We start from the raw sequence: 57,671 nt of genomic DNA, 5'->3' as shown, positions 1-57,671 counted from the left end.
GATCGGGGCCACGGTGTTTTTCGAGCAGGGCCATATCGGCACCTCGCTGACCCGCTATGGCAGCGTCTACGAGATCCCGGGCGGCGAGGAGGCCGAGCTTCAGACCCGGATCGACATGGAGCAGATCAAGTGGCGGGCGCTCGGCGAATACCGGCCGGACAGCGGCTTCCTGAAAGCCGTGCGTGGCCAGGTCGGCCTGTCGCGCTATGACCATGACGAGATCGCCCTGCCGCATGAGCACGAGCATGGCGACGACCACGATCATGACCATGATCACGACCACGATGATGATCACGATCACGACCATGACCACGATCACGATCACGACGAGGCCGAAGGGCTGGGCGTCCATGGCAGCTATGCCAGCCGCGACCACGAGGCCCGGATCGAGGCCGAGCATGTGCAGATCGATACCGGCCTCGGCGCCTTGAACGGTGCCTTCGGCCTGCAGCTCAACCATCAGAAACTGTCCGCCACCGGCGAGGCGGGGGAGCTGCTGCTGCCGGCCGAGACCACGGCGGTGGCGGGCTTCGTGTTCGAAGAACTGCAGCTGGACGGCGGGCTGAGGCTTCAGGCCGCCGGCCGCCTGGAACAGGTGCGGGTCAAGGGCACCGGCGCCGATTTCCCGGCCGATCTGCTGCCCGGCGCCGACGAGCCGGCCCTGCGCGACCATGACCTCGACTTCCTGGCCGGCAGTGCCAGCCTGGGCGCGCTGCAGGAGCTGGGCGGCGGCATCGTCGCGCGGGCGACGGCGCAATATGTCGAGCGGGCGCCCACCGCGACCGAGCTGTTCTCCAAGGGCTCGCATCATGCCTCGGGCACTTTCGAGATCGGCGATCCTGATCTCGACAAGGAACGGGCAACCACCTTCGAGATCGGCATCGGCCGGGCGACCGGCGGGGTCCGCTTCGATGCCTCGGCCTTCTATACCCGCTTCGACGGCTTCATCTACAAGCGGTTGACGGGGGTGACCTGCGACGAGGATTTCGCCTCCTGCGGGGGCAGTGACGGCGAGTTCGACCAGGTGGCCTATGACCAGCGCGACGCCGTGTTCTATGGCGCCGAGCTGAAGGGGCAGCTGGATGTGGCGCCGCTGGCCGGCGGCATGCTGGGCCTGGATGGGCGTTTCGACAGTGTGCGCGCCGAATTCAGCGGCGGCGACAACGTGCCGCGCCTGCCGCCCGAGCGCCTGGGCGCCGGTATCTGGTGGGCCGATGATGCCTGGTGGGCGCGGGTGGGCGTGCTGCACGCCTTCGATCAGACCCGCACCGGGCTCAACGAGACCGAAACCGACGGCTATGATCTGGTCGATGCCGAGATCACCTGGACCACCGCCTTCACCAGCGGCGGCGTGCCGACCTTCGTTACCTTCGGGGTGAAGGGCACCAACCTGCTGGACGAGGACATCCGCAACGCGGTGTCGTTCAAGAAGGACGAGGTCCTGGCCCCGGGCCGCGCCGTGCGGGCCTTTGCGGTGCTGCGCTTCTGAACCCGGTTCGACATCGAGGCGAAAAGACAACGGCGGCGGAGGGCAACCTCCGCCGCCGTTGTCTTGTGAGGCTGTCTGGTGGTCAGAGCAGGAAGGCGTCTGCGGTGAAATCGGCCACGGGCAGGGCGACTTCGATGATGAAGTTGCTGACACCGTCACCGTCGCTGTCGATGGCGACCGCGGTGTAACCGGCATTGGCCGAGGCCGCGATGCGCACCTCGCCGGCCGTCCCGCTATAGGCGCCGGTGCCGATATAGGTCAGCCCTTCGCGCACCGTGGTCGACGGATCGATGTCGAGGGTGGAGAGATCGATCCGGTCGCCGGCCGCGATATCGAGATCCATGATCCGGTCACGAGTGGTGGTGCCGATGCTGCTGTCCGACAGTGCCTGGAACACGAAACGGTCGGCACCATCGCCGCCGGTCATGACATCGATCCCGGCATTGCCGATCAGCACGTCGTCACCGGCCCCGCCCAGCAGGGTATCGTTGCCGCTGCCACCGTCGATCACGTCATTGCCGTCCCGCCCTTCGATCTGATTGGAGGTGCCATCGCCAAAGAGTTCGTCGCTGAATGCAGAGCCAATCAGGTTCTCGATGGACTTCAGCTGGTCGCCATCAGCGGATAGGACAACAACAACGTCAGGCGAAAAGGGCACCGGCCCGAGGCTGACGATGACGCCGGCCGTATGGTCGGCATAGCTGACGGTGTCGATGCCGTCGCCGCCATCGAGGATGTCGGCGCCGCCGCCACCGCTGAGCACGTCGTCGCCCAGCCCGCCCTGCAACTCGTCATCCCCGGCGCCGCCGGTGATGTCGTCGCCGCCGGCGCCGCCGATCAGCAGGTTGTTTCCGGCATCGCCGATGATCGTGTCGTTGCCGCTGCCGCCGATGACGCCTTCGATTGAGATCAGCACGTCATTGCCGCTGCTGGTGCCCTGGGCCAGATCGAAGGTGGCGTTGGTGGTGGTGATGCTCCAGTCGCCGATGTCGAAGCCGTCGCCGCCATCCATGTGGTCGGCGCCGGCCCCGCCGGCCAGAACGTCGTCGCCCGCGCCGCCGCTGAGCGTGTCGGCGCCGTCGCCGCCTTCCAGGCGGTTGTTCTGGTCGTCGCCGGTGAGGGTGTCGTTGCCCTGGCCGCCGATGAGATTTTCGATGCCGCTCAACACGTCGTTCTGACTGTTCTCGCCGGTGGCGAGATTGGCGGTGATGTCGCTGCCCCAGGTGCCGGCATAGCTGGCGGTATCGATCCCGGCGCCGCCGGTCAGGATGTCGGCGCCGTTGCCGCCGCGGAGCAGATCGTCGCCGTCACCGCCGATCAGCGTGTCGTTGCCGTCGCCGCCGGCCAGCACGTCATCCCCGGCGCCGCCGGTGAGGGTGTTGGTGAACTGGTCGCCGCTCAGGGTGTCGTCGAAGGCGGAGCCGGTGAGGTTCTCGATCGAGATCAGCGTGTCGCCCTCGGAATTCTCCCCGCCGATATCGATGGTGACGCCGATCGCGCTGTCGGCATAGCTGGCGGTATCACTGCCGGCCCCGCCATCCAGCGTATCGGCGCCGCCGCGGCCGTTGAGGATGTCGTTGCCGGCATTGCCGCGGAGGATGTTGACGCCGGCATCGCCCGACAGGACGTCGGCGCCGTCATATCCTTCCAGGTTCTCGATCGAGATCAGCGTGTCGTTGCGGTCGTTTTCGCCGGTGGCGAGGTCGACGGTCACGTCCATCTCGACATAACGCAGCGTGTCGTTGCCGTCGCCGCCGTCGATCAGGTCGGTGCCACCTGCATCGCCCAGCAGATCGTCGCCGTCGCCACCGAGCATGATGTCGTCACCGCTGAGGCCGGCGAGGGTGTCGTCGCCGCCGCGGCCTTCCAGATGATCATTGCCGGTATTCATGGACTGGTAGAGAAAATGATCCATAAAAAAGTCGTCGTCATCGCCACCGATCATCCGGTCATCGGCAATGCTGCCGACGAAGTATTCAACCGAGTTATAGCTGTCTCCAACCGCGAGGGTGCCGAGATAGATACCAGTCGACAAGTCGATGTCGACGCCTTCCGTAATGCTGGTGTCACTCATGGAGCCGAACACGACAGTATCGGAACCGGCACCGCCATCGACCACATCGGCACCTGCCGAGGCATAGAAGATATCGTTGCCCGCTCCAGCGTTGAAAACAGTGCCACCCGCGCCGTGGACGACGTCGTTATAGGCACTGCCGATGACCTTCTCGATGCCGGAGATGGTGTCGATTGTAGCGCCTGGACTGATGCCGACGGTATTGTTGCCGTATCCCGCTTGCCCGGCGATGAGGTCCACGAACATACCTGCCGCTGCATTCTGGAGCGACAGCGTATCGAATCCGTCGCCACCATCGATGACGTTTGCGCCATCAGACCCGGTGAGGACATCGTCGAAGGCAGAACCGGTGACGTTCTCGATCGAGATCAGCGTATCCGTACCCTGACCGGTCGCCGTGCCGGCGCCGAGGTTCACGGTCACAGCCGCTGCGGCGGCGGCATAGCTGACGGTGTCGGTGCCGTCGCCGCCGTCGAGGGTGTTGTTGCCGGCGGTGCCGCCAATCGTGTCATCGAAGGCCGAGCCGACCACATTTTCGATCGAGATCAGGGTATCGCCGTCGGACGCCGTTCCCTGGGCCAGATCGACGGTGACGCCCTGGGTGTGCTCGGCATAGCTGGCGGTGTCGATACCGTCGCCACCATCCAGCGTATCAGCGCCGCCGCGGCCGTTGAGGATGTCGTTGCCGCCCTGGCCGGTCAGGATATTGACGCCCCCATCACCGAGGAGTGTGTCGTTCAGGCCGGCGCCATTCAGATTTTCGATCGAGATCAGCGTGTCACCATCGCCGGTCGTGCCCGCTGCCAGGTCCGCGACCATGGCGAAGTCCGGGTCTCCGGACCAGAGCGTGTCATTGCCATCGCCGCCGTCCACAATATCCACACCGCGATAACCGCTCAGGATGTCGTCGCCATCCCGGCCGTAGATGACATCATCGCCGTCCCAGCCGACCAGCATGTCGTCCCCGGATGTGCCGGCCAGTTCGTCGTCTGCAAGGCTGCCGAACGCGATTTCGACCGAGACGTATTGGTCGCCTTCTGCCAGACCACCCAGGCCGGTTCCAGCTGCAAGATCGACCTTTACCGCTTCGGTGCTGTCTCGGAACAGAACGGCGTCTCTGCCGTCGCCGCCGTCGAAGATATCGATACCAGCCCCTGCCACCAGGCCATCGTCGCCGCCGCCGCCGATGAAGACGGCGCCATCGGATGAACTCATCATTGTGTCGTTGAACTGACCGCCGATGACACGCTCGATGCCCTCAACCTGATCGATGTCAGTGGTGGCATAATCGTTCGTGTACCCTACACGGTAGCCCGCCAGTCCATTCACCATGTCGAAGATGACGCCGGACGTCGCGTCTGCGTAATTCAGCGTATCCAACCCGTCCCCGCCATCAATGACGTCGGCACCGTCGCTGCGGAAGATGGTGTCGTCACCCGCGCCACCCTCGATGACATTGACGCCATCGCCACCGGTGAGCGTGTCGTCAAACGCCGAACCGGTGACGTTCTCGATCGAGATCAGCGTATCCGTACCCTGACCGGTCGCCGTGCCGGCGCCGAGGTCGACGGTCACGGCTGCTGCGGCGGCGGCATAGCTGACGGTATCGGTGCCGTCGCCGCCGTTGAGGGTGTTGTCGCCGGCGGTGCCGCCGAGCGTGTCGTCGAAGGCCGAGCCGACGACATTTTCGATCGAGATCAGGGTATCGCCGTCGGACGCCGTTCCCTGGGCCAGATCGACGGTGACGCCCTGGGTGTGATCGGCATAGCTGGCGGTGTCGATACCGTCGCCACCGTCCAGCGTATCGGCGCCGCCGCGGCCGTTGAGGATGTCGTTGCCGCCTTCGCCGCGGAGGATGTTGACGCCGGCATCGCCCGAGAAGATATCGGCGCCGCTATATCCCCTGAGATTCTCGATCGAGATCAGCGTGTCGTTCTGGTTGTTGTCGCCTGTCGCCAGATCGACGACGGCATTCATCGTGTTGTAGTAGGCCGTGTCGTTGCCGTCGCCGCCGTCGAGCAGATCGGCGCCGGTGGTGTCCCAAAGCAGGTCGTCGCCGTCGCCACCGAGCATGACATCGTCACCGCTGAGACCGCGGAGATCGTCGTCGCCGCCACGCCCTTCCAGATGATCGTTGCCGGTGTTCATCACACCCGAGAGGAAGTGATCCTGGAGAATATCATTGCCATCGCCACCGATCATCCGGTCGTCGGCGATGGTGCCGGCAAAGCGCTCGATCGAGGTATAGCTGTCGCCAGCTGCCAGAGCACCGAGGAAGGTGCCGGTCGAGAGATCGATATCGACGCCTTCCGTAATGCTCAGATCGGTCATGGAGCCGAAAACGACGGTATCGCCATCCGCACCACCATCGACCGTATCAATGCCTGTGGAGGCAAAATAGAGGTCGTAACCGTCGCCGCCTTCGAACGTCGTATCGCCGGAGGCGACGACCGTATCCCAATTTGTGCTGCCCACCACCTTTTCGATGCCGGAGATCGTGTCGATCGTCGCGCCTGTGGTGAAACCGCGATAGTCACCATAGCCAGCCTGCCCGGCAACAAGATCGACCAGGACGCCTGCCGCGGCATTCTGAAGAGACAGCGTATCGAAGCCGTCGCCACCATCGATGGCGTTTGCGCCATCAGACCCGGTGAGGACGTCGTCGAAGGCCGAACCGGCGACGTTCTCGATCGAGATCAGCGTATCCGTACCCTGACCGGTCGCCGTGCCGGCGCCGAGATTGACGGTCACAGCCGCTGCGGCGGTGGCATAGCTGACGGTATCGGTGCCGTCGCTGCCGTCGAGGGTGTTGTCGCCGGCATCGCCGGCCAGCGTGTCGTCGAAATCGGTGCCGATCAGGTTCTCGATCGAGGTCAGCGTATCCTGTTCGGTGCCGATGGTTGCGGTGCCGGTGGTGAGGTCGGCGACCACGGCGGCTGCGGCGCCGGCATAGCTGGCGGTGTCGATGCCGTCGCCGCCGTCGAGCAGGTCGTTGCCGGCGCCGCCGGCCAGGCTGTCGTCGCCCAGGCCGCCAGCGAGGCCGTTGTCGCCGGCATCGCCGGTCAGGATGTCGTTGCCGCTGCCGCCGATCAGGTTCTCGATCGAGGTCAGGGTATCGCCGACGCTGTTGGTGCCGCCCAGCGTGACGGTGAGGTCGGCGGTGAAGGCCTGGTAGCTGACGGTGTCGGTGCCGGTGTGGCCGTCGATGAGACTGGCGCCGGCGCCGCTGACGATGAGGTCGTCACCCTGGCCGCCGATCGCGTTTTCGATATCGATCAGCTGGTCGCCCTCGCTGCTGCTGCCCGCGGCCAGGTCGATGGTGAGACCGGTGGTCTGTTCGATATAGCTGGCGGTGTCGCTGCCGGCACCGCCTTCCAGGCGGTCGGCGCCGTTGCCGCCGCGCAGCAGGTCGTCTCCGGCGCCGCCGCGCAGGATGTCGTCGCCATCGGCGCCGGCCAGACGGTCGTCGCCGTCGCCGCCCTCGAAGATGTTGGCGATGCTGGTGCCGTTCAGGACGTCGTCGCCACTGCCGCCGATCAGACCTTCGATCGAGGAGAAGAGGTCTTCATTGCCTTGGGTCTCGCCCAGATTGACCGTAACGCCGGTGGTGCGGTCTTCATAGCTGGCGGTGTCGAAACCGTCGCCGCCGATCAGGGCATCCTGGCCCAGCCCGCCGATCAACCGGTCGTCGCCTGTGCTGCCGCTCAAACGGTTCTCGCCGTCGGTGCCGATGATCACATCGTCGAAGGCCGTGCCGGTGGCGTTCTCGATCGAGATCAGCTGGTCCTGGTCCGAGGTGGTGCCGCCGGCCAGATCGATGGTCATGAAGCCCTGTGCATCGGTCGCCACGAAGGTGTCGATACCGTCGCCGCCGTCGATCCGGTCGGCGCCCGCACCGCCATAAAGGACGTCGTCGCCGAGTCCGCCCCGAAGGTCGTCGTCGCCGTCGTAGCCGGCAAGAACGTTGGCTGCCTCATCGCCGGTGATGACATCGTCGAAGCCGCTGCCGTAGACGTTTTCGATCGAGCTGTAGCTGTCGCCGGTCGCCGTGCCCGCCGTGCCGCTGCCTGTGGCGAGCTCGACCGCGATGCCGGTGGTGGCGGCGCGGTAGGAAACCCCGTCGATGCCCGCGCCGCCGATGAAGGTCTCGCTGCCGGCGGCATCGATCAGCAGGTCGTTACCATCGCCGCCGTCGAGCCGGGCACCGTCGATGGCCAGGATGACGTCGTTCTGCGCGCTGCCGATCACCGCCTCGACATTGGAGAGCTGATCGATCGGCGCGCCGGCGGTGAAGCCGGCGAAATTGCCGGCACCGGCCTGGCCGGTGGTGAGGTCGATGCGCATATCGGCCGAGGCGGCGGCATAGCTGACCGTGTCGAAGCCCGCACCGCCGTCGATGACATTGACGCCGGCCGTGCCGCTGAGCGTATCGTCGAAGGCCGAGCCGGTGACGTTTTCGATCGAGATCAGCGTATCGGCGCCGTCGCCGGAGGCTTCGCCCGCCTCCAGATCCACGGTCACGGCGCCTGTGGCATCGGCATAGCTGACGGTGTCGGTGCCGGCGCCGCCGTCGAGGATGTTGTCGCCGGCGTTGCCGCCGAGCGTATCGTCGAAGGCCGAGCCGGTGACGTTTTCGATGGCGATCAGCGTGTCGGTGCCGTCGCCGGTTGCCGTGCCTGCGGCCAGGCTGACCGAGACAGCCGCGGCCGCCGCGGCATAGCTGACGGTGTCGATGCCGTCGCCACCATCCAGGGTGTTGGCGCCGGCATCGCCGGCAAGCGTGTCGTCGAAGGCGGAACCGATGAGGTTCTCGATCCCGGTCAGGCTGTCGGTGCCGTCGGCACCGGTGACGGTACCCGTGCCGAGATCCGCCGTGACGGCGCCGGTTGCGCCAGCGTAGCTGACGGTGTCGATGCCGTCGCCGCCGTCGAGGACGTTGTTCCCGGCATCGCCGCTGAGCATGTCGTCGAAGGCCGAGCCGATGACGTTTTCGATCGCGATCAGCGTGTCGGTGCCGTCGCCGGTTGCGGCCCCCGCGGCCAGATCGACCGTCACCGCGGTGGCGGCTGTGGCATAGCTGACCGTGTCGAGGCCCTGACCGCCGTTGAGGATGTTGTTGCCGGCCGTTCCGCCGAGCGTGTCGTCGAAGGCCGAGCCGGTGACGTTTTCGATCGAGGTCAGCATGTCGGCGCCGTCGCCGGTTGCGATCCCGGCGGCCAGATCGACCGTCACCGCGGTGGCGGCCGCGGCATAGCTGACCGTGTCGGTGCCGTCGCCGCCCTCCAGCCGGTTCGCACCGCCATCGCCGGCCAGCAGGTCGTCGAAATCGGAGCCGATGACGTTTTCGATCGCGGTCAGGCTGTCGGTTCCGCCGCTGCCGTCATCCGCGCTGCCGGCGGCGAGGTCGACCGAGACCGCCGCTGCGGCGGTGGCATAGCTGACGGTGTCGATACCGTCGCCGCCGTCGATGCTGTCGTCTCCCAGGCCGCCGGTGAAGGCGTTGTCGTCGGCATCGCCGGTCAGGCTGTCGTCGAAATCGGAGCCGACCAGGTTTTCGATCGCGATCAGCGTATCCTGGTCGGTGCCGATGGTGGCGGTGCCGGTCGAGAGGTTCGCGGTCACGGCCGCGGCGGCTGCGGCATAGCTGGCGGTGTCGATGCCGTCGCCGCCGTCGAGCGTGTCATCGCCCGCACCGCCGGCCAGCAGGTCGTTGCCGCCCAGACCGCGGATGACATTGGCCCCGGCCGAGCCGGTGAGGATGTCGTCATAGGCGGTGCCGGTCAGGTTCTCGATCGAGATCAGCGTGTCGCCGTCGGAATTGGCGCCGGTCGTGAGATCGACCTCGACGCCGCTGTCGCGGCCGTCATAGCTGACCGTGTCGATGCCGTCGCCACCATCGATGACGTTTGCGCCATCCGACCCGGTGAGGATGTCGTCGAAGGCCGAGCCGGTGACGTTCTCGATCGAGATCAGCGTATCCGCGCCCTCACCGGTCGCCGTGCCGGCGCCGAGGTTCACGGTCACACCCGCTGCGGCGGTGGCATAGCTGACGGTGTCGGTGCCGTCGCCGCCGTCGATGCTATCGTCTCCCAGGCCGCCGGTGAAGGCGTTGTCGCCGGCATCGCCGGTCAGGCTGTCGTCGAAATCGGAGCCGACCAGGTTTTCGATCGCGATCAGCGTGTCCTGGTCGGTGCCGCTGGTGGCGGTGCCGGTTGAAAGGTTCGCGGTCACGGCTGCGGCGGCTGCGGCATAGCTGGCGGTGTCGATACCGTCGCCGCCGTCGAGCGTGTCGTCGCCCGCGCCGCCGGCCAGCAGGTCGTTGCCGCCCAGACCGCGGATGACATTGGCCCCGGCCGAGCCGGTGAGGATGTCGTCATAGGCGGTGCCGGTCAGGTTCTCGATCGAGATCAGCGTGTCGCCGTCGGAATTGGCGCCGGTCGTGAGATCGACCTCGACGCCGCTGTCGCGGCCGTCATAGCTGACCGTGTCGAGCCCATCGCCGCCATCGAGGGTATCGGCGCCCGCACCGCCGTTCAGCGTGTCGTCGCCGGCGCCGCCGGCCAGGCTGTTGTCCCGGTCATCGCCGGTCAGGCTGTCATTGCCGCTGCCGGCGATGACGGCCTCGATGTCGATCAGCGTATCACCATCCGGCCCGGTGCCATCGGCGAGGTCGATGGTGAGATCGCCGGTCTCGCCGCTGTAATCGACCGTATCGATGCCCGCGCCGCCGTCGAGGGTGTCGGCGCCGGCGCCGCCCGCCAGGATGTCGTCGCCATCGCCGCCTTCAAGCCGGTTGTCCCCGGCATCGCCGGTGAGGGTGTCGTTGCCGCCGCCGCCGCGCACGCCCTCGATCGAGATGAATGTGTCGCTGTCCGGATTGGCTCCGGTGGCGAGGTTCACCACGACCGGGCCGGTGCGATCGGCATAGTCGGCCAGGTCGATGCCGTCGCCGCCGTCCAGGGTGTCGCGGCCGAGCCCGCCCTGAAGCAGGTCGTCGCCGGCACCGCCGGTCAGGCGGTTGTTGCCGGTATTGCCGATCAGCAGATCGTCATGGGCGCTGCCGGTGAGGTTTTCGATGCCGACAAGCACGTCGCCGACCGCTTCGTCATCAGCGGCCGTGCCGATGCCACCCGACACCAGGCTGACGGAAACGCCCGCGGCCGCATCGGCATAGCTGGCGGTGTCGGATCCGGAACCTCCTTCCAGCCGGTCGGCGCCGCGGCCGCCCATGAGGGTGTCGGAGCCGGCGCCGCCGCGGAGAACGTCGTCGCCATCACGGCCCTCAACGGTGTCATTGCCGCTACCGCCGTCGATGGTGTCGGACTGATTGCTGCCGGCGATGATGTCTGCGTGATAGGAGCCGATGATCGCTTCGATGCCCGAGTACTGGTCACCCGCCGCGTCTCCGCCCGATCCACCGGAGATCAGGTCGACATGTACGCCGCTGGTCGCCCCGCCGTAGTCTGCCGTGTCAAAACCACCGCCACCTTCGAGACTGTCGGCGCCAGCGCCACCTGCGAGAAGGTCATCGCCGTCGCCACCGGCCAGCTCGTCATCGCCATCGCCCCCGTCGAGGGTGTCGTCGCCATCCCGGCCTTCGAGCCTGTTGTCGCCCGCATCGCCGATGAGCGTATCGGCGCCCGACCCGCCGATGACGCCCTCGATCCCGGTCAGCAGATCGCCATCCGGGTTCTCGCCATCCAGTTCGACGGTCAGATCATCGCTGCGGTCGGCATAGCTGACCATGTCGAAACCGTCGCCGCCCGCCAGCTCGTCCGCGCCAAAGCCGCCGTCGAGGATGTCGTCGCCGGCGCCGCCGATCAGGATGTCGTCAGTGTCGCTGCCGGTCAGGCGGTCATTGCCGGCACTGCCTTCCAGGCCCTCGATCGAGATCAGGGTGTCGCCGTCGGGAACGGTACCGCCGAGCGTGGCTTCGATCCCCCCGGTGCGGTCGGCATAGCTGGCGATGTCGAGACCCGCCCCGCCATCGAGCGTGTCGGCACCGAGGCCGCCGCGGAGCACATCGTTGCCGTCGCCGCCCGCAAGCGTGTTGACGCCGTCATCGCCGATCAGCGTGTCGTTGCCGCTGCCGCCGGTGAGGTTCTCGATACCGGTCAGGCTGTCGCCACCCGTGGCGGTGCCCTGGGTGAGGTCGGCGGTGATGTCGGTGGTGCTGTCGGCATAGCTGGCGGTGTCGGTGCCGTCCCCGCCGATGAGGGTATCGGCGCCCAGGCCGCCGCGCAGAAGGTCGTCCCCCGCGCCGCCCGTGAGGACGTTGTCGCCGTCATCGCCGCCGAGCTGGTCGTCGCCGCTGCCGCCGGTCAGGTTTTCGATGCTGCTGAAGCTGTCACCGTCGGAGGCCGTGCCGGTTGCGAGATCGGCAATGACGGTAGTGGTCCGCTCGGCGTAATCGGCGGTATCGGTACCGTCGCCGCCCGCGAGCATGTCGGCACCCAGGCCGCCGCGCAGCAGGTCGTCGCCGTCGCCGCCTGAGAGCGTGTTGGCGCCGTCATCGCCGGTCAGGCTGTCGTCGCCGCTGCCGCCGGTCAGGTTTTCGATGCTGCTGAAGCTGTCGCCGTCGGGGGCCGTACCGGTCGCGAGGTTGGCGACAACGGTGGTGGTGCGCTCGCCGTAATCGGCGGTATCGGTACCGTCGCCGCCCGCGAGCGTATCGGCACCCAGACCGCCGCGCAGCACGTCGTCGCCGTCGCCGCCCGAAAGCGTGTTGACGCCGTCATCGCCGGTCAGGACATCGTTGCCGCCGCCACCGGTCAGGTTTTCGATGCCGATGAAGACGTCATCGTCGGTGTTGAGACCGGTCGCGAGATCCGCCGTGACCGAGGTGGTGCGACCGGCATAGCTGGCGGTATCGAGACCGTCGCCGCCGTCGAGCGTATCGGCGCCGAGGCCGCCGCGCAGCAGGTCGTCGCCGGCGCCGCCTGAGAGCGTGTTGACGCCGTCATCGCCGCCGAGCACGTCGTCATGGGCGGAGCCTTCCAGGTTTTCGATGCCGACCAGCACATCGCCTTCGGCATCGCCCCCCGCACCGATGACGGCATCGGCGACGATGACCGTCGCGCCGCCGGCAAAGCCGGCCCAGCTTCCCTCGATCGCCTGGCGGTTGGCCAGATCGACCGTCACCCCCGCTGCCGAGCCGGCGTAAGAGGCCGTGTCGGCATCCTCGGCAGGGTCGTAGAGATCGGTGGTGTCGGCGGGCAGGGCCAGCTCGCCGCCGACGATCAGATCCGCGCCGGCGCCGCCGGTGAGGGTATCGTTGCCCAGACCGCCTTCAAGGAAATCCGCCCCGGCGCCGGCATCGATGATGTCGTCGCCTTCGCCGCCGAGGATGCTGTCGTCACCCTGGTCGCCGTAGACGGTGTCGTTGCCGTCTCCGGCCTCGATCATGTCGGCGCCGTCGCCGCCATGGATCATGTCCTGGCCGGCGCCTCCTTCGATCTCGTCGTCCCCGCCGTCGCCGTAGACGGTGTCGTTGCCGTCTCCGGCGCTGATGGCATCGGCGCCTTCGCCGCCGTAAATCGTATCGTCCCCGGCTTCCCCATCGATGTCGTCGGCGCCGTCGCCGCCGTAAATCGTATCGTCCCCGGCTTCCCCGAGGAGGCGATCATCGCCTGTACCACCATCTATGATGTCGTTACCCGCACGGCCCCTGAGCGTGTCGTCGCCACCCAGGCCCAGAAGGGTGTCGTCGCCGGACGTGCCGTTGATGATGTTGTTCGCATCGGTACCGGTGTAGGTCGCCATGCCGCCGTTCCCTCGCCTGCGGGGCACATGATGCGGGCATGTTGATGTGTGTCTGGATGGTCAGTCAACTAAAAGGAAAGATGGAAATTTTACGTTAATACCAATGGTGTTAAAAATGCGCTGACAGATCAAACAGGTGATCATGTCATGGTTAACGAGAGTTTAATGAACTTTTTGCGCGGAATGGGATGCGGCAGCGTGCACGCCCGGTTCTGATGGTGCGCAGACAGGAAGACGGCCCGCGGCTGATGACAACCGCGGGCCGCCGGGTCTGCGCTGCCTGCCGAAGGTCAGAGCAGGAAGGCGTCGGCCGAGAAGTCCGCCACGGGCAGGGCGACCTCGAAGAGGAAGTTGCTTGTCCCATCACCGTCGGTGTCAATGCCGACGCTGGTATAGCCGGCATTGACGGAGGCAGTGATGCGCACCTCGCCGGCCGTGCCCGTATACGCGCTGCTGCCGATATAGGTCATCGTCTCGTGAGCGCTGGTTGACGGATCGATATCGAAGGTGGAGAGGTCGATCCGGTCGCCGGCGGCGATATCGAGATCCATGATCCGGTCACGCGAACTGGTGCCGGCGTTGCTGTCGGTGAGTGACTGGAACACGAAGCGGTCGGCACCGTCGCCGCCGGTCATGATGTCGCGGCCGGAACCGCCGATCAGGACATCGTCGCCGTCACCGCCCGACAGCGTGTCATTGCCGGTGTTGCCGAGCAGAATGTCGTCGCCATTGCCGCCCGCCAGTAGATCATCTCCGGAATAGCCGTCAAGCTGGTTGTTGCCGCCATCGCCGGTGACGGTGTCGTTCTCGGTGCCGGCGATCACGTTTTCGATCGAGATCAGCGTGTCGTCATGCGGCGCAGTGCCGGTTGAGAGGTCGATGGTCAGATCGACATGCTGTTCGACATAGCTGATGGTGTCAGTGCCCGCGCCGCCATCCAGTGTGTCGGCGCCGTTGCCGCCGCGCAGCAGATCGTCGCCATTGCCGCCGGTCAGAACGTCGTCACCATCCGCACCGGCCAGCCGATCATTTCCGTCACCACCGATAAAGATGTTGTCGATGCTGGTGCCGTTGAAGATGTCGTCGCCGCTGCCGCCGATCAGCCCTTCGATCGAGGCGAAGCGATCCTCGTTCCCTTCAGTGGCGCCCAGGAAGACGGTGACGCCCGTCATGCGGTCCTGATAACTGGCGAAGTCGAAGCCGTCGCCGCCGATCAGGGCATCTTCACCCAGACCACCGATCAGGATGTCGTCGCCGCCGCTGCCGCTCAGGCGATTGTCGCCGGCATCGCCAATGATGGTGTCGTTGAAGGTGGTGCCGGTGACGTTCTCGATGGAGGTGAGGGTGTCCTGGTCCGAGGTGGTGCCGCTGGCAAGGTCGATGGTCATGCCGGCAGTGGCATCGGTTGCCACGAAGGTATCGGTGCCGTCGCCGCCGTCAATCTGATCGACGCCTGCGCCACCATAGATGATGTCGTCGCCAAGCCCGCCGCTGATCGTATCGTCACCGGCATAACCGACCAGCGTGTTCGCGCCGTCATTGCCCGTGATCACGTCGTCGAACTGGCTGCCGTAGAGGTTTTCGATGCCGGTATAGATGTCGCCATTCGCCTCACCGGCCGTGCCCATGCCCGTGGCAAGACTGGCCGTCACGCCACTTGCAGCCTGGAGGTAGGCGACCCCGTCCAGGCCCTCATTGCCGATGAGCGTGTCGCTGCCGGCCGAACTGATCAGGATGTCGTTGCCGCGGCCACCGTCGATCCGGGCACCGTCGATCGAGAAGATGACGTCGTTATGGTCGCTGCCGAGGATGGCTTCGACATTCTGAAGCTGATCGATCGGCGTGCCGGTGGAGAATCCCGCATAATTCCCTTCACCCGCCTGCCCGGTGGTGAGGTCGATGCGCATGCCGGCGCCGGCGCCGAAGAAGCTGACGGTATCGAAACCGGCGCCGCCATCGATGGTGTCCGCACCATCACGACCGTTCAGGAAGTCGTCGCCGAGACCGCCGTTCAGCGTGTCGTCGCCGGCGCCGCCGTCCAGCACATTGGCGCCGGCATCTCCGGTGAGGGCGTCGTCGCCCCAACCCCCGGTCAGGCTCTCGATCGAGATGAACGTGTCTCCGTCCGTATTGGCACCCGTCGCGAGGTTGGCCGTGACGGTGGTGGTGCGGTCGGAGTAGCTGACGGTGTCGACGCCGTCGCCGCCGTCGAGGGTGTCTGCACCCAGGCCGCCGTCGAGGATGTTGTTGAGGTCATTGCCGGTCAATTGGTCGGCGCCCGCACCACCGATCAGATTCTCGATGGAGACGAAGATGTCGCCGTCGCTATTGGCGCCGGTTGCGAGATTGGCGGTGACGGGTTCCAGATCGGTGCGGTAGGCATAGCTCACATAGTCGTTGCCGTCGCCGCCATCCAGTTTGTCTTGGCCCTTACCACCGTCGAGGACATTGTCATAGGCGTTGCCGGTCAACTCATCGTTGGCGTCACCGCCGATCACACCTTCGATCGAGGTCAGTTGGTCACCATCGCTGGTGGTGCCGATGGATATACCGGTCACGGGGTCTACGGTCAGGGTGACGGTGACCTTGGTTTGCCGGGTCGTGGAGGGATTGCCGTAAAGATCTGTGAAGGTGAGGGTGTCGAAGCCGTCGCCACCATTGATTATGTCGGCCCCAAATCCGCCATCAATGATATTTGCCCCACCATCGCCGATAATGGTGTCGTCGCCGCTGCCGCCGATGGCGCCTTCGACATTGGTGAACTGGTCGCCGTCGGAGGCCGTGCCGGCGGCGAGGTCGATGGTCAGGCTGGTCGTATAATCGGCGTAGCTGACCCGGTCGTAGCCGGTGCCGCCGTCGATCACATCGGCACCGGCGCCGCCCACGAGGATGTCGTCTCCGTCGCCGCCATCGAGGATGTCGGTGCCGCTGCCGGCGGTAATCCTGTCATTGCCGGCGCCGCCGTCGAAGGTGTCGTTGCCGCCACCGCCGGTGATCACGTCCTGACCCTCGAGGCCATAGAAGGTTTCGTTCGCGGTGGTGCCGGTCAGCGTGTCATTGCCTGCCGTGCCGATGATATCGGTCAAGGTCGATCTCCCCATCACATCTTCGAAGTGCGGCCCCGGGCTTCGGCGACCGCGGTTCCGCGTCCAGTCTGTTTGCAGATCCTGGTATGTGATCGGGGTGTCGGTCAATCATACGATGATCAAGATCGAATGACGCGATCGTATGTTGTAGAATTCTGACAAAGTATCAGCCGGATGCGATTTTTATGGTGAAGATATGATGAATGCCCGCAGCCGGTTTACTTGATCCCCGCCCGCATGAACGACTGCACGAAGGCCCGCTGGAAGATCAGGAAGGCGATCAGCAGGGGGGCGGCCGACAGCAGGGTGGCGGCGGTGATGATCGACCAGTCGATGCCCTGATCGGTGGAGGCGAAGACGGCGAGCCCCACCGTCAGCGGCCGGGTTTCGACCGAGCGCGCCACGACCAGCGGCCAGAGGAAATTGTTCCAGTGGTGGCTGATCGACACCAGGCCATAGGCGACATAGACCGGCTTCGCCAGCGGGATATACACCCGGCGGAGCAGGCCGGGCAGGCTGCAGCCTTCAAGCCGCGCGGCGTCGTCCAGCTCTTTCGGGATGGTCATGAAGGTCTGGCGGAGCAGGAAGATGCCGAAGGCCGAGGAGACATAGGGAATGGCGATGCCGGTGATGGTGTCGACCAGACCCAGCTTTTCGAGCGTCGCGTAATTCTGCACGATCAGCACGTCGGGCATGATGGTCAGCTGGACCAGGACGCCCAGGAACAGCAGGTTACGGCCCGGAAACCGCAGCCGTGCGAAGGCGAAGGCGGCCAGCGTGCCGATCACCAGCTGGGCGGCCAGCGTGCCGGTGACCAGCATCACGGTGTTCAGCATGTAGCGCGGGAAGGGGGCCGCTTCCCAGGCTGCACGGAAATTGTCGAGGGTGAGCGGCGCCGTCAGGTCGAAGCGGGTGGCATAGGCGCCGGGGTGGAAGGCGGTCCAGACCGCATAGAGCAGGGGCGCCGCCCAGATGAAGGCGAGCAGCCAGGCGCCGAGGTCGACCAGCCGGGGCAGGCGGGCGACCAGCCGGGGCAGGCGGGTGGCAGGTCCGGCCGGGACGCGGGACGCGGGCGGGGGCGTGGTCGCGGTCATCGATAATGCACCTTCCGGTCGAGCAGCACGAACTGGCCGATGCCCACCAGCGCCAGAATGATCAGCAGCACCACCGAGATCGCCGCCGCATAGCCCGTGTCCCAGAAGCGGAAGCCGGTTTCATAGACATAGAGCAGCAGCAGCATGGTGGCGTTGTCGGGGCCGCCGCGGGTCATGATCATCACATGGTCCACCATGCGGCAGGCATTGATGATGGCGTTGACCAGCACGAACAGCGTGGTGGGCGCGACCAGCGGCCAGATCACCCGCCGGAACCGCGACCAGGGACCGGCGCCTTCCAGCGTCGCCGCCTCGATCAGCTGGGGCGGGATCTGGGTGAGGGCGGCCAGGTAGAAGATCATGAAAAAGCCGGCCTCCTTCCAGATCGCCACCACGATCACCGCACCCAGCGCCGTTTCCTGCTGGCCCAGCCAGTTGGTGGCGCCGAAGCCCGCAAGCCCGGTCAACTGATCGAGCAGACCGTAGGAGGGGGTGTAGAAGAACAGCCAGATATTCGCGACCGCGATCATCGGCAGTACGGTGGGCGTGAAGAAGGCGAGCCGGGCGAGGCCGCGGCCGCGGATCTTCGACGACACCAGCATCGCCATGCCGAGCGAGATCAGGATGGTGGCGGGCACGGTGCAGAGGGCGAAGATCAGATTGTTCCAGAGCGCCTTCAGGAAGGCCGGATCGTCGAGCAGCCAGAGATAATGGTCGAGGCCGATGAATTTCGACGGCCGTGCCCCCTTGGGTGTGGAATAGAGCGCCGTGACGAAGGTCTGCACCGCCGGCACATGGGTGAAGGCGGCGAGCAGGACGACCGCCGGCAGCAGCATCAGGCTGGCGGGCAGTAGATGGGTGCGGCGGAAGGTCATCGGCGGCGATCCGGTGGCGGTCGAAAAACGGAGCCGGCCCGGCCCCTGCGCGCAGGCAGGGACCGGGCCCGCGGGACGGCAGCTCAGCGATAGGGGCGGAGGATGCGGGTGGCTTCGGCCTGGGCCGCCTCCAGCGCCGGCTTCGGCTCGGCGGCACCGGTCAACACCGCCTGCAGTGCGTTGTTGAGGGCAGTGGTCACGCGCTGGTTTTCATGCGTCGACAGCTCGGCGACCGCATAGTCCAGCTGGTCGCGGGCGACCGCAGCGGCCGGGAAGCCCTTCACATAATCCTGCATCGCCGGGGTCTGCCAGGCATCGGGGCGCACGGCGACATAGCCCGTGTCGATGCCCCATTGTGCAGCGCGCTCGGGCGTGCTCATCCAGGTGACGAAAGTGGCTGCGGCCGCCTTCTGGGCGTCGGTGGCGCTGGAGAAGACGTAGAAATTGCCGCCGCCGGTGGGCGAGCCGCGGCGTGCCTTGGCCGGCAGCATGCCGACACCGAAGTCGAAGGGCGCGTTCTTGCGGATATTGGTCAGGTTGCCGGTTGTGGTCCAGATCATCGCCGCCTTGCCTTCGAAGAAGTCGCGCGGCGTGGTGCCCCATTCCACGATGCCGGGGGCGTGGATCTTCTCCTTGGCCGACAGGTCGCGCCAGAAGGTCAGCGCCTCGACCACCTTCGGGTCGTCGTAATGGGTGACGGTGCCGTCATCGCTGGCCAGCTCGACGTCGTTCTGGGTGGTCAGCGCCTGGAACAGCCAGTAGGGGAAGCCCGAGGACGGGATCTGCACGCCCCAGCGGGTGACATTGCCCGAGGCGTCGGTGCGGGTCAGCTTGTGGCCCATGGCCACGTATTCGTCCCAGCTGTCGGGGCCCTTTTCGGGGTCGAGACCGGCCTCGCGGAAGGCCTCCTTGTTCCAGAAGGCGACGATGGTGGAGCGCTGGAAGGGGATGCCCCAGGTCTTGCCGCCGGCCTGGCTGTTGGCCATGAAGGCCGGATAGAATTTGGACGGCAGGGCCTTCTGGGCGTCGGTGGTGGCGATGTCGTCGAAGGCGACGATCGCGCCCTCGTCGATCAGCGTGTACATGTCGGTCGACAGCATCACCGCGACCTCGGGCGCGTCGCCGCCCTTGAAGGCGGTCAGCGCCTTGGTGACCGTGTCCTGATAGCTGCCCGAATAGATCGGGTTGACGTCGATCTCGGGATGTTCGGCTTCGAAGGCCGCGACATAGCCGTCGATGATCTTGGTGATCGGCCCGCCGACGGCGACCGGGTAGTAGAAGTCGAGCGTGGTCTTGTCTGCGGCAAAGGCGCTGCCGGCGACCATGGTCGAGGCCAGCAGGGCGGCAGCCAGCGTGCCGGTGACGGTGCGGAACATGGGTGCGGTTCTCCGGTGAGCAGGCAGGATCAGGGTCTGAGCAGGTCGGCCGCGGTGCCGGCCGGCGGGTCGACGCGCCGGCCGGTGGCAGCGTCGAAGACGTGCAGCCGGCCGGGGGCGATGGTCAGCGCCACGGCGGTGCCGGGCGCGATGGCATGGTGGCCCGGAACCCGGGCGGTGAGACGGCCGGCGCCCGGCGCGTAGCCGTCGAGATCGATGCCGAGGATCGCATCCGCCCCCAGATATTCACGCTCGGCGACCCGGCCGGCCAGGGTATCGGCGGCGGCGATCGGTGTGCCGGGCGGGGTGGGGCGGATGTCTTCGGCCCGTGCCCCGGCCAGCAGACCGGGCGCCCGGGCCGGCGCGATCAGCCCGATCGGCGGCTGGCCGATGAAGCGGGCGGCGAAGACGGTTTCGGGGCGGTCGTAGAGCCGGTCGGGCCGGGCGGCCTGTTCGATGCGGCCGCCATTCATCAGCACCACCTGATCGGCCATGCTCATCGCTTCGGCCTGATCATGGGTGACATAGACCATGGTCAGGCCCAGGCGCTGCTGCAGGGCGCGGATCTCTCGCCGCATCTCGGCCCGGAGCCGGGCATCGAGATTGGACAGCGGCTCGTCCATCAGGCAGAGCGGCGCCCGGGCGACCAGCGCACGGGCCAGCGCCACACGCTGCTGCTGCCCGCCCGACAGCTGAGAGGGCCTGCGGTCGAGCAGCTGGCCGAGACCCAGAAGATCGGCCGCTTCGGCCAGACGCCTGCGACGTTCCGCGGCCGGAACCCCGCGCACCTCCAGCCCGAACAGGATGTTGCGGGCGACATCCAGATGCGGGAACAGGGCGTAAGACTGGAACACCATGGCCAGGCCACGGGCCGCCGGCCCGTCGCGGGTGACGTCGCGGCCGCCGATCAGCACCCGGCCCTCGTCGGGCTGGTCCAGGCCGGCGATGATCCGCAGCGTGGTCGACTTGCCGCAGCCCGAGGGGCCGAGCAGCACCAGCATCTCGCCAGGCTCTGCCCGGACCGACACGCCGTCGAGTGCGGTCACCCCCGCCCAGCGGCGGGTGATGCCGTCGAGATCAAGGCCGATACCGGTGGGGGAGGGCTGAGGCGCTGTCATGCGGCGGTCTCCGCGGTGGTGACGATCACGCGGGTGCCGGCAGTGTCGAGCAGCCGGGCGAGCGCCGGCGGCAGGGCCGCATCGGTGACCAGAAGATGGGCGTCCTCGATCCGTCCGCCGCTGGCGCTGGCGGGGCGGCCGAATTTGGTGGCATCGGCGATCAGCACCCGCTGACGGCAATGGGCCATGATAGCCTGACGCGCGATCACCTCGTCAGGGGTGAAGTCGAGCAGGGTGCCGTCGGGATCGATGCCGCCCGCACCGGCGATACCGAAATCGACCCGATAGGCGGCGAAGACCCGCGCGGCCGCCTCTCCGGTGACGCCGCGATCGCTGAGCCGGCCGCCTGCAATGGTCACGTCCATCCGGGGCGTTTCTGAGAGCAGGGCGGCAATGGCGACATTGTTGGTGATGACGGTGAAGGCGGCCTCCCGCTCCGCCAGCGCGCGGGCGACCTGTTCGGGCGTGGTGCCGATGCCGAGCGAGACCGAGGCGCCGTCGGGGATGAGTGCCGCCACGGCGCGCCCGATCCGGCGCTTGGCATCCAGGTTCAGAACCTGACGGGTGCCATAGGCGATGTTGCGGTCGGGCCAGGCCGCCCCGCCATGCATGCGCTTCAGCCGGCCGTCATCGGACAGCGCGTTGACGTCGCGGCGGATGGTCTGGGGCGTCACCCGGAAACGGGCGGCCAGCGCGTCGATGCCGGCATAGCCGGTCTCGCGGACGAGCGACAGGATTTCGGTACGGCGGCGGGTCGTGTTCATGGGCCTGATCCTGTCCGCGCCACGTCATCGGTTCAAAGGAAGGTTCGGTTTTCATTTGATGACGGTTCGGCGACGGAAGACCGTTCGTTCGCGCAAAAGGTGCTTTTCGAATGAACGGTCGTTGGCTCAGGCAAATCGACACTGGCCGTCGAACGGGGTTGGGGATAGAAGCTTCATTTGATCCACGGGCGGGCAATCTGCGACACTGGGACAGCCGGCTTCCCCGCGCGCCGCGACGCCCGATGGATCGGGGAGAACATCCCCGACGGGACACGGGTAAAGAACGAGACAGGGACGAAGGCGATCTTATCCATGGACAGACGAGCCGGTTCATCCGACACGAGCGGGGCAGCGCGTCCGCCCCAGCGCGAGCTGCCGGTGGCCATCCGCGAAGGCCGGCCGACCGATGCCGCCGCGGTGACCCGTGTGGGGGTCGCCGCCTGGGAAAAGGGGCCCGGCAGCGTGCTGCCGTCGTCGGCCCGTGCACCGATGGCCGACGGCAAGATGTTCGACGCCCTGCTGCGCCAGACGCCGGGGCGGATTCTGGTCGCCGATGTCGGCGGCCATGTCCTGGGCCTGGCGGTGGGCGATGCCGAGGGGGAGCAGCTGACCGATCTCTGGGTCGATCCGCGCGCCTGGGGGCGGGGGCTGGGCAGCCGCCTGCTGGCCGCCTTCGAACAGGCTGCCGGAGAGCGCGGCCGCAAGCGGATCGTGATCGACGTTCTGGAAGGCGACGAACGGGGGCTGGGCTTCTGCCGCCGTCGCGGCTATCAGGCGGTCGGCCGGTCGACCGTCCGCGACCGGGACCTTCATATGATGATCGGCAAGATCCGCCTGGAGAAGCGCCTGGCCTGAGCCGGCGCCCCCGCCGACTGTGGCGAGAATGTGTCACCCGGGACTGCACGTGTATCGGGTAAACCGCGGTTGATCGCCGTTTACACGCCGTTTACATGGATCGGCTATGACGAGAGCGTGACACCCCCCGAAATGCGGGGGCCGGGTGGCGGCGCCGCCCGTGCCTCGCGAGTGTGAGTACGCTCTGACCATGATCAATGTCGGATCGATCCGCGGCCGCCGGAGCCGCCGCCCTGCTTCCCGTCTGCCTGCTTCCCGTCTGACCGCGGCCCTGGTGGCCGGCACCGCCCTGGCGGGCGGGCTGGCCGCCCTGGTGCCCGCAGGGCCCGCCCGCGCCGACCAGCCGGGCGGCATCATGAATTCGGTGGACATGATCGGCGCCCGCGCGCTTTGGGAGCGCGGCATCACCGGTCAGGGTACCGTGGTGGTGGTGATCGACAGCGGCGTCGAGACCAGCCATCCCTTCCTTGAGGGCAAGGTGGTCGACGAGGCCTGCGTCGGCATTTCAGCCGGTGGCCAGACCGGTGATTGCGGCGGCGGTGCCGATTTTGCGACCGGCGAGGGGACGGCGACCCCCGATTATGACGATCCGGACGCCAATCACGGCACCCATGTCGCCGGCACGATCGCCGGCAATAATGGCGAGGCCTATGGCGTGGCCCCCGATGCGAAGATCGCGGCGATCCTGATCAAGAGCCCGGATGGCGGGGACGAGGAAGACGGCTGCGGCGAGGGCGACCCTGATTGCGCCAGCGCCCTGAATGACGGTCTGACCCGCGCCTATTCGCATGTCATGGAGCTGGCCCGGCAGTACCGGGTCGTTGCGGTGAATATGAGCCTGGGGGCCGGTGAGTATTCCGGCGTCTGCGACGAACAGACCCCCGGCGGTGCGGCGCTTTCCGAAGCCTTCCAGACGGCCCAGGCTTCGGGCATCGCCAATGTCGTGGCCTCGGGCAACGAGTACCACACCACCACCGTTTCGACGCCCGCCTGCCTGACCGGGGCCATTCCGGTGGGCGCGGTGGACAGCGACGAGATCATCGCCGTGTTCTCGAACCAGTCGGAACTGGTGGAGCTGATGGCGCCGGGCGTGGGCATCGTCTCGTCGGTGTTCAACGGCGAATATGACGAAATGGACGGCACCTCGATGGCGACGCCGCATGTGGCGGGCGCCATCGCGCTTCTGGCCTCGGCCTCTCCCGGTGCCTCGGTCAACGAGATCTATCAGGCCCTGGCGCTGACCGGCAAAGAGGTCACCTATGACGACGCGACCCTGACCGAGCGGGTGGACGAGCAGGGCCAGCCTCTGCCCGAGAAGCTGGTTTTCCGCCTGATCCAGGTCGACAAGGCCGCCTTCCTGCTGATCGCGAGCCGGGCCGATGCCATGACGCTGGCGGCGACATCTGACCGCGGCCGGGTGATGGGCACGACCTTCCGGAACCTGGTGGGCGAGGATTTCGCCACCGATCCGCTGACGGTCTATCGCGCGCTCGACGTGGTCGGCCGCTCGGGCATGGACGGCGCGCTGTCGCAGCTCAGCCCCGACCGCAACACCGCCACCGCCGAGGCGACGCTGGCCCTGCTGGGCGAGATCGGCCGGACGGTGTCGGCACGCCTGGGCGCCGTGCGCCAGGGCGGTGCGGGCGTGACCGCGGCCATGGATGCGCCGCGCCAGTTCGCGGCCGCCGCCACCGTGATGGCCGATGTCACCTCGGGCAGTTCCAGCCTGGCCTCGCTTGCCCGCCTGCCGGGCATGGAGGGTGGTGAGACCGGCGGCTGGGTGCGCGGTTTCGGCCAGTGGCTGGATCGGGACGCGACGGCAGAGCGCTATGGCTATCGGGCGAGCGGCGGCGGTGTGATCGCCGGTATCGACACCATCGTCGGCGAGGGCTGGCGGGTCGGCGGCTTCACCGCCTATGGCCGCAGCAGCACGAAGACCGATGGCGGCCTGGGCGAGGGCACGGCGGATCTGGCCACCCTCGGCGTCTATGGCGGCTATACCAAGGATCGCTACCACCTGGATGGGTCGCTCTCGGTCGGCTATGGCTGGAGCGAGACCGACCGCGTGATCGCCCTGCCGGGCCTGCTGCGCACCGCGAAGGGTGAGACCGAGGGTCTGACCGTGCAGAGCCGGATCGCGCTGGGCGCCACCTATGACGTCTCCGGCTGGTCGGTCGGCCCCGAGGCCTGGGTCGGTTATACCGGCCTGCAGCAGAAGGGCTATACCGAAACCGGCGCCGGCAGCCTGAATGCGCGGGTCGACGAGCTGTGGCTGGGCGAGGTCGGCACCGGCCTCGGCGTCACGGTCGGCCGCGGCTTCGACCTGGGCGGCCCGGTGCTGATGCCGGCGGTGACGCTGGGCATGGGCTATCGCAGCCCCACCGGCGACGACAGCATGACCGGCGTGCTGGGCGGCACGGCGGCGGGCGCCTACAACCTGGATCTGGCGCGCGAGAACGAGCTGACCTTCGATCCCGTCGTCGAGGCGGTGCTGGCGGTCGACGGGTCGACCAGCGCCTATGCCTCGTGGCGTGGCCGCTTCGGCGACGGTGTCGCCGACCAGGCCGGTACGGTGGGCGTGCGCATCACCTGGTGATCGCAGACGTTCAGCGACGACGACAAGACGAAGGGCCGGACGAGCGATCGTCCGGCCCTTCGTTCTGGGTGATCCGGTGGCAGGCCGTCAGGCGGTCTGGCGGGCGCGCATGTCGAGCACGGTCAGCCGGCCGTTTTCGGTAACCGCGGCCAGCCAGTCGCCATCGTCGCTGATCGCGATATCGACGACCGGGCTGCCCGAGGGTTCGGTGATCGGGGCGCCGGTGCCGGCCCCCGGCACCGCCACCACCAGCCCGTGATCATAGCCGATCATCAGGGTCGGCGATTTCGGATGCCAGAGCACCGCCGTCACCCCCGTGCCATAGGGCTGGGGGATTTCGGTCGGGGCCTTGCCTTCGGGGCCGGTGCGGCCGGCAAAGGACCAGACGATCACGTTCGACGAGCCGCTGGTCGCCAGCATCCGGCCATTGGGCGTGAAGGCGAGGCTGCGCACCTTGGTGTCATAGCCGGCCATACGCAGCTTGTGGCCATCGGCCAGGCGCCAGGCATTCAGGGTGGAATCGCCGGTGGCGGCGACCAGCCAGTCGCCATCGGGCGAGATCCGCCCGCCGATCAGCTGACCCTCGACCGGCAGCCGTTTGGGCGACTTGCCGAACGAGGCCGTCCACCAGAGCGTCACCCCGTCGCCATGGACGACGGCCAGCCGCTTGCCCTTGGGATGGAAATCGAGCCCCGTGACGGTGCGCGGATGATCGTCGCCATCGCCGGTGATCCGGCCCTGGCGATCGATCAGCACCACGCGCTTGCCCGCCGCCGCCGCGCGAAGGCCGCCCTGAGGCGACGTCGCCACGGCTTCCACCCAGCGCCGCCCCAGCTCTGCCAGCACGGTGACGCTGCCCTCGGCCGAGACCGAGGTGACCTTGCCGTCATCACCGCCGGTCAGGAAGGCGCCGGCGCCGATGTCGCGGGCGAAGGACAGCACCTGGCCCTTGTGGGCCTGAACCGCCGAGCCCAGGGTGAAGCCGTCATTGCGCCGGAAGATCCGCACGCTGCCGTCGCCCAGCGCCACGGCCAGGGCCTCACCTTTGCGATCGAAGGCGAGACCCACGGCCGGGGCGTCGAGATCCTCGCTGCGCCGGCGCGAGGCCAGGCGGCTGAAATAGCTGTCGGGTGCCGGGGTATCAAGCAACGTTGCCATCGAACCCCCGCTTCAGCTCGGCGGCATCCAGGTCGCGGCCGATCATCACCAGACGGCTGCGCCGGGTCTCGCCCTCCGCCCAGGGGCGGTCGAGCGTGCCTTCCGAGATCATGTGCACGCCCTGCAGCACGAAGCGCCGGTTCTGGCCGGCGAAGTTCAGGATGCCCTTGAAGCGCAGGATGTCCTGGCCCCTGGTCATCAGCAGCATGCTGAGCCAGCTTTCGAACAGCGTCTTGTCGAGCGGCTGGTCGGTGGTCAGCGACAGGCTGGAGATCGACAGGTCGTGGTCGTGGGCCAGCACGCCGGGCGTGGCCGGGGCGTGATCATGGTCGTGATCGTGGTCATGATCATGGTGGTCATGCCCGTGGTCGTGGCCATGATCATGATCGTGGTGATGATGGTGGCCGTCGCCCTCGGTCAGGAAGTCCGGCTCCAGCGCCAGCGCGCGCTTCAGGTCGAAGGCACCGCGGCCGAGGATGGCATCCAGGGCGACATTGCTGCGCTCGGTGCGGTGGATCTGCGCCAGCGGGTTCAGCCGGCGGATGGTGGCTTCCACCCGCGCCAGCGTGTCGGCATCGACCAGATCGGTCTTGTTCAGCACGATGATGTCGGCGAAGGCGACCTGCTGGGCCGCTTCCGGCGCGTCGACCAGGCGCTTTTCAAGGTTCAGCGCGTCGACCACCGTCACCACGCCGTCCAGCTGGGTGCGGCTGGCGATGTCGCGGTCCAGGAAGAAGGTCTGGGCGACCGGTGCGGGTTCGGCAAGGCCGGTGGTCTCGATCAGGATGCCGTCGAGATTGCCCGAGCGCTTGAGCAGGGCACCGACGATCCGGATCAGATCGCCGCGCACCGTGCAGCACAGGCAGCCATTGTTCATGGTGAAGACTTCCTCGTCCGCGTCCACGACGAGGTCGCCGTCGATGCCGATCTCGCCGAACTCGTTGACGATGACGGCATATTTGCGGCCGTGCTGTTCGGTCAGGATGCGGTTGAGCAGCGTGGTCTTGCCGGCACCCAGGTAACCGGTGAGCACGGTGACGGGAATCTTTTCCATGAGGTCCTCGGACGGGAGGGAATGGTTCAGGCGTCGGATATGGCAGGTCCGGAGCGGCGCGCCAAGAGCCGGGTGCGCGTCGGGGGCAAAAGCATAGCACCCGTGCGGGGGCCGTATACAACCGGCTTCTGATCCGTGCCGGCCGGGACGCTTGCGGCTGCGACGAAACCCGACATCGACGAAACCCCGCCGTGCAGCGTATGTTTCCCGAAGATCGTCACCTTCGGGAGCATCAGGATGACCGACACCCGCAGCACGCGCCGGATTGCCCCTCGCGCAGCCCTGGTTCTTGGCGCCGCCCTGGTTGTGGGCGTCACCCTGTCCGGTGCGCCGGTCCCGGCGGCGGCAGCGGCAACCACGGCGGCGGCGCCGGCGGCCGCGGTGCTGCAGACCCCCGATTTCGTGGCCCAGCTGGGCTATGTGGAAGGCCATCTGCGGGTCGGCGGCGCGCTTTACGCCGATGGCCGGCGCGAGGAGGCCCTGGTTCATTTCCGCCACCCGGCGGCGCATATCTATCCGCTGATCGCACCGTCGATCGCAGCCCGCGGCATCGCCGGCTTCGATGCCGAACTGGATGCGGTGCGCGCGGCGGCCGAAGCCCAAAAGCCTGCGGCCGAGGTTTCGGCGGCGATCGACGCGGTGATGGCGAAGCTGAAGGCGGCCGCCGGTTCGGTGCCGGTCGAAGAGCGTCGCGACATCCATACCGGGCTTAAGGTCGCGAGCCTGATGCTCGACACCATCGCCGCCGAATACGGCCAGGCGATCAGCGGCGGGCGGATCACCAATGCTGCCGGCTATCAGGACAGTCTGGGCTTCATGCAGGTGGTGATCGGCATCCTGCGCCAGGCCCAGCCGCGTTTTCAGCAGGCCGATCCCGACCGCTGGAAGGCGGTGGCGGGCGATCTGCGCCAGCTGGCCCGGGCCTGGCCGTCGCTGGTGCCGCCGGCCGAGCCGGCGCTGTCGGCCGGCGAGGTCGAGGCGCTGACCTCGCGCCTGCGCCTGGCACTCGACGGGTTCTGAGGGCCCGGATGAAGACCGCCCATCGCGACGACAGCCGGCCCAGGGCCCGCCGGCGGCCGAAACGGCGCCCCTGGCTGGCGCTTGCCGCCATTCTGGTGCCGCTGGCGGCCGCGGCGGTGCTGGCGCTGGTCCGCGGCCTGCCCTGAGCCGATCAGCCTGAGCCGATCAGCCTGGGCCGGGCAGCCTGAGCCGGTCAGCCGGCGGCTTCGGCCGCCAGCCAGATCCCGCCGGCCATGAGCGCCAGCCCCGCCCCGATATCGATGCGGGCCAGGCTGCGGGCCCCGAGCCTGCGGCCGAAGCGGCTGCCGGCCGCCGACAGCATCACCCACCAGCCGAGCGAGCCGAGGAAGACCCCCGTCGCCAGGGCGGCCGGCACCAGGGGCCCGGCGCCCGCGGGCGTGGCACCCAGGCCGAGCCCGGCGAAGAGGCCCGCGAAACTCGCGATGGTCATCGGGTTGGAGAGGGTGAGCAGGAAGGCGCCGAGCACGTCGCGGCCGGCCCGGCCGGTGCTGGCCGCAGGGCCGGCATCGCCGCTGGCGAGCACCACCCGGCCGCGGCGGACCGCCCCCAGGCCGATCCAGAGGATCAGCGCGGCCCCGGCCAGCCGCGGCCAGAGCGGATCGATCGCCGCCACCCCCAGCGCCGCGCCGAGGCCGAAGGCCGCAATCACCGCATAGACGAGATCGGCGGCGGCGACCCCGAAGCCCGAGGCGAGCCCGGCGGTGAAGCCGCCGGTCACCGCGCGTCTGAGGCAGAGCAGGCCGACCGGCCCCACCGGGGCTGCGACCGCAAGGCCGAGGGCCATGCCGCGGAGAAGGGCATCGAGCGGCGTCATGACGTCACCTCCGAAGGCGGCAGGCCGGCAATGGGGCCGCTGTCGGGAAGGGGCGCGGCGTCGGGAAGGGGCGCAGTGTCGGGAAAGGGCGAGGGGGCGCCGTCGTCCTTCGGCGACGAGAGGGCGATCATGCTGTGGCTGCGGACGAGCGCGCCGGTCGCCTTCAGCCGGCCGAGCAGGGCTTCGAGCCCGGCGATGTCCGCGACCCTCACTTTCAGCAGATAGGACCAGTCGCCGGTGACGTGGTGGCATTCCAGCACCGCCGGATCGGCACGGAGCGTCTCGACGAAGCCGGCTTCGACCGCAGGGCCACCCAGCGCCACGAACACGAAGCCCAGCACCCCCCGGCCGATGGCCGCAGGGTCGACGCGCAGCGTCATGCCGCGGATCACCCCGCGTTCGGTCAATCGGCGCACGCGATCGTGGGCGGCAGAGGCGGAGAGGCCCGCGGCCTGCCCCAGCTCGGCCATCGGCGTGCGGGCATCGGCCTGAAGCCGGGCGATGATTTTCCGGTCGGCGTCGTCGATCATCGGATGGTGTCCTGAGAAATCCATGTTAGTCAGGATAATATACGTCTTCAGGAGATATGGGAAGATGGTGTCCTGAAAATTACCACACATGGTGAATGCCATCCGGAGTCAGGCGATCGGCTCTCTGGCAATGAGAATGAGTTGCAATTGCGTAAGACTCCGTTTAGGTTTCGGCGTGTGAGGCGGTTGCGACATGACGTCGCGATCGCTCCCCCTTAGAGCCAGCCACCCAGCATGGGGGCCGTTCCGCCGTTTGGTCGCGCTGCGGCCGGGGTGGCCCCCATGCCAGGCAGCCAGTGCCCGCTCCCGGGCGTGGCGCCGCGCCCCACCCGGGAGCGGCACTGCGCCCGTCCGGTCATAAGAACCGCCGTGAGAAGGCTTGGCCCCGTGTCGTTCCATGTTGCACCCAACCAGGGCATTGCCCGCCGCCGTCTGTCGGCGCTCGGCCTTGTGCTTGCCGCCGGCACCGCGCTTGCCGCCGGTACCGTGCCCCATCATGCCCGTGCCGCCGATGCTGCCGCCCCGGCAGACGAGATCCAGCTTGCCGCCGGCCGGGCGCCGATCGAACTCGATCCGGTAACCGTGCTCGGCACCCGCACCGAGAAGACCGCGAGCGAGGTGCCTGCCTCGATCGGTGTCGTCGGACAGGAAGAGATCAAGATCCGCCAGGCCGATGATCTGGGCGATCTGGTCGACGACATGCCCGGCGTGGAGATGTCGGGCGGCCCGCGCCGCACCGCCATGCAGCCGGTGATCCGCGGCCTGACCGGAGAGCGGGTGGTGCTGCGCGTCGATGGTGCGCGGCAGAATTTCGAAAGCGGCCATCGCGGCCGGATCTTCATCGACCCCTCGCTGCTGGAACGGGTGGAAATGCGGCGCGGCCCCGCCTCCTCGCTCTATGGCAGCGGCGCCATCGGCGGCGTGATGGAGGTCGACACCCTCAGCCCCGGCCGGTTCCTGGAAGACGGTGAGCCCTGGGGCGGCGAGGTCGGTGTCAGCTGGGAAAGCAATGGCGACGGTTTCGGCGCCCATGCGATCGGCGCGACCCGGCTTGGCGCCAACGCCGAGGCCCTGGTCGGCATCACCGGCTTCGATGCCGATGATCTTGAGAACGGGTCGGGCGAGACCATCCCCTATACCGCCGACGAGGTTCGCAGCGGCCTGGCCAAGCTGGTCTTCCGGCCGGCCGAAGGCCACGAGCTGACCGCGTCCTATCTGCAGTTCCGCGACGACCACATCATCCCGTCGGCGGCCAATACCAACACCAACAGCATCATCGTCGACCGCAAGACCGACCAGAAGACCATGACGCTCGGCTGGCGCTTCGACGGCAACGGCAACCCCTGGTTCGATCTGGATGCGAAGGTCTACCGCACCGAGACCAGCCTCGACGAACGCCGCACCGATACCGGCCGCTTCGACGAGACCGATCTTGCGACCACCGGCATCGACATCGCCAATACCAGCCGCTTGCAGCCAGGAGGCTTCGGCAGCCATGCGGTGACCTATGGCGTGGAGGCCTATCGCGACGAGCAGGACGGCAAGCGTGACGGCGGTGCCCGGCCGCAATATCCGGATGCGCAGCAGGACATTTTCGGCCTGTTCATCCAGGACGAGATCGTGTTCTTCGAACGCCTGACCTTTACGCCGGGCGTGCGCTACGATCGCTTCGACCGTGAGGCCGATGGCCTGGCGAGCAAGTCCGATGATGCCGTCAGCCCGTCGATCTCGGTCGCCTATGCGGTCACGCCCTGGCTGAAGGCCTATGCCAGCTATGCCGAAGCTTTCCGCGCGCCCTCGCTGACCGAGCTTTACGCAACAGGCCAGCACTTCCCCGGCAATAATTTCGAAGCCAACCCCGATCTGCGGCCGGAGACGGCAAAGAACAAGGAAATCGGCCTGACCCTGTCGGAGACCGATGTCCTGACCTCGGGCGACCGGCTGACCGGCCGGGTTGCCGCCTTCCGCAACGATGTGGAAGACTTCATCGAGATGAAGGTGGATATGTCTAACTGGCCGGCTCCGGGAACCACCACCCGCGACAACGTCCAGAACGCCCGGCTGGAAGGTGTGGAATTCGAACTCGCCTATGATGCCCCGCTGTGGTTCGCGACCTTCGGCGCCGCCCGCATCCGCGGGGACGACCGGACCGAGGGCGATCCGCTGGGCGGGCTGCCGGGCGACAAGGTGTCGGTGGGCGGCGGCCTGAAGTTCATGGGCGGCGACGTGGTGACCGGCTGGCGCATGGTCGCCCATGACCGCCAGGACCGGATCGCCAATGGCGAGACCGTGACCCCGGGCTATGCCGTCCATGACGCCTGGATCAGCTTCCAGCCGTCGGATGGCGGGTTGCGCGGGGCGCGCTTCGACCTGGCCGTCGACAATGTCTTCGACAAGACCTATCGCCAGGCGCTGTCGGAACTGGACGATCCGGGACGGACCGTCAAGCTGACCGCCGCCTATCGCTTCTGATCCGACCCGCCGTTCTTAGCGGAACGACCCGACAAGGACCGCCGATCATGCACACCGAACCCGCGGACGTCCGTATCGAGGCCGAGAGCGGCCAGCGCTCGCAACCGCGTACCGGCCCGGGCGGGCCGGCCAGCCTGGACAGCCATGCGCTGCTCGGCGCCGCGGGGGAGGTGCTGATCGCGCATTGCGGCGAGACCTACCGTCTGCGCCGTACAAGACAGAACAAGCTGATTTTGACCAAGTGAGGCGAATGAGATGACCATGCCCTCCATCGATCAGAGCGCCGACCTTGCCGCCCGCCGCGCGGCCCTTGCCGCGGCCGAGCCGGGGCTGCGCGTCCGCGACCAGGCGGCCCGTCTGGGCGTGTCGGAAGGCGAACTCGTGGCCTCCGGCATCGGCGGCAACGTCATCCTGCTGGATGCGGAGCCGGGTGATCTGATCCGCGCCGTGGAAAGCCTGGGTCCGGTGATGGCGCTGACCCGCAACGAGCATGCGGTGCACGAGATCGTCGGCACCTATGGCAATGTCTCGCTCGGCGCCCATGCCGGCCTGGTGATCAACAAGCCGATCGACCTGCGCCTGTTCCTGAACCGCTGGTTCGCAAGCCTGGTGGTCGAGGAAGCCCGTGGCGACACGAAGCTGTCCAGCCTGCAGTTCTTCGACCGCCATGGCGTCGCCATGCACAAGATCTATCTGCGCCCGGAAAGCGACCGTGCGGCCTGGGCGGCGCTGATCGAGGCGAAGCGTGCCGCGGTGCAGGTGCCGCCGGCCTTTGAACCGGCGCCCGAGGCCGACGGGATCCCGGCCGAGGCGCCGGCCGGCTTCGACGCCGGTTCCTTCCTGTCGGATTGGGAACATCTGGCCGATACCCACGACTTCCTGCCGATGCTGAAGCGCCATGGCGTGTCGCGCCCGGCGGCGCTGAAGCTGGCCGAAGGCCGCTTTGCCCGCCGGCTGAGCCAGGGGGCGTTCCGTGCGGCGCTGGAGGCTGCGGCGCGCGATCAGGTGAAGATCATGATCTTCGTGCCCAACCCGGGCTGCATCCAGATCTCGGGCGGGACCATCCAGCGCGTGGAGCCGCGCGGTCCCTGGATCAACATCCTGGATCCGGGCTTCAACCTGCATGTCCGCGAGGACCATATCGCCGCCGCCTGGCAGGTCGACAAGCCGACCGTCGACGGCACCGTGACCGCGGTCGAGCTGTATGACGAGGCGGGGGAGCTGTTCCTGATCATGGTCGGCGTGCGCGAGACCGGCGTGCCGGAGCTGCCCGAATGGCGCGCCCTGGTTCATGCCCTGCCGGGGGTGACCGGCTGATGCGCCCGGCCGACCTGAACCGGCGGTGGTTCCTGGCGGGCCTGGCCGCGCTGGGGGCCGGCGGCGCCGTCTCCGGCCTGGTCGGCCGGGCCGCCTTTGCAGCAGATGCCGCCGCATCGGACCGGTTTGTGACCATCGGTGCCGCCGTCACCGAAACGGTCTGGGCGCTGGGGGCGGGGGATCGTATCGTCGCGGTCGATACCACCAGCCAGAGCCCGGCCGAGGTGATGAAACTGCCCAAGGTCGGCTATATGCGCACGCTGGCCGCAGAAGGGCTGATCGCCACCGGTGCGACCCGGGTGATCGCCGATGACGGCGCCGGCCCCGCCTCGACGCTCGATCAGGTGCGTGCGGCCGGTATCGATGTGCGGATGATCCATTCCGCGACCCGGATCGACGAGGTCGAGGCGGCGATCATGGCCGTGGGGAAGGCTGTCGGGATGGAAGGCCCCGCGGCCGAACTCGGCCGGACGGTTACCGCCGAACTCGCCAGCCTGGCCGCGGCGGCCGAGACCCGCGCGCATCACCCGTCGGTGATGTGCGTGATCGGCGTCGGCAATTCCGGGCTGATGGCTGCCGGCCGCGACACCGCGGCCGCGGCCGTGATCCGGCTGGCCGGCGGCCGGAATGCCTTTGACGAAGTGGCTGACTACGCCCCGGTTTCGGCCGAGGCGGCAGCGGCGGCGGCGCCCGAGGTGCTGGTGATGCCGGAACATGCCATCGCCCGCATGGGCGGCCGCGAGGCCATTCTGAACCTGCCGCAGCTCAGGCTGACGCCTGCCGCCCTGGCGGGGCGGCTGCTGGCGATCGACGGCCGGGCACTCGCCGGGCTCGGCCCCTCTACCGCCCGGATCGCGGCCGGCTTTGCCGCCGGGCTCGACAGGGCAGGGGTCTGACGTCGTGGCGGTCGTGACCGACCAGGCGGCCGTGCCGCCGGCGATCGCCGGCATCGCCGATGCCCGGGCGCGCGCCCGGCGGCGCATGGGCGCGGCGCTGGTGATCGCGCTTCTGGCGGTGGCGGTCGCGGCACTCGCGACCGGGCCGCTCGCCATCGCGCCGGCCGATTATCCGGCGGTGGCGCAGGCGCTGATGGCCCGCTTCGGCTGGATCGATCCGGCCGCGGTCGACATCGCCCGGGCCGATCAGGTCAAGGCGGCGGTGCTGATGGATATCCGCCTGCCCCGGCTGATCCTGGGGCTGATGGTGGGCGGCGTGCTGGGCCTGTCGGGTGCCGTGCTTCAGGGGCTGTTCCGCAACCCGCTGGCCGATCCGGGGCTGATCGGCGTGTCGTCGGGGGCCGCACTCTTCGCGGTGGCGGCGATCGTGCTTGGCCATGCGCTGGTGCCGGCGCTGCCCGACTGGGCGGCCGCGGCGATCGTGCCGGTGGCCGCCTTCTGCGGTGCTATCGCCGCCACCATGCTGGTCTGGCGGCTGGCGGGCGGGGCTGCGGTGGATGGGGCAGCGGGAGGGCAGGACATGTCGCTGCTGTTGCTGGCCGGTGTGGCGATCAGCGCGATCGCGGCGGCCGGCGTCGGCCTGTTTTCGTATATCGGCGACGACCAGCAGCTGCGGGAACTGACCTTCTGGGCCATGGGTGGCCTGGGCGGGGCGCGCTGGGCCTTGATCTGGGCGCCGGCCATCGCCATCGCCATTGCGGCCTGGCTGCTGCTGCCGCTGGCCCGGCCGCTGGATGCCCATGCGCTGGGTGACCAGGACGCCTATCATCTGGGGATCGACGGCACAAGGCTGCGGCGCCGGGCGGTGATCGGCGCGGCGCTGGGTGTCGGTGCCGCGGTCGCGGTCTCCGGCACGATCAGCTTCGTGGGGCTGGTGGTGCCGCATCTGGTGCGGCTGGCCGTGGGCCCCGCCCATCGCGGCGTGCTGCCGCTGTCGGTGCTGGCCGGTGCCGTGCTGCTGGTCGGCGCCGACCTGCCGGCGCGGCTGGTGGCTGCCCCCGCCGAACTGCCGATCGGCATCGTCACCGCCCTGATCGGCGGGCCGTATTTCATTCATCTGCTGCGCGCCCGCATCCGCGGTGGCGGCATCTGATCCACCGGAGGGCCCCGATGCTGAGCCTGACCCGCGTCACCTGCCGCCGTGGCGGCCGGACCCTGGTCGATGAAGCCGATCTGGACATTCAGCCGGGGCGCCTGGTCGCGATCCTGGGCTGTAATGGCGCGGGCAAATCCACCCTGCTCGGCCTCGCCACCGGCGCAATTCGCCCCGATGGCGGGCGGGTGGCGCTGGACGGGGTGTCGCTGGAGCGGATCCCGGCCGGGAAGCTTGCCCAGAGGCGGGCGGTGATGGGGCAGGCCGACATGCTGGGCTTCGCCTTCACCGCGGCCGAGGTGGTGGCGCTGGGCCGCGCGCCCTTCCGCGGCGTGGCGACGCCGGACGAGGATGCGGTGGCGATCCGCCAGGCGATGGCGGATACCGGCATCGGGCCGCTGGCCGATCGCATCGTCACCCGGCTGTCGGGCGGCGAACGCCGCCGGGTGCAGCTGGCGCGGACGTTGGCCCAGGCGGCGGGTTGCCGGGCCGAGCCGGGCACCCGCGCCCTGCTGCTGGACGAGCCCAATGCCGCGCTCGACATTGCCCGCCAGCGCGATCTGGCGCGGGTGATGCGCCAGGCGGCCGATGGCGGGCTGGCGGTGGCGGCGGTTCTGCACGATCCGGATCTGGCGGCGGCGGTCGCCGACGAGGTGGTGCTGATGCGGGCCGGGCGGATCCTGGACCGCGGCGCGCCTGCCCGGGTGCTGACGGCGGCAGCGCTGGATGCCGTCTATGACGTGACCGCCCATGTGGTGCTGGACGGCACCACCGGCAGGCCGCGGATCGGCTTCAGCTGGCTTTGAGCCGGGCCGCCCGTCAGGCGACGGCGGCACCGGGCAGGCTGGCGGTGGCCGGGCGCCGGCGCGGGTCCAGCACCAGGGTCAGGCGCTGCGGCCGGCGGAAACCTTCGCCGGTGATGGTGGGGTCGCAGTCCTCGGCGGGGCGGATGTCCTGAAACCCGCCGGCCAGGCGGCGCAGGGCTTCGGCGATGATCGCCGAGGCGAGCGGCCGGCCCGGACAGGCATGGCGCCCGGCCCCGAAGGACAGCACCGGCACCGGCGGCCGCCCGGGCAGGAAACGCTCCGGGTCGAAACGATCGGCCGCCTGGAAGACGCTTTCGTCGCGATTGGCACTGGCCAGGAAAACCCTGACCGAGGTGCCGCGCCGGACCTCGATACCGCCCAGCATGGTATGGCCGCGCACGAAGCGGGTGGTGTCGTGCTGGGGCGGCTGGAAGCGCATCACCTCCAGCGCGAAACTGTCGGCCAGGCTGGGCTCCACCGCCAGGCGGTCGATCAGATGGCGATGATCCAGCAGCACCGCGAGCGCATTGGCGATGGCCGAAAGCGGGGTTTCGACGCCGGCCGCCATCATCAGCAGCATCAGCCGCATCAGCTGGGTGCGTTCCAGTTCCGAGGCCATGCGCTGCACCCTGAGGGCCAGCGCCGCCGGGCGCGGCGACAACCCCTCGTCGATCAGCCGGCCGATTTCGGCTTCGAGCGCCCGGCGGTCTTCGACCACATCGCCCAGATCGACATCGGCGGTTTCGATATAGCGGCTGACCCGCGACAGATGCCGGGCAAGCCGGTCGCCGGTTTCGGCATCGATGCCGAACAGGCCGCGGATGACGCCCCGGGCGATCGGCTCGGCCAGGGCTGCGATCGCATCGACCGGCCGGCCCGCCGGCAGGCCCGATATCGTGGCGCCGATGATGCCCGGGGCAAGCCCGGCCACCGCCGCGGCCACGCCCTCGAATCCCAGCAGATGCTGGGCGGCGCGGCGCTGGGCAAGATGGCGGGCGCCATCGATGTCGAGCAGGGTTTCCCCGAAGGCCTGGCGGGTACGCTTGAACGGGTATTCGACGGTGAAGACCGGGTCGGTCAGCACCCGCATGACATCGGCATGGCGCACGACGCAAAGCTGGCCCAGCCGGTCCGACCACCAGACCGGCCGGTCGCGGCGGGCGCTGGCATAGGCCGGCCAGGGATCGGTGCGGAAGGCCGCGCTGCCGAAATCGATCGGCTCGGCCCGGCCACCGTTTCCGGCCTTATTGCCCTGTCCGATCACTGTCATCGGTGCCCCCGCACGGATCTTTCATCCCCCGTCATGGTTCCAGACTAGCATGAACTGCCGCATCGCAACACGCGTGGGACCATCGGTCATCATATGGGGTGGTCGTATCGGCCCGCCAGAGGACGTGACGTCGCGGGGAGCCGTGCGGCCGGGAAATTGCACTGTCATGGGCCGGCCTGCGCCCGGGACTTGCCGTTGCGGGGCAGCCGCTGCCTAATCAGGGCAGGCGTGTCGCTGCGGACACCGCCCTCCCGCCTGCGGCCGACGGGAAGAAAGTCGCAGAAAGACGTCGCAGAAAGACGTCATAGAACGAAAAGGGGTCCTGCCTATGAAGCTGATCGACGAATTCCGCGTCTTCGCGGTCAAGGGCAATGCCTTCGACCTGGCGGTGGGCGTCATCATCGGTGCCGCCTTCGGCGCCATCGTCACCTCGCTGGTCAACGATGTGATCATGCCGCCGATCGGCTATCTCACCGGCGGCATCGATTTCACCGACATCTTCATCAATCTGTCCGGCGGCGACTATCCAAGCCTGGCGGCCGCCAAGGAAGCGGGCGCCGCCACGATCAATGTCGGCGTCTTCCTGAACCGGGTGATCAGCTTCCTGATCGTCGCCTGGGTGCTGTTCCTGCTGGTCCGGCAGATGAACCGCCTGAAGCGCAAGGAAGAAGCCGCCCCGACCGTTCCGGCCGCCCCGCCGCCGCCGGCGCCGGAATTGCTGGTGCTGCAGGAGATCCGCGATCTGCTGGCGTCGGAGCGCGGCCAGCCGAAGCCCTGATCCGGCGACCCCTGATCCCGGCGCGAGGGGCGCGCAGGCCCGGTTACCCGGGCGTGCGTGCGACGCCGATCACCGGCGGGGCGGCGGTGGTGGCGCCGATCGCCTCGCCCGCGACCAGATCGGCCCCGGCCGCGGCGGCCATGTCCAGGCGGGCGTCGTCGTCTATGCCCAGGGTGTGAAGGCGCATGCCGGCGCGGCGTACCGCCGTCCCCAGCGCTGTCAGTGCCTGGGGCGAGATCTGGGCTTCGGGGGTCAGTGCGCCGGTGACCAGGCCGCTGGCCTTGCGTGCCGCCCCGTCGGCATGGCGGCCCAGATGGATGCCGATCCGGCGGATGCCCGCCGCGGCGGGTGCGTCGAACCGCCGGTGATCCACCTTCACCCGCATCAGCACCATTCGGCAATGCGGCCGGATCGGCGCCACCATCGCCTCCAGCAGGGCCGGTGCGACATCGGGCGGGCAGCCGACGATCTCGGGCGCAATGCGCGCGCCGCTCTGATCGGCGACGGCGGCCAGGCGGCCGGCATAGATCATCCGCCGGCCGGTGGGGGCAAGTGTTTCGAAATGCACCGCCAAGGTTACGAAGACCGCCAGGCCGTGCCTGCGGGCCTCGACAATGTCGGTGATCGCCCGGTGCAGGCAATAGAGGTCCAGCTGGCCGATATCGACCGCATCGGCCTGCGGTCCCAGCACGGCATAGCCGCGCACCATGGCGGCACCCCGCATCAGCCGGGGGCGGAGCAGGCCTGCCGCCACCTTGCCATGCACCAGCGAAACCACCGGCCGGTAGTCGCAATCCAGCTGCGCCGGCACGTCCTCACCCGCCTGCCCGGATACATCCTCGCTGGCGGCCTGGGCGGGGTGATCGCCGGCAGGACGCCAGAGCGGCCCAAGCACCGCCCGGGCGCCTCTGTCCACAAGGCTCTCCAGATCGGGAATGGTGACCGGGGCCGGGATCACGGCCGGTGCGGCCGCTTGTGGAGGCGATGCCGGGGCCGGCGCCGGGGGCGCGGATGTGGGGGGTGGTGCGGCGGGTGCCGCAGGTCGGGACAGTTCGGCGACCAGCTGCTTCAGGGCGATAGCGGTGAAGCGCGGTTCCTCGCCCGCCAGCCCGTCGGCGACCGAAACTGCCGGCCAGGGCCCGGCATCGTCGCCACCGAAGGCGAAGCGGGTGATTTCCGCCGCGGCCCCGGCCGCCGCTGACAAGGCAGCGGCCGGCGTCCGCTCGGGGGCGATCGCGATCAGTTCCAGCGGCCCGTGCGGCAGGATCACCGCGCTGTCGCCCAGCCGGCGGCCCAGTATGGCCCCGGCCGCCGTGCGCACCCGGCCGGCCGATTGCGGCCACTTGTCGCCCAACCGGTCGGCGATCGGCTCCAGCGACAGCCGTACCACCCGCCCCGCCATGGCGGCGGGCCGGGCCTTCAGCAGGCGCGCCACCTCAAGATCCACCCGATGGCGGATGTCTTCCAGCCGTTCTGCCTCGTCGGCCGGCGGGTCTGCCGCGGCCGAGTCTCTCCGCACCGGCGACGGGCTGGTTGCCGCATCGTCATGAGTGAGGAGATCGCGAACCCAGTGCAGCAGATCCATGGCACCTCGCAGGGGGCGGCAGGGGCCGGTGGCAGGCTTGTGGTCCGACCACAGGTCGGAGAAGACAGGTGACGCCTTTTCGGCATGCGATAGAGATGGTGCTCCGCGACGCTTCCTGAAAGTGGTCAAGTTTCCATAAAATGTTACAACATGGTCTGTTGCTGCAAACGCACGACTGTGGCAGTTCTGTCCTGGACGGTGGCGAGACCGGATGACAGGCGCCCCGTCAACCCCCATAGTACAGGGGACGGAAAATGCATGTTCGGTATCTGTCCCAACGGCAGAGCCCGGCTGAATCAACTGCGCGGACGCGGACTGATCCATACGGTGGACACTTGCCGTATGACGTTTCGGCCGCTATGACGGTTGCAGACCCCCCTGAACCGGTGGTGCCACCTTTACGGGTGGCGCGGTTGGGGGCGGAACGTGGCCGACGGCGGTGAAAGGCCGGCGGAAACCGGACTGCATCGGTTCCACCAAGACGAAGATCCGTCTACAGGAGATCGACGAGCGATGACCCGCAAGCTGACGGTGGCCGCGATGGCCGTCGCATTCTGCGCCCTCCCTGCCTTCGCATATGCGCAGGATGTCGCCAGTGAGATCGCGCTCCGGCGCGGTGGGGAGCCGGGCTGGTATGGCTCGCTGCTCGGCGGCGCCAATATGGAAACCGACACGAGCTTCACCTCGGGCCTTGCCGGCGGCAAGATCGAGCAGGAGTTCAAGACCGGCTTCGGCGTGCTTGGCGCGGTCGGTTATGATTTCGGTCGCGTCGCCCAGTGGGGCGGCTTCCGCACCGAACTCGAAATCGGCTATCGCCAGAACAACATCGACAACCACACCGTCGGTGGCGTGGACCAGCCGGACAGCAACGGCAAGTCCAAGGTCTGGTCGGGCATGCTGAACGTCTATCATGACTTCTACCTGCCGGCCTCGCGCCTGACCCCGTATCTGGGTCTGGGTGTCGGCGGCGCGTATGTCGAGGCCGATGGCTATTCGGCCGACGGCTCGCCCACCCTGCTGGACGATGACGACACCGTCTTTGCCTATCAGGCGATGCTGGGTGCGTCCTATGCCCTCAGCCCGTCGATGTCGCTGATCGGTGAGTACCGCTATTTCGGCACCCAGGGCGTGGAGCTGACCACGACCGCCGCCGACGGCGCGCGCACCAGCAGCGACAGCTATGGCTCGCACAACGTGATGGTCGGTCTGCGCGTCAACTTCTGATCCGCGCCCTCCGTTACGACGGCTTGTCCGGCCCCGGCCGGCAAACCTGCTTCGGAACCGCCCGTGCCTCTGGTACGGGCGGTTTCGTCGTTTCACGGGCAGGCTGCGGCACCATGACATATCTCTGCCACTGGTGAGCCGGCGGGCAGGGTGCCATATATGCAGCGATGGCGGAGGGGGTGCGGCCCGCACCCGGCGCGACCCCGCCCGGTCCGGCCCCGACCCGTTATGCCGGGGCGACAGGTACAGCGGATGACCGATCCCATGATGCCGCAGACCCGCCGCCGGCGCCTTGTCCGGCCGCTTATCGTGATCGCCGGCCTTAGTCTGGCGCTGGCCGCCTGCGCCGGGCCCACGCCCTATCAGCCGCTGCTTCACGGGCAGGGCTATGCCAATCAGCGGCTGGAAGCCAACCGTTTCAGGGTCAGCTTTGCCGGCAATTCGGCCACGCCGCGTTCGGTGGTCGAGGACTATCTGCTCTATCGCGCAGCCGAGATCACAACCACCACCGGCAACGACTATTTCCTGGTCGTGAACCGCGACGTGGAACCCCGCAATCGCTATACCTATGACGCGCCCCCGGTCTGGGGCTATGGGTATGGCTGGGGCGGGCGCGGCAGCGGTTATGGGCTGGGCCTGTCGACCGGTACGGCCGAACCCGATACCCGCTATACCGCCTGGCTTGAGATCCTGGTCTTCTCGGGCCCCCGGCCCGCGGATCCCAATGCCTATGACGCGCGTGAAGTGATGGGGGCCATCGGCCCGGAATTGCGGCGCCCGGCCCGGAGTTGATGCCCGACGGGCAGGCGGGTTGTGCGTTGCGGCAGGATCATTCCGCGAATGATTTGCAATCGCTTAAATCTCGGTGTAGCGTCGCACGCGATGTCCTGACGACCGGAGGATCTCCGTGCGATGACCGGCGAACCCATCACCCCTGATACCGCTGCACCCGGCACTGCGCCGGCGGCCGTAACGGCCGCGCCTGCGCCCGTGGCCGGATCCGAACCCGGAAGCGGTGTGCCGGGGGCGATGCACAGCGCTGCTCCTGTATCCGTGACGACCGCTGCGGTGCCTGATGCCGCACCGGCGGCGGCCCCGGTTTCCGCGCCGGCCACTGATGCCGGCACGGTGGCCCCGGCTGCGCCGCCACCGGTCGCTCCGGTTCAGGCGGTCTCGGTACAGGTCACTCAGACACAGGCAGCCCCGGCTCCCGCGTCTCAGGCTCCCGCCTCTCAGACTCCGGCTGCACCGGCCCCTGCCGCGCCTGCCGGTGCTGCAATGCCGGGTGCGGATACCGCCGGGACCACTGGTGCAACCACGGCGGATGGTGCAACCTCGGGCGCGACTGACGGCGCGGCCGCCGGCGACGCGATTACCGCCCTGCCGGGCATGACCCAGCCCGGCGATACCGTCGCCACCACCGAAGCCGATGGCGGCACCGGGTCGTCGACGCTGGATCTGCTGATCGCCGGTGGCCCGATCGTGGGCGTGCTGGGGGTGCTGTCGGTGATCGCGACCGCGATCATCCTGCTCAAAATCTGGCATTTCCTGAGCGCCGGCCTCGGCAATGGCCGCAAGCTGGCCCGGGCGGTCGACCGCGCGGTGCGCGAGGGGCCCGAGGCCGGGCGCGCAGCGCTGGACGGGGTGACCCATCCCGGCACCGACGTGATCCGCACCGTGCTCGACGGCCGCCTGCATGGCGTGCCGGAACCGGCCCTGCGTGAAGAGGCCGAGCGGATCGGCCTGGAGCGGGTGGAAAGCCTGCGCAGCCATCTGCGGGCGCTGGAGCTGATGGGCGGTATCGCGCCGCTGCTGGGCCTGCTCGGCACCGTGCTCGGCATGATCACCGTGTTCCAGACGCTGGAGACCGCCGGTTCGGCGGTGGACCCCTCGCAGCTGTCGGGCGGCATCTGGGAGGCGCTGCTGACCACGGCGGTCGGCCTGATCGTCGCCATCCCCTGTGTCGTCGCCCATGCCTGGCTGGACCGGCGGGTGGAGCGCGCGGCCCATGTGATCGAGGATTCCGCCACGCGGCTGTTCGTCTCGCGCGACATGATCCGCCAGGCGGGCGACGTCCGGCGGCCTGCGGCCATCCATGGCGGCGGCATGGCCCCCGATCTCCGGACCGCTCGCGCGGCCGGCCCATCCGCCTGATCGGCCGGCACGGGAAGCACATCTCATGCGCCTGACCCGCAGCCGCCGTCGTCATGGCCTGGCCATCGGCCTGACGCCGCTGATCGACGTGGTCTTCATTCTGCTGCTGTTCTTCATGCTCGCCTCGTCGCTGGCCGACTGGCGGGTGCTGGAGGTGGTGATGCCCGAGGCCCGGCCTCAGGCAACCCCGCCGCCGCCGTCGTCGACCGTCCGCAACCTTGTGGTGGTTGCCGTGGCCGCCAACGGCGCCCTGTCGATCGACGACGAGGTAGTCACCCCTGAAAGCCTTGCCCAGCGCCTGACCGCCCGTGCCGCGGCCGACCCCACCCTTCGGGTGCATGTGCGGCCGGTGGAGGCTGCCCCCATGCAGGCGGTCGTCTCGGCGCTTGAAGCGGCCGGACAATCGGGCGCGGCCTCGGTGGAGGTGCGGCCGCGATGAGACTGCGCCGGCAACGCGCCCCCTATAACAGCGACGACGCGCTGATCCCGCTGATCAACGTCGTGTTTCTGCTGCTGGTTTTCTTCATGGTCGCCGGCACCATCACCGCGGGCGATGCCTTCCGGGTCGAGCCGGCGCGGATCGCGGCCGAGGCGCGCAAGGAAGCCGCCGAGGGGCGGCGTGTGCTGCTGGTCGGCGCCGACGGCCGCTATGCCTTCGATGGCGAGACCTTCGACCGCGACGCGCTGGGCGAACACCTGGCGCGCGCGGTGCAGGCTGCCGCCGATCGCGGCCAGGCTTTGCAGCCGCTGGCGGTGAAGACCGATGCCGCGGCACCGGCGGGGGCGGCGATCGCCGCGACCGAAGCGGCAAGGCTGGCGGGATTCCCGGGCGTGGTGCTGCTGGTGCAGCGGGTGCCGAAATGACGCAGCGCAAACGGCAGTCGGCGGAGGCGCCCGGCGGCCGGGCGGTCACCGCCGCGGTGATGGCGGCGCTTGCCCTGCATGGCGCGGGCGCGATCTGGCTGCTGAACCAGCCGGTGGAGCCGGCCGGCATTCCCGGCGAGGTCGCGATCGTGATCGGCTTCGGCGGCGCCGGTGGCGATGGCGGCCAGGGCGGCGAGGGCGGTGGCGTGGCCACGCCCGATGCCCCCGATGCCGCGCCCATGGACGAACCGGCTGCGGCCGCCGCCCCCGACGCCACCCCTCCTGACACCGTTGTCGAAGAACCGCCGCTCGAGGAACTGGAACCAGAGCCTGAGCCCGAGCCCGAGATCGTGCAGCTGCCGGGGCCCGAACCGGAGCCCGAGACACCGCCCGTTGAAGAGGCGCCTGTCACCCCGCCGCCCGAGCCCGAGCCCGAGCCGGTTCCGGAGCCTGAGCCCGAGCCCGAGCCGGTCCCGGAACCAGAACCCGAGCCGGAGCCGGAACCGGAGCCAGAACCCGAGCCGGAACCGGAACCCGAGCCGGAGCCAGAACCTGAGCCCGAACCCGAGCCGCAGCCGACCCCGCAGGAGGTACGGCAGATGGCGGCGGTGATGCCGCGCGCCAAGCCCACCCCGCCGCCGGCACCGGTGAAGCCTGCGCGCCCGGCACCACGGCCGGCGCCCCAGCCGACCGAGGCGCCGAAGCCGGCCGCCGGCGCCGAAGCCGAAGCGCCCGAGACGGGCCCGGCGGGCACCCAGGCGGCGGGCATACCGGGGCGCCTGGCCGGTGCGGCCGGCGTCGCAGGGGCGGCAGGTCTGCCGGGCGGTGGCCAGGGTGGCTCCAACGGTGTGGCCGACCCCAAGGAGGTCGACCTCTACAACGCCCGGATCATGGCCTGGCTGGAACGGCACCGGCGCTATCCGCGATCAGCCCAGCTTCGCAACCAGCAGGGGACGGTGCAGCTGGAATTCACCATCGACGGTGCCGGACAGGTGGTGTCGTGGCGGATCCTGCAGCCCTCGGGCATTTCCTCGCTGGATCGCGAGACCGAGCGGATGATCGAGGCGGCCTCCCCCGTGCCGGCACCGCCGCCCGAGATGCTGGATGGCGGGACCAAGACCTTCGTGATCCCGATCGTCTTCCGGCTGCGCTGAGCGGTCTTCCCGCGCCGCCGGCACCCATCCGACCAGACAAGCGAAACCCCCGGCAGCACGGGCTCTGCCGGGGGTTTCCTGCCTCCGGCCCCGGCCGCCGGGGAGAGCCGGCGACGGCGGGGACGGGATCCGGGATGGTGGTCAGAGGTCAGGCATGCTGGCCGGTCTTGGCCGCCAGCAGCTGGGCCTTGGCCGCCTTGCGGGCCGCACGGGTCTTGCGGGCGGGCAGGGCGGCGATCAGCGCCATCACCAGGCTGGAGCCGTAGTTCGCGGCCTGCAGCAGCATCAGCGCCACCCAGAACCGGCTTTCGACGAAGGGGGCATAGACGATCGAGATGCCGATGGCGACACCCACCAGGGCCACCGCCAGGATGGTTTCGGCGCGGGCCATCTGGAAGGCCTGCATCACCGCCGGCTGATTCTCCGCCTTGGGCGTGCGGAAGAAGGGCAGATGTCTGGTGATCAGACCGTAGAGCACGGCCGTGCCGATGGTGAAGCTGAGGCTGAGACCGGCAAGGCAGGCGCCCAGCCGCTGGCCGATGGTGCAGTTCACGCGGCCCTGATAGAGGCCGATGATGTGCATGGTGCGGATCGCGAAGCCGGCAAGCGCCGGAACGACGAACAGCGAGGAGGGCAGTTCCACGATCGCCGGGAAGGCGATGGCCAGGGCACCCCACAGAACCGACAGCACGGCGATGATCAGACCCAGGGCATCAGCCGCCCAGCCGGCCCAGCCGGCCAGGAAGTGATACTTCTGCATCGGCTTCAGCGCCGAGCGCTTGCGGCCCAGGATATAGCCCAGATGGCCGCGCATGATCTGCATGCCGCCATAGGCCCAGCGGAAGCGCTGCTTCTTGTAGGCCATGAAGCTGTCGGGGGTGACACCCCAGCCGAAGCGGTGGTTCGAATAGACCGAGCTCCAGCCGTTCTCCATCAGGCGCAGGCCAAGCTCGGTGTCTTCGCAGATGCACCACTCCGACCAGCCGCCGACACTCTCCAGCGCCTTGCGGCGGATCATGGTCATGGTGCCGTGCTGGACGATCGCATCGTGATCGTTGCGCTGAACCATGCCGATGTCGAAGAAGCCGGCATATTCCCAGTTGGTCGCGGTCTTGAAGGGATGCTCCTGCCAGTCGCGATGATCCTGCGGCGACTGGACGAAGCCCACCTTCTCGTCGGCGAAATGCGGCGTCATCTTCCGCAGCCAGTCGGGCGAGACCACGTAGTCCGCGTCGATGACCGCGATCACCTCGGAATCCTCGGCCGTGTGGCGCAGCGCATAGTTCAGCGCACCGGCCTTGAAGCCTTCGAGCGGGGCGACGTGGAAGAAGCGGAAGCGGGGGCCGAGTTCGGCGCAGATCCGCTCCAGCGGCCGCCACACGGCCTCGTCCTTGGTGTTGTTGTCGATGACCAGGACCTCGAAGTCCGGGTAGTCGAGCCGCGAGAGCGCGACCAGGGTCTCGCGCATCATCTCGGGCGGCTCGTTATAGGCCGGCACGTGGATCGAGACCTTGGGCAGGCGGTAGCCTTCGGGAGCGGCTTCCACCGGCTCGCTCGGCCGGCGACGGCCGCGGGCGAACAGGACCTCGACGAATTCCAGCGTCTGGGAGAGCAGCAGGATGACCAGCATGCCCATCAGCACCGCGAGCACGCCGCCCGCGACCGCACCCGAGACGTCCATGTACTGGACGGCGAAGCGATAGCCGACCCAGGCGACCAGAGCTGCCGCAGCCTGCACCAGCACCACGAAGGAGAGCCGGCCGGTCCACGACATGTCACGACGACGCGCCAGGAAGGTGAGGTTCAGCGGCAGGGCGATCAGCGCCGCGGCCAGCGCGATGGCAGGCCAGGCCGGCAGCGGATCGACCGGGCCGGTCAGGTCGAATTTCGGCTGACGGTCGGCATTCCAGTAGCCCCAATAGGCACCGACGCCACCCTCGTCATACCGCTTCCACGGCTGGTCGAAGGCTTCCATCAGGTAGAAATTGATGCCTTCCTTCCTGGCGCGCGCGACCAGCTGGCGGATGAACTTGGCTTCTTCCGCAATCGAGGGCACGGCCTTGTTGAAGGCACGGCCATCCGACGGCCAGCCGGCCTCGGCAACCAGGATCGGCTTGCCCGGATACATCCGCTTCAGGCGGTTGTACATAGCGACCGTGTGGTCGATCGACTGCTCGACGGTCAGGCCTTCCCAATAGGGCAGGATATGGACCGCGAGGAAGTCGGCGGCACGGCCGAGTTCGGGATGTTCAAGCCACACATGCCAGGGCTCTGCGGTCGACACCGGCTGGCGGACCTGACTCTTCACCTGGCGGATGCGGGCGATGATCTGTTCGGGCGTCTGGTCGGCGCGCAGGATCGCCTCGTTACCCACCAGCACGCGGGTGACGTTGGGGTTCCGGCGGGCGCCCTGGACCAGGGCCTCGATCTCGCGATCGTTCTTGGCCTCGTCCTTGTCCAGCCACGAGCCCATGGTGACCTTCAGGCCGCGCTCGCGCGCCAGGGCCGGCACGGCCCCCTGGATGCCGAGGGCCGAATAGGTCCGGATCTCGCGGAACCGGGTGGCGACCAGCGCCAGATCTTCCCGGACCTGATCGACGGTCGGCTCCTCGCCGGCCTTCGGATCATTCTCCGGACGAAAGGGTGAATAGGCGGCGCCGAGCAGGGGCTCGGTCACTGCGGGCAATTCCCGCTCGTGCTGATTGGGGAGGGCCCAGAAGGCCACGTTGCCAAGCGCGATGACGGCCGTGACGGCAATGGCGCCGATCCAGCCGCGCGTCTTGCCGCGCGTCTTCTTGGTCGGTTCAGCAGGCATGTCGTTCGGCACGATCTTGCGTCCCAAGTGATGCCACGGAAAAACGGCGCGCCCCGGAATGGAGTGCGCCACGAGCCAACCATTTGTCTTTTGAGTGCACTTGAAGGCTGCGCCCGCTGATCTCTTTCGATCACCGGACGGAACGACATGCGTCTTTTTAGACGGCTTGCGTCGTTCCTTCCACTTCCAGCTTTACCTCAAAGGAAACCGGGCTTCGCCACGCCCGACCTGTCCTCGTTTCTTTTTTAGTTCCGACGCAGCCCCGCGTCGGTTACGAGTTATATATGCTCCGCCCCGGGCCACACAACAGCGGAACGTGCATAGCCATGTGTCAAGATATGTCCCGCGAACATCCCTCCGCCCTGTTTCTGCCCCTCGCTGGTCTTGGGATCGCCGCAACCATCCTTCTGGCCCTGTGGTTGAGGGTGGAAGTGGTCCAGCCCGAGGCATTGACGTGGGCCTGCGCCGCCGAGGCGCGCCCGCTGTGGTGCGGCCCCCGGCAGCTGCTGCTGGAAGCCTTCAACATGGGCGTGATCGGCGGCGCCGCCCTTGTGGTGTCGATCGCAGCCCTGATCATCGCCCATCCGCTGGGCCAGAAACTGGCGCTGGCGGGGCTGGTGCTCTCGATCTTCGCCTTCGCGCTCTACAATGCCGGCGCTGCGGCCCCGGCCGCGGTCTTCGCCCTGTTGCGGCTGTTCCGCAGCCGGGGATAACCCCTTATGCCAGCAGGAAGTCCGCCGCGGTCAGCCCGCCCGGCTGCACGCCGTCAAGGATGATGCTGCCGGCGGCGGTGACGAGGACGGCATCACCGCCGAGGCGGATGAAGGCCGCGCGGGCGGCCTCGGCCGAGGCGAAGAGATCGGCGTCGAGCACGATCAGATCGTGATCGTCGGCATGGGCGTTGAAATCGGTGATCCGGTTGACGCCCGCGATGCCGGCTGAGAAGTCGAAACGGTCACTGCCCGTGCCGCCCGACAGCCGGTCATTGCCGGTGCCGGCGATCAGCACGTCGTCGCCCGCGGCACCGAACAGGGCGTCATCGCCCGCGCCGCCGTCGAGCCGGTCGCCGCCGGCCCCGCCATGGAGCAGGTCCCGGCCGCCGAGCCCCGCCAGGACGTCGTCGCCGGCCAGGCCGAAGATCCGGTCGGTGCCGGCGGTGCCCGCCAGGGTGTCGGCGGTGCCGCTGCCCTCGCTATGGCCGGCCCAGGCGATATCCGCCCCGAACCACGACCGGTTGTCGAGCCCGTCCGCGCCCAGGTCGAAGGACTGGAACCAGCCGTCGAAATCCACCCGCTCGACCGAGCGCAACTCTTTGAGCCCGAGCGTGCCGGTTTCGTCATAGAGGAAGACGGTGCCGTCGCCGAGGCGCAGCGCGGTGATGTCCGACGCGTCGCCCGCGATCTCCACCCGGTCGGTCCCGGCGCCGCCCGCGACCGTGTCGTTGCCGGTGGACAGCGCCACCAGATCATCGCCGCCGAAGCCGTCGAGGAAGTCGCCGCCCCGGCCGTCCCGCAGGCGATCGGCCTGATCGGTGCCCAGGATGAAGGCGGGCGCGCCGTGGTGATCCGAGGTGGCGCGCGGCGCATCCTCCACCCAGACGGTGCCGCGGAGCAGGTCGCTCAATTGCGAGATCACCACCACGCTGTCGGTCGTGATCTGATCATAGAAGCTCGACCGGCCGATCACGCTCACCGCCGGTTCCGACAGGATGCCGGTGACATGGGCGTTCCAGCCGCCCGCGATGTTCAGGATGCCGAAGGGGCCGTAGGGCGACAGCGGGTTGGCGTAAAAATCGTTGAACAGCACGATGTTGTCGGCCGAACTTGCGAAGCTCTGATCCTCGTTGATCAGCGCTTCGAGCAGGCCTTCGCCGACCGAGCCGTCGGAGGTGCCGATGATGCGGTAGACCACGTCGTTCTCGGCGCCGAAATTGAGCACCACATCCGGGTCGTCATAAATCGTCGGCGAGGAGAAGCCGAAATAATCGGCATCGGCATAGAAGCCATCCGCCAGTTCCCCGCGGCGTTCGGCCAGATTGTTCACGGCCGCGCCACCCAGGCTGTAGCCGGTGACCAGCACGTCGGCGCCCGTCAGGCCGATATCGCCCGCGAAACCGGCGGTGGCCTCCAGAAGATAGGCGAATTCATCGACATAGGCGGCATCGACCAGATCCAGATAGTCGACCACATCCCCCGCATCGCTGGTGCCGGCGAAGGCGACCGCCAGCCGGGTGATGCTGCCATCAGCCGCCGTCTCGGCCAGGATGCGGGCCTGCGGGCTGCTGGAGGTCTGGCCGATGAAGTTGCCATAGGCATCGACCCGATCGGCGGAAAGCCCGAGTTCGGCGGCGGTGACGGCGCGCCAGCCGGCGGGCAGGTCGGGATCACCACCGCCGGCTTCGGCCACCACCCCGATGACGCCGGCGAGGGCATTGAAGGCGGCGAACTGGGCATTGCGGGCAAGACCGAAGGCGGTCTCGATATCGGCGCGGGCGTCCTCGCCCTTATAGGTGAAGATCGGCATTTCCCCTCCTCAGCCGTGACCAGGGGGTCCGGCGTCTTTTTATCAACCAAAGGTTATGTTAGAGGCGGGGCCTCGGCGCGGTCAATGACGTTTACGTAAACGTCAATCACCCGGTCCACGGCCTTCCGGGCTAGGCAGTGCCGGGGTGGCAGGGTATGAAGGGCCGGGTGGCGGCGCTTTCAAGAAGGATCTGATGCGATGCGCTTTCCCGACGGCAGCCCCTCGCAGCCGGGGCGCCCGCAGCGGGGCGGTTCGAAGACGGAGCGGCCAGCGACACCACGGCCGCAGCCCGATCTGCTGATCGCGGATCTGGGCGGTACCAATCTGCGCATCGCCCGGCGTGACGGCCGCGGCCGGACCGTCCTGCTCGGCCGCTTCGCCACCCACGAGATCGGGGATCTGCCCGATCTGCTGCGCCGGGTCTGGCTGAAGGCGGCCGGCCGGGTGCCGGCGGCGCTGGCCATCGCCGTGGCGGGCCCGATCGATCATGGGGCGGGACAGGCGCGGCTGACCAATCATCCGGCGCTGGCGATCTCCTCCGCCGCCATTGCACGGGCGCTGGGCCTGCGCGGCATTGCGATGGTCAATGATCTGGCGGCCCAGGCGATGGGGCTGGCACTGGGGGCGGGCGGCACGCGCGAGATGGTGGCGCCGGGCACGCCCGACGACGAGGCACCGCGGCTGCTGATCGGGCTGGGCACCGGCTTCGGCACCGCGCTGATCCTGCCCGGGCGTGGCGGGCTGCCGCAGGTGGTGCCGGCCGAAGGCGGGCATGTGACGCTGGCGGCGGAAACTGCCGCCGAATGGGCGGTGATCGAGGCGGCGCGGCCGCTGCCCGGCACGGCCGGGGTGAATGATCACGTCTCGGCCGAGGATCTCGTTTCCGGCCATGGCCTGCCGCGGCTGGCCGCGGCGGTGGCCGCGGTGCGCGGCCTGGCCCCTGTCCGCGGTGAAGCTGAGGCGGTGACGGAGGCGGCCCTTGCCGGCGATGCCGGGGCACGGGAGGCGTTCGAACTGTTCTCGGGCTGGGCGGGCGCGGTGGCCGGCGATCTGGCGATCGCGACTGGCGCGCGCGGGGGCGTGGTGCTTTCGGGCGATCTGCTGCATCGGCTGGGCGGGCTGTTCGACCGGCGGCGGGCGGCGGTGCGGTTCAGGGCCAAGGGCAGGTTTTCGGCCTATCTCGCGAATGTGCCGCTGGAACTGGCGCCGGCCGGAGACGATCTGGCCTTTGCGGGGCTGACCGGCATCGCCGATGCGGTGGCGGCACGGGAGGCGGGGCCGGTCTTCGACTGACCGGGCCCTTTGACCGAGGGGGCCAGATTGACCGAGGGGACCAGAAGCGGAAGGGGGACGCCATGACCGGCGACCAGGCAAGTCCGACGCCGGCGGCGCGCGGTTTCCGCATGCCCGGCGAATTCGCGCCGCAGGATGGCTGCTGGATGATCTGGCCGGAGCGGCCGGACAACTGGCGGCTGGGCGCCAAGCCGGCCCAGGCGGCCTTCACCGCGGTCGCAACGGCGATCGCCGGGGCGGTGCCGGTGACGGTGGTGGTCTCGGCCCGGCAGTGGTCGAACGCCCGATCCCGGCTGCCGAGCCATGTCCGGCTGGTGGAGATGAGCACCAACGACGCCTGGATGCGCGATGTCGGCCCCAGTTTCGTGATCGATGGTGCCGGCGGGCGGCTTGGCATCGACTGGCGGTTCAACGCCTGGGGCGGCCTCCATGACGGGCTGTATTTCCCCTGGGACCAGGACGATCTGGTGGCGGCCAAGGTGTCGGAGATCGATGCCGATGGCAGCTGGCGGGCGCCGGTGGTGCTGGAGGGCGGCGCCATCCACAGCGATGGCGAGGGCACCGTGTTCACCACCGCCGAATGCCTGCTCTCCCCCGGCCGCAACGGCCCCGACGGGCGGGCGGCGGTCGAGGCGGCGCTGGGCCAGGCGCTGGGCGCCGAGCAGGTGATCTGGCTGCCGCGCGGGGTGTTCCTGGACGAAACCACCGGCCATGTCGACAACCTGATCCATGTGGTGGCGCCGGGCGTGGTGTGCCTGACTTGGACCGATGATCGCGGTGATCCGCAATGGGAACGCTCGGCCGAGGCCGAGGCGCTGCTGGCCGAAGCACGCGATGCACGCGGCCAGCGACTGACCGTGCACCGGGTGCATCAGCCGGGCCCCCTTGTCCTGATCGCAGAAGAAGCGGCGGGGGTGGATGTCGTGCCCGGCAGCCAGCCGCGCCGGGCCGGCGATCGCCTGGCCGGGTCTTACGTCAATTTCCTGATGGCCCACGGGGCGGCATCGGGCCGGCGGCGGATCGTGATGCCGCTGCTGGATCCCGCACGCGATCAGGCGGCGGCCGATGCGATCGCCGCCGCCTGTCCGGGATGGGAGATCCTGGGCGTGCCCGGGCGCGAAATCCTGCTGGGCGGCGGCAATATTCATTGCATCACCCAGCAGGTGCCGGCGCGCCGGGGGCGCCGGTCGTAACCGATCAGAAGCGGCCGCGACGGTAGTCGTCGATCGCCTGGATGATCTCGGCTTCGGTGTTCATGACGAAGGGGCCGTAGCGGGCGACCGGCTCGCCGATCGGCCGACCGGCGACCAGGATCGCCCGGGCGGGCTGGTCCGAGGCGTTGGCGAGGCCGAGCCCGCCATCCCCGCCCAGAACCGCCAGGCGTGCGGTCCCGAGTGGCCGCGCCGCTTCTCCCGTGCCGGCGATCAGCGCGCCGTCGTAGACGTAGAGGAAGGCGGTGTGGCCGGCAGGGACCGGCAGTTCCACCTCGCCGCCCGGCACCAGCTCGATATCGACATAGAGCGGGTCGCTGGCGACGCCGGCCACCGGGCCGGTGGTGCCGAACACCTCGCCCGCGATCACCTTGACCGTGCCGGCATCGCCGGGCAGGGCGGCGGCGGGGATGCTCTCGGGCCCGAATTCGCGATAGGCGGGGCGCGCCATTTTTTCCGCCGCGGGCAGGTTCACCCACAGCTGAAAGCCGCGCATCAGGCCTTCGGTCTGCTCGGGCATCTCTTCATGGATGATGCCGCGACCGGCGGACATCCACTGCACGCCGCCCGGCACCAGCACGCCCTTGTGCCCGGCATTGTCGGCATGGCGCATGCGGCCGGCGAGCATATAGGTCACGGTCTCGAAGCCGCGATGCGGATGGGCGGGAAAACCGCCGATATAGGCGCCCGGATCGTCGGAGCCGAACTCGTCGAGCATCAGGAACGGGTCGAGCATGTCGAGCGACGGCTGACCGATCACCCGCTTGAGCTTGACCCCGTCACCATCGGAGACGGCACGGCCGACCACCACCTGCGTGACGTGGCGACCGGTCGTGGCATCCGCGGGCCGGGGCGAGGAGGTGAGGGTGGTGGTGGCGGTCATCGGGCACACCCTTTCGAATGGCTGCGGGCGGCGCACCGGCGCCGCCCTGTCTTCCCGATCCAAGATAGGGTGTCGGAGACTGTTTCCGAAGACCGTAGAATTGCAACGCTCCGTCGCGCAGATGGAAACGATGCGGCGGGCGGCTTACACCGGGACCACCAGATCTTCCAGCCGGTCCGGGGCGCTGGTCAGCGACAGGCAGCCGGTTTCGGTCACCAGCACGGTGTCGGAATGGCGGAAGCCGCCCAGACCCTCGATATAGATGCCCGGCTCGATGCTGAACACCTGGCCGGCCTCGACGATCCGGTGATAGCCTTCGGCCAGAAAGGGCGCCTCGTGGCCGGTGACGCCGAAGGCATGGCCGGTGCGGTGCAGCAGGTGATCGCCATGGCCGGCGCGGATCAGCGATGCATTGACCGCCTCGTCGATCGCGGCCATCGACGCCCCGGGCTTCAACAGGTCGAAGGCCAGCGCCCGGGCCTCTGCCATCGCGCCGAAAGCGGGCCTGGCGGCGGCCGGTACCTCCCCCAGGAAGAAGGTCCGCTCAAGCTCCGCCGCATAGCCGTCGGCCCGGCAGGCGATGACGCTGACATGCGGGCCGCCCCGGCCCAGGGCCATGAACAGGTCGGTGAAGTTGTGCGGATCGTGCGAGACCTCGGGCGGCTGGGCCACCGCGGCAAAATTGCAGGCAAGCAGGTTTAGATGCGGATTGGCGGCAAGGGCTGCGCCGGTCATCCGGCGGGACAGCGCGCCGTGGATCTCGATCACCTTCAGCCCCGGCTGCGCCATGGCGAGCAGGGCGGCATGGGCGTCGGAGACCAGATCGGCGGCATGGCGCAGCCGGCCGATCTCCCAGGGGGATTTCACCATCCGCAGATCCTCGACCAGGGCGGCCGGTACCGGATCATGGCCGGCGGCCGCCAGCCGCCCGGCGACGAAGAGCGGGCAGTCGGGTTCGACCGCGACCTTGAGGCCGGGGGCGAGCAGCCCGGTCAGGCGATCATCCCAGCCCTGGCCGGCAGGGGCGGGGAATTCGCGATAGGCGATACAGTCGATCGCACCCAGGCTGCGGATGCGGACATGGGGGATTTCGAGCGCCGGCACGATCAAGCGCAGCGGGCCCTGGCCCGTCACCACAAGGATGAAAGGGCGTTCGTGGACGAAGTTTGCAAAATGGGTGAGGTAATAGACGCTGTCGGGGTTGGTGAGGACCAGGGCATCGATGCCGGCAAGCTCCATGGCGGTGCGCAGGCGGTCGACACGGCCGGTGATCTCGGAGAGCGGCGGGGCGCCGGTGATGGGGGCGGGGCGGGCGTCGGCGGTCATGAGGCTCAAAGCTCCGGATCGATGCGGCGGCGGCGGTTGAGCGCGGCCTGGAAGAACAGGCCGCTGATCAGGGGCGGCAGCAGGGTGACGATCAGCGCCAGGCGCAGCGAGGCGCCGGCATCGGTGGCGAGGCCGTGGGCGAGCGCCAGATCGCTGATCAGCCCGACCAGGGCCGGCGCGCCGCCATAGCTGATGATCGAGGTGGCGAAGACCATGAAGGCGATGGCGGTGGCCCGGATATGGGGCCCGGCCACGACCTGCATGCAGGACATCGACGGCCCCATGCCGAGGCCCGAGACCAGGAAGGCCAGGAAGAGCAGGCCATAGGCGAGGCCGGTATCGCCCACCAGGAAGGTGGCGGCGAAAAGCGGGGCCGAGACCAGACCCGCCAGTGCCGGCAGACGGAATTCCCACGATCGCGCCCGGCGGATCAGCCGGTTGGCGAGCCAGCCGCCGGCAAAGGTACCGATCAGCACGCCGAGCCCGAGGGCCAGCCCGCCGCTCCGGCCGAATTCGGCGATGCCGACGCCGTGGACACGCTGGAAAAAGGCCGGGATCCAGGTGGCGAGGCCGACGGTAACGTAGAAGAAGGGGATCGCGATCAGCAGGTGGACCACCGCGGCCGAGCCCAGCAGCTCGACCAGCGCCTGCCGGAGCGCGGGGGGTCGGAGCGCGGGGGGGCGGGCGCTGCCGCCCTGGTCGAAGCGGCCGCGGGGCGGTTCGCGCAGAACCAGCGGAATGATCAGGGCGAGGGCCAGGCCCGGCAGGCCGAAATAGAAGAAGACCATCCGCCAGCCATGTTCCGCGACCAGCGCGGCCGCGACCACCAGGCCGATCATGCTGCCGAGCGAGCCGATGCCGGTGAAGACGGAGACCGCCCAGGCGCGGCGTTCGGGCGGAAACAGGTCGCCGATCAGCGAATGGGCCGAGGGCACACAGCCGGCCTCTCCCACGCCCACCGTCATGCGGGCGGCGAAAAGGCCGATGAAGTTGCGGGCCAGGCCGCAGGCGGCGGTGGCGAGGCTCCAGAGGGCGAGCGATACCGCGATCACCCGCACCCGGTTGGTCCGGTCGGCGAGCCGGCCCATGGCGAGGCCGAACACGGCATAGAACAGTGCAAAGGCGAAGCCGCCGAGCAGGCCCATCCGCGCGTCGCTGAAGCCCAGCTCGGCCTTGATCGGCTCCAGCAGGACCGAGAACAGAACCCGGTCCATATAGTTGAAAAGATTGATCAGGCCGAGCAGCGCAAGCGCGAGCCCGGCCCCCTGTGCAATCGTCGGTCGAGTCGCAATTCCGTCTGATGCCGTCATTGTCGTTGTGCTCCCTGTCTGCCGCCTTGATGGCGGGTTGAGGGAAGTGTGGCGCGCGGGTCGGCCCGGCGTCTTTCCAGGGATGCACGAAGATTTTGCATTTCGTCCCTCTGCATACGCTGATACGAGACCGGATGCAAAGTTCACCGGGAGAAGGTGGATGGTCACCGGGAGAAGGTGGATGGCGGCGGGGATTGGCACGCCCTGGACCGATCAGCGGGCGGTGGTGGCGGCGCTGGAGGCCGGCATGCCGCTGATGGAAGCGGCCCCTTTCGAGGGGCGGAGCCGGTTCGAGATCATGCCGGGCGGCATCGTCGGCTGGTGGCTGGACGGACGGCTGACCGCCGATCTGACCCTGCGCCATGTGATGGACGACACCGTCAGCATCCAGTTCGTCCAGACCGGCGGCGGGCGGCGCCGGATCACCGCCCATGGCATCGAGCGCCATGGCGGCGGCACGCTCTATATCGGGCTGTTTCCGGCCGGCAGCCGCCAGATCCGGCGCTGGCGGGCAGGGCGGCCGATCCGCTATGCCGCCTTCTGGGTTCCGCCCGCCCATGCGGCGGCGGTGCTGTTCCCCGACCGCACCGGCCGGCTGCCGGCCTTCACCGATCTGCTGAACGGGGGTCTGGAGGCCCCCTTCGGCCTGTCGGTGACGATGACGCCCGCCATGCATGCGGTGATGGACGCGCTGATCGACGGCCCGCCCCGGCCGGCGGCGCTGGCCCGGGCCTATGAGAGCCTGAAACTGCACGAGCTGATGATCGAGGCGGCGGGCGTGATGGCGGCCGCGGCGGGGCCACGCCGCGCCGCCGACGGCGTGCCGGCCCGGACCCGCCACGAGATGCAGATCGAACGGGCGGCGGACATCCTGCGGCGGGAACTGGCCGACCCGCCCGGTTTTCGCGACCTGGCGCGACGGGTGGGCATCAGCCACAACCGGCTGGCGGC

40 protein-coding genes (2 of these 40 cut by a window edge) are annotated in these 57,671 nt (G+C 68.7%); 22 read left to right on the top strand and 18 right to left on the bottom strand.

Annotated elements, in window-relative coordinates; genetic code table 11:
• Nucleotides 1–1,489 carry the 3' portion of a TonB-dependent receptor gene (locus WI697_RS07225; RefSeq protein WP_345957974.1) on the top strand. Its footprint begins 731 nt before the window's first position, so 1,489 of the gene's 2,220 nt are visible here — the last part of the coding sequence; its start codon lies off the left edge, out of view; the stop codon is at nucleotides 1,487–1,489.
• 82 nt (nucleotides 1,490–1,571) lie between these two features.
• Here WI697_RS07225 and WI697_RS07220 read toward each other — a convergent pair whose 3' ends face one another.
• From WI697_RS07220 to WI697_RS07190, 7 genes are all read right to left on the bottom strand, one after another.
• Complete coding sequence (locus tag WI697_RS07220; RefSeq protein WP_345957973.1) at nucleotides 1,572–13,325, bottom strand: M10 family metallopeptidase C-terminal domain-containing protein; 11,754 nt, start codon at nucleotides 13,323–13,325, stop codon at nucleotides 1,572–1,574.
• A gap of 290 nt (nucleotides 13,326–13,615) precedes the next feature.
• Complete coding sequence (locus tag WI697_RS07215; RefSeq protein WP_345957972.1) at nucleotides 13,616–16,519, bottom strand: beta strand repeat-containing protein; 2,904 nt, start codon at nucleotides 16,517–16,519, stop codon at nucleotides 13,616–13,618.
• A gap of 110 nt (nucleotides 16,520–16,629) precedes the next feature.
• Nucleotides 16,630–17,427: a carbohydrate ABC transporter permease gene (locus tag WI697_RS07210; protein WP_345958107.1), complete on the bottom strand. Its 798-nt coding sequence runs from the start codon at nucleotides 17,425–17,427 to the stop codon at nucleotides 16,630–16,632.
• A 74-nt stretch (nucleotides 17,428–17,501) separates the two neighbouring features.
• Nucleotides 17,502–18,380 (bottom strand): carbohydrate ABC transporter permease, encoded by an 879-nt coding sequence (locus tag WI697_RS07205; RefSeq protein WP_062767227.1) that lies wholly within the window; start codon nucleotides 18,378–18,380, stop codon nucleotides 17,502–17,504.
• Nucleotides 18,381–18,463: 83 nt separating this feature from the next.
• Complete coding sequence (locus tag WI697_RS07200; protein ID WP_345957971.1) at nucleotides 18,464–19,756, bottom strand: ABC transporter substrate-binding protein; 1,293 nt, start codon at nucleotides 19,754–19,756, stop codon at nucleotides 18,464–18,466.
• A 29-nt stretch (nucleotides 19,757–19,785) separates the two neighbouring features.
• Nucleotides 19,786–20,874 (bottom strand): ABC transporter ATP-binding protein, encoded by a 1,089-nt coding sequence (locus WI697_RS07195; RefSeq protein ID WP_345957970.1) that lies wholly within the window; start codon nucleotides 20,872–20,874, stop codon nucleotides 19,786–19,788.
• Complete coding sequence (locus tag WI697_RS07190) at nucleotides 20,871–21,638, bottom strand: DeoR/GlpR family DNA-binding transcription regulator (RefSeq protein ID WP_345957969.1); 768 nt, start codon at nucleotides 21,636–21,638, stop codon at nucleotides 20,871–20,873. Before WI697_RS07190 ends, WI697_RS07195 begins: the two co-directional genes overlap by 4 nt.
• A 312-nt stretch (nucleotides 21,639–21,950) precedes the next feature.
• Here WI697_RS07190 and WI697_RS07185 point away from each other — a divergent pair, with 312 nt between their 5' ends.
• Together WI697_RS07185 and WI697_RS07180 are read left to right on the top strand one after the other, a co-directional pair.
• Nucleotides 21,951–22,493 carry a GNAT family N-acetyltransferase gene (locus WI697_RS07185; RefSeq protein ID WP_345957968.1) on the top strand — a complete coding sequence of 181 codons (543 nt, stop codon included), beginning with the start codon at nucleotides 21,951–21,953 and terminating at the stop codon, nucleotides 22,491–22,493.
• Between the two features lie 274 nt (nucleotides 22,494–22,767).
• The gene (locus WI697_RS07180; protein WP_345957967.1) at nucleotides 22,768–25,089 is read left to right on the top strand and encodes an autotransporter domain-containing protein; all 2,322 of its coding nucleotides are present in this window, start codon (nucleotides 22,768–22,770) and stop codon (nucleotides 25,087–25,089) included.
• An 87-nt stretch (nucleotides 25,090–25,176) separates the two neighbouring features.
• On the opposite strand, the gene WI697_RS07175 is transcribed toward WI697_RS07180, so the two are convergent.
• Together WI697_RS07175 and WI697_RS07170 are read right to left on the bottom strand one after the other, a co-directional pair.
• On the bottom strand, nucleotides 25,177–26,247 hold the full coding sequence (locus WI697_RS07175; RefSeq protein WP_296711692.1) for a WD40 repeat domain-containing protein: 1,071 nt from the start codon (nucleotides 26,245–26,247) through the stop codon (nucleotides 25,177–25,179).
• Nucleotides 26,231–27,301: a CobW family GTP-binding protein gene (locus WI697_RS07170; RefSeq protein WP_345957966.1), complete on the bottom strand. Its 1,071-nt coding sequence runs from the start codon at nucleotides 27,299–27,301 to the stop codon at nucleotides 26,231–26,233. The genes WI697_RS07175 and WI697_RS07170 overlap by 17 nt, the downstream gene beginning before the upstream one ends.
• Before the next feature lie 237 nt (nucleotides 27,302–27,538).
• On the opposite strand from WI697_RS07170, the gene WI697_RS07165 reads away from it, so the two are divergent.
• Nucleotides 27,539–28,321, top strand: a complete 783-nt coding sequence (locus WI697_RS07165) for a hypothetical protein (RefSeq protein WP_345957965.1) — start codon at nucleotides 27,539–27,541, stop codon at nucleotides 28,319–28,321.
• 8 nt (nucleotides 28,322–28,329) lie between these two features.
• Nucleotides 28,330–28,467 carry a hypothetical protein gene (locus tag WI697_RS07160; protein ID WP_298640763.1) on the top strand — a complete coding sequence of 46 codons (138 nt, stop codon included), beginning with the start codon at nucleotides 28,330–28,332 and terminating at the stop codon, nucleotides 28,465–28,467.
• 47 nt (nucleotides 28,468–28,514) lie between these two features.
• Here WI697_RS07160 and WI697_RS07155 read toward each other — a convergent pair whose 3' ends face one another.
• The gene (locus tag WI697_RS07155; RefSeq protein ID WP_345957964.1) at nucleotides 28,515–29,156 is read right to left on the bottom strand and encodes a LysE family translocator; all 642 of its coding nucleotides are present in this window, start codon (nucleotides 29,154–29,156) and stop codon (nucleotides 28,515–28,517) included.
• On the bottom strand, nucleotides 29,153–29,686 hold the full coding sequence (locus tag WI697_RS07150; RefSeq protein ID WP_345957963.1) for an Lrp/AsnC family transcriptional regulator: 534 nt from the start codon (nucleotides 29,684–29,686) through the stop codon (nucleotides 29,153–29,155). The genes WI697_RS07155 and WI697_RS07150 overlap by 4 nt, the downstream gene beginning before the upstream one ends.
• A gap of 387 nt (nucleotides 29,687–30,073) precedes the next feature.
• Between WI697_RS07150 and WI697_RS07145 the strand changes: the two genes are divergently transcribed.
• The 6 genes from WI697_RS07145 to WI697_RS07120 are packed head-to-tail and all read left to right on the top strand — an operon-like array spanning nucleotide 30,074 to nucleotide 36,330.
• Nucleotides 30,074–32,158: a TonB-dependent hemoglobin/transferrin/lactoferrin family receptor gene (locus WI697_RS07145; protein ID WP_345957962.1), complete on the top strand. Its 2,085-nt coding sequence runs from the start codon at nucleotides 30,074–30,076 to the stop codon at nucleotides 32,156–32,158.
• A gap of 47 nt (nucleotides 32,159–32,205) precedes the next feature.
• Entirely contained in the window at nucleotides 32,206–32,403 is a 198-nt protein-coding gene (locus WI697_RS07140; protein ID WP_296711722.1) for a hemin uptake protein HemP, read from the top strand.
• 10 nt (nucleotides 32,404–32,413) lie between these two features.
• A complete protein-coding gene (locus WI697_RS07135) occupies nucleotides 32,414–33,475 on the top strand; it encodes a hemin-degrading factor (RefSeq protein ID WP_345957961.1) in 1,062 nt (353 codons plus the stop codon).
• Entirely contained in the window at nucleotides 33,475–34,371 is an 897-nt protein-coding gene (locus WI697_RS07130; RefSeq protein ID WP_345957960.1) for a heme/hemin ABC transporter substrate-binding protein, read from the top strand. The genes WI697_RS07135 and WI697_RS07130 overlap by 1 nt, the downstream gene beginning before the upstream one ends.
• A gap of 4 nt (nucleotides 34,372–34,375) precedes the next feature.
• On the top strand, nucleotides 34,376–35,524 hold the full coding sequence (locus tag WI697_RS07125) for a FecCD family ABC transporter permease (protein WP_345957959.1): 1,149 nt from the start codon (nucleotides 34,376–34,378) through the stop codon (nucleotides 35,522–35,524).
• A 17-nt stretch (nucleotides 35,525–35,541) separates the two neighbouring features.
• Entirely contained in the window at nucleotides 35,542–36,330 is a 789-nt protein-coding gene (locus tag WI697_RS07120; RefSeq protein ID WP_062767195.1) for an ATP-binding cassette domain-containing protein, read from the top strand.
• A gap of 13 nt (nucleotides 36,331–36,343) precedes the next feature.
• On the opposite strand, the gene WI697_RS07115 is transcribed toward WI697_RS07120, so the two are convergent.
• Entirely contained in the window at nucleotides 36,344–37,600 is a 1,257-nt protein-coding gene (locus tag WI697_RS07115; protein WP_345957958.1) for a cytochrome P450, read from the bottom strand.
• A 328-nt stretch (nucleotides 37,601–37,928) separates the two neighbouring features.
• On the opposite strand from WI697_RS07115, the gene mscL reads away from it, so the two are divergent.
• Entirely contained in the window at nucleotides 37,929–38,378 is a 450-nt protein-coding gene (gene mscL / locus WI697_RS07110) for a large conductance mechanosensitive channel protein MscL (RefSeq protein ID WP_062767190.1), read from the top strand.
• A 43-nt stretch (nucleotides 38,379–38,421) separates the two neighbouring features.
• On the opposite strand, the gene WI697_RS07105 is transcribed toward mscL, so the two are convergent.
• Complete coding sequence (locus WI697_RS07105; protein WP_345957957.1) at nucleotides 38,422–39,963, bottom strand: hypothetical protein; 1,542 nt, start codon at nucleotides 39,961–39,963, stop codon at nucleotides 38,422–38,424.
• 513 nt (nucleotides 39,964–40,476) lie between these two features.
• On the opposite strand from WI697_RS07105, the gene WI697_RS07100 reads away from it, so the two are divergent.
• The 6 genes from WI697_RS07100 to WI697_RS07075 all read left to right on the top strand — a co-directional run bounded on the left by WI697_RS07100 (nucleotide 40,477) and on the right by WI697_RS07075 (nucleotide 45,359).
• Nucleotides 40,477–41,187: an outer membrane protein gene (locus WI697_RS07100; protein WP_062767185.1), complete on the top strand. Its 711-nt coding sequence runs from the start codon at nucleotides 40,477–40,479 to the stop codon at nucleotides 41,185–41,187.
• Nucleotides 41,188–41,451: 264 nt separating this feature from the next.
• The gene (locus WI697_RS07095) at nucleotides 41,452–41,979 is read left to right on the top strand and encodes a CC0125/CC1285 family lipoprotein (protein WP_062767183.1); all 528 of its coding nucleotides are present in this window, start codon (nucleotides 41,452–41,454) and stop codon (nucleotides 41,977–41,979) included.
• Between the two features lie 486 nt (nucleotides 41,980–42,465).
• A complete protein-coding gene (locus WI697_RS07090; protein ID WP_345957956.1) occupies nucleotides 42,466–43,341 on the top strand; it encodes a MotA/TolQ/ExbB proton channel family protein in 876 nt (291 codons plus the stop codon).
• A gap of 25 nt (nucleotides 43,342–43,366) precedes the next feature.
• Nucleotides 43,367–43,780, top strand: coding sequence for an ExbD/TolR family protein (locus tag WI697_RS07085; protein WP_345957955.1), 414 nt, complete (start codon nucleotides 43,367–43,369; stop codon nucleotides 43,778–43,780).
• Entirely contained in the window at nucleotides 43,777–44,205 is a 429-nt protein-coding gene (locus tag WI697_RS07080; RefSeq protein ID WP_296711752.1) for an ExbD/TolR family protein, read from the top strand. Before WI697_RS07085 ends, WI697_RS07080 begins: the two co-directional genes overlap by 4 nt.
• A complete protein-coding gene (locus WI697_RS07075; protein ID WP_345957954.1) occupies nucleotides 44,202–45,359 on the top strand; it encodes an energy transducer TonB in 1,158 nt (385 codons plus the stop codon). Before WI697_RS07080 ends, WI697_RS07075 begins: the two co-directional genes overlap by 4 nt.
• 148 nt (nucleotides 45,360–45,507) lie before the next feature.
• Here the strand turns inward: WI697_RS07075 and WI697_RS07070 are convergent, their stop codons facing one another.
• Entirely contained in the window at nucleotides 45,508–48,174 is a 2,667-nt protein-coding gene (locus WI697_RS07070) for a glycosyltransferase (RefSeq protein ID WP_345957953.1), read from the bottom strand.
• Nucleotides 48,175–48,500: 326 nt separating this feature from the next.
• Between WI697_RS07070 and WI697_RS07065 the strand changes: the two genes are divergently transcribed.
• Nucleotides 48,501–48,887, top strand: a complete 387-nt coding sequence (locus tag WI697_RS07065; protein ID WP_197465235.1) for a hypothetical protein — start codon at nucleotides 48,501–48,503, stop codon at nucleotides 48,885–48,887.
• 4 nt (nucleotides 48,888–48,891) lie between these two features.
• On the opposite strand, the gene WI697_RS07060 is transcribed toward WI697_RS07065, so the two are convergent.
• Complete coding sequence (locus tag WI697_RS07060) at nucleotides 48,892–50,697, bottom strand: calcium-binding protein (protein WP_345957952.1); 1,806 nt, start codon at nucleotides 50,695–50,697, stop codon at nucleotides 48,892–48,894.
• A 198-nt stretch (nucleotides 50,698–50,895) separates the two neighbouring features.
• On the opposite strand from WI697_RS07060, the gene WI697_RS07055 reads away from it, so the two are divergent.
• Both WI697_RS07055 and aguA read left to right on the top strand, forming a co-directional pair.
• The gene (locus tag WI697_RS07055) at nucleotides 50,896–51,990 is read left to right on the top strand and encodes a glucokinase (RefSeq protein ID WP_345957951.1); all 1,095 of its coding nucleotides are present in this window, start codon (nucleotides 50,896–50,898) and stop codon (nucleotides 51,988–51,990) included.
• A 62-nt stretch (nucleotides 51,991–52,052) separates the two neighbouring features.
• A complete protein-coding gene (aguA, locus tag WI697_RS07050) occupies nucleotides 52,053–53,183 on the top strand; it encodes an agmatine deiminase (protein ID WP_345957950.1) in 1,131 nt (376 codons plus the stop codon).
• A 4-nt stretch (nucleotides 53,184–53,187) separates the two neighbouring features.
• On the opposite strand, the gene WI697_RS07045 is transcribed toward aguA, so the two are convergent.
• The 3 genes from WI697_RS07045 to WI697_RS07035 form a co-directional block, all read right to left on the bottom strand.
• Nucleotides 53,188–54,084 (bottom strand): pirin family protein, encoded by an 897-nt coding sequence (locus WI697_RS07045; protein ID WP_014744868.1) that lies wholly within the window; start codon nucleotides 54,082–54,084, stop codon nucleotides 53,188–53,190.
• A gap of 144 nt (nucleotides 54,085–54,228) precedes the next feature.
• Nucleotides 54,229–55,410: a M24 family metallopeptidase gene (locus WI697_RS07040; protein ID WP_345957949.1), complete on the bottom strand. Its 1,182-nt coding sequence runs from the start codon at nucleotides 55,408–55,410 to the stop codon at nucleotides 54,229–54,231.
• Between the two features lie 5 nt (nucleotides 55,411–55,415).
• On the bottom strand, nucleotides 55,416–56,720 hold the full coding sequence (locus WI697_RS07035) for a spinster family MFS transporter (RefSeq protein ID WP_345957948.1): 1,305 nt from the start codon (nucleotides 56,718–56,720) through the stop codon (nucleotides 55,416–55,418).
• Between the two features lie 181 nt (nucleotides 56,721–56,901).
• Here WI697_RS07035 and WI697_RS07030 point away from each other — a divergent pair, with 181 nt between their 5' ends.
• A protein-coding gene (locus tag WI697_RS07030) for an AraC family transcriptional regulator (protein WP_345957947.1) crosses the window boundary here: on the top strand, nucleotides 56,902–57,671 show its 5' portion. It continues 235 nt past the right edge of the window; the window shows 770 of its 1,005 coding nt (coding positions 1–770); it begins with the start codon at nucleotides 56,902–56,904; the stop codon falls past the right edge of the window.

It is taken from the genome of Tistrella mobilis (assembly GCF_039634785.1).
Taxonomy (GTDB): Bacteria; Pseudomonadota; Alphaproteobacteria; order Tistrellales; family Tistrellaceae; genus Tistrella; species Tistrella mobilis.
This window is presented reverse-complemented; position numbering and strand designations above follow the sequence as displayed.

Excerpts from the sequence above, each read along its gene's own strand:
- WI697_RS07075 (WP_345957954.1), top strand. The coding sequence starts at position 44,202 with ATGACGCAGCGCAAACGGCAGTCGGCGGAGGCGCCCGGCGGCCGGGCG.
- WI697_RS07220 (WP_345957973.1), bottom strand. The coding sequence starts at position 13,325 with ATGGCGACCTACACCGGTACCGATGCGAACAACATCATCAACGGCACG.
- WI697_RS07170 (WP_345957966.1), bottom strand. The coding sequence starts at position 27,301 with ATGGAAAAGATTCCCGTCACCGTGCTCACCGGTTACCTGGGTGCCGGC.
- mscL (WP_062767190.1), top strand. The coding sequence starts at position 37,929 with ATGAAGCTGATCGACGAATTCCGCGTCTTCGCGGTCAAGGGCAATGCC.
- WI697_RS07070 (WP_345957953.1), bottom strand. The coding sequence starts at position 48,174 with ATGCCTGCTGAACCGACCAAGAAGACGCGCGGCAAGACGCGCGGCTGG.
- aguA (WP_345957950.1), top strand. The coding sequence starts at position 52,053 with ATGACCGGCGACCAGGCAAGTCCGACGCCGGCGGCGCGCGGTTTCCGC.
- WI697_RS07035 (WP_345957948.1), bottom strand. The coding sequence starts at position 56,720 with ATGACGGCATCAGACGGAATTGCGACTCGACCGACGATTGCACAGGGG.
- WI697_RS07065 (WP_197465235.1), top strand. The coding sequence starts at position 48,501 with ATGTGTCAAGATATGTCCCGCGAACATCCCTCCGCCCTGTTTCTGCCC.
- WI697_RS07130 (WP_345957960.1), top strand. The coding sequence starts at position 33,475 with ATGCGCCCGGCCGACCTGAACCGGCGGTGGTTCCTGGCGGGCCTGGCC.
- WI697_RS07160 (WP_298640763.1), top strand. The coding sequence starts at position 28,330 with ATGAAGACCGCCCATCGCGACGACAGCCGGCCCAGGGCCCGCCGGCGG.
- WI697_RS07140 (WP_296711722.1), top strand. The coding sequence starts at position 32,206 with ATGCACACCGAACCCGCGGACGTCCGTATCGAGGCCGAGAGCGGCCAG.
- WI697_RS07165 (WP_345957965.1), top strand. The coding sequence starts at position 27,539 with ATGACCGACACCCGCAGCACGCGCCGGATTGCCCCTCGCGCAGCCCTG.
- WI697_RS07135 (WP_345957961.1), top strand. The coding sequence starts at position 32,414 with ATGACCATGCCCTCCATCGATCAGAGCGCCGACCTTGCCGCCCGCCGC.
- WI697_RS07095 (WP_062767183.1), top strand. The coding sequence starts at position 41,452 with ATGATGCCGCAGACCCGCCGCCGGCGCCTTGTCCGGCCGCTTATCGTG.
- WI697_RS07080 (WP_296711752.1), top strand. The coding sequence starts at position 43,777 with ATGAGACTGCGCCGGCAACGCGCCCCCTATAACAGCGACGACGCGCTG.
- WI697_RS07085 (WP_345957955.1), top strand. The coding sequence starts at position 43,367 with ATGCGCCTGACCCGCAGCCGCCGTCGTCATGGCCTGGCCATCGGCCTG.
- WI697_RS07150 (WP_345957963.1), bottom strand. The coding sequence starts at position 29,686 with ATGATCGACGACGCCGACCGGAAAATCATCGCCCGGCTTCAGGCCGAT.
- WI697_RS07115 (WP_345957958.1), bottom strand. The coding sequence starts at position 37,600 with ATGACAGTGATCGGACAGGGCAATAAGGCCGGAAACGGTGGCCGGGCC.
- WI697_RS07120 (WP_062767195.1), top strand. The coding sequence starts at position 35,542 with ATGCTGAGCCTGACCCGCGTCACCTGCCGCCGTGGCGGCCGGACCCTG.
- WI697_RS07105 (WP_345957957.1), bottom strand. The coding sequence starts at position 39,963 with ATGGATCTGCTGCACTGGGTTCGCGATCTCCTCACTCATGACGATGCG.
- WI697_RS07045 (WP_014744868.1), bottom strand. The coding sequence starts at position 54,084 with ATGACCGCCACCACCACCCTCACCTCCTCGCCCCGGCCCGCGGATGCC.
- WI697_RS07195 (WP_345957970.1), bottom strand. The coding sequence starts at position 20,874 with ATGACAGCGCCTCAGCCCTCCCCCACCGGTATCGGCCTTGATCTCGAC.
- WI697_RS07055 (WP_345957951.1), top strand. The coding sequence starts at position 50,896 with ATGCGCTTTCCCGACGGCAGCCCCTCGCAGCCGGGGCGCCCGCAGCGG.
- WI697_RS07200 (WP_345957971.1), bottom strand. The coding sequence starts at position 19,756 with ATGTTCCGCACCGTCACCGGCACGCTGGCTGCCGCCCTGCTGGCCTCG.
- WI697_RS07060 (WP_345957952.1), bottom strand. The coding sequence starts at position 50,697 with ATGCCGATCTTCACCTATAAGGGCGAGGACGCCCGCGCCGATATCGAG.
- WI697_RS07205 (WP_062767227.1), bottom strand. The coding sequence starts at position 18,380 with ATGACCTTCCGCCGCACCCATCTACTGCCCGCCAGCCTGATGCTGCTG.
- WI697_RS07185 (WP_345957968.1), top strand. The coding sequence starts at position 21,951 with ATGGACAGACGAGCCGGTTCATCCGACACGAGCGGGGCAGCGCGTCCG.
- WI697_RS07155 (WP_345957964.1), bottom strand. The coding sequence starts at position 29,156 with ATGACGCCGCTCGATGCCCTTCTCCGCGGCATGGCCCTCGGCCTTGCG.
- WI697_RS07040 (WP_345957949.1), bottom strand. The coding sequence starts at position 55,410 with ATGACCGCCGACGCCCGCCCCGCCCCCATCACCGGCGCCCCGCCGCTC.
- WI697_RS07175 (WP_296711692.1), bottom strand. The coding sequence starts at position 26,247 with ATGGCAACGTTGCTTGATACCCCGGCACCCGACAGCTATTTCAGCCGC.
- WI697_RS07100 (WP_062767185.1), top strand. The coding sequence starts at position 40,477 with ATGACCCGCAAGCTGACGGTGGCCGCGATGGCCGTCGCATTCTGCGCC.
- WI697_RS07090 (WP_345957956.1), top strand. The coding sequence starts at position 42,466 with ATGCCGGGTGCGGATACCGCCGGGACCACTGGTGCAACCACGGCGGAT.
- WI697_RS07190 (WP_345957969.1), bottom strand. The coding sequence starts at position 21,638 with ATGAACACGACCCGCCGCCGTACCGAAATCCTGTCGCTCGTCCGCGAG.